Consider the following 57,671-nt stretch of genomic DNA (forward strand, 5'->3'; position numbering starts at 1 on the left):
TCGCTCTGGCACCAATGACGATCCTACCTTGATCGCGAAAAATATGCAGGCTATGGACGAAGCAGCCCTAGCCGTTTATCGACTTGGGCATACGCCGATCTGTGGCGAATGGATAGCCTTACCGCTAATTCATACAGCCGGTTCTATTCAACTTGGAGATGCGATTTTCAACGAAATCTTTCATCCCGTCGCCATTAGACTCATCGATCACTGTGATGGGGTTCTCCGTGTGGGTGGCCCATCAGCGGGAGCTGATGAGATGATGCGACAGGCTGAACTGAAAGGGAAACAGACGTTTTGGAAGGTAGAAGAACTACACTAGCTTTTAGAGTTTTTTAGTGGTGTCAGTTTTAAGAAACTGACACCACTGAAACCATCGTCACACTGACTACTCAAAATATGTCTCGATAATGCATTAATTGCGATTTTCGGCGCTTCCCTTCATAAAAAGCAGCACTAGAAAATGGGTAATCAAGTGGATCACTTACTAAACCAGCCCGCACAGGGTTCGTGTGGATATACTCGATTTTAGTTTCGCAGACATCACGAGTATATAAATACACGTCATCATACCGATCAGTCCATATCTTAAAATGTTGAGTACGGTGTTCGTAACCGATCGACTGAACCAACTCAACTTGTTGCGTCTGAATATGCTCTCGTAATTTTAGCGATGTAAACTTCTTAAAATCTCGCATGTATTCAATCAGGCGAGTTTCCACTTCGAAGAAAATTATAAAATGGATGTGGTTGTTCATCAATACATAGGCCAGAAGTTTTGCCTTGTATTTCTCATTGTAGAACTTAAAACTATCGAACAGTATATTGAAACATGCTAAATCATTTAAAAGTGGTAGGTGCTGGTAGCAGGTTGTTGTAATGAAAAAACAACGTTCTTCGGTTAGTAGCGTACGGTTGCGGAGACCCATAGAAACGGACTTTTATTAGTGCGTTCTATAAGACGAATTAGAATGGATGAAGCCACATTAGTTGCAGTGGTGATTGTGGTGTCAGGTTCTTAAACCTGACAAGTGAGGTTTCTCAAAACCTCGCGAGAATCGGAATTGCTACACGAGGTTTCTCAAAACCTCGCTGTGTCGGGTTTAAGAACCCGACACCACAATCACCACAAGGTCATACTATTTTGTTTGAGAACCCGACACAGAGGCTGCATTATTACTTCCAACAGAAATCATATTAGCAAACAGTCGATAGGCACCAGGTACACCGGCGGGCAATTCCCGGAAGAATACGAGTCCTGTGTACATGAAGTGTCCCTTGCCATACTTGGCATAAATCAGGCTTCCTTGTTTGGGCGCTTCATTCTGGTCGTTGGCCGAGAAAATGGGTTCGTAGGCTTTGTCCCAATCCTGGGCGAAATAAATACCGCGCTCCTGAATCCAGCCCGAGAAATCAGCTTCAGTAATCTTGTTGGGGTAATTGAGTAATGAATGCTGCGGGTTGATAAACGTCATGGGCGCATCCTCTTCTGTTACCCGTTCATTCACGACTTTAAACGGATAAGGCCCAAGTTGTGGCAAGGGCGCTTCATTCCGAAAAAACGAATTAACTGGCGTAACGTACTGCACAATCATCGTCCCACCTTCTTTAACGTAATCCATTAATTTCGATTGGATAGGAGCCATCCACTTATTGGTGTTATAAGCCCGAACACCCACAACAATGGCATCATAACCAGAAAGATTTCCGGAAAGATCGGAAGGACCAAGCAGCGTAACACGGCAGCCCATTTGCTGTAGAGCGGCTGGAACCTCATCACCTGCCCCAACAATGTAGCCAATGTTTTTCGCGGTCACCTTCACATCTAACTTCACCAATTTGGCATCGGCAGATGGGAACAGCGTTTGCGTTGGAATATGCTTGTAGGCAACCAGACGCAAGCCCGTTGTATAAGCGCCCGCTTCAGTCGTCATGACAGCCTGTAGCTTGCCGTCTTTAGCCTGAGCCGTTGGCGAAACACTAAAGGTAAACCGCTGCTCGTCTCCTTTATGGAGCAGTGAGAAGGGTACCGATGCTGGTTCAATACGCCAGCCCGTCGGAACATCCAGCTTCAACGTTCCCGTTTGATTAGCCTGACCCGCTTTTACAACAATTTCAGCCGTTTTGGGGGTGTTATCGGCGAACACATAGACGCGATCGGTGAGGTTGGCCGTCACCGCAGGCTGGATGATGAACGGACGATAGATTTCGCCATCAACAGGATCTGTCGATTTGTAAACTACCGGACGACTGTACGTAAAAGACTGTCCACTAATCTCGAAGGTGTAGCTGGCAGTTAGAGCTGGTGGATTTTCGGGAAGGCCGATTAATTGCTGATTGTCGACCTGAAACAAGCCTTTGTCAATCGGTTTTTCGAGCCAGTAAGGTTGAGAAATTTTCTGCGTTTTCGGAATCACCAATGTGGTTGGAAACAGGATGACGTCATTCGATTTGAGTGCCAGATTGAGTGTTGTATCCTTTCCGGTTGAGTAGCGAACGCTTACCAGCTTAACCGGCGCATTGACCCGGCTAACAACGTTCGTCGTGATTTTGATGGTTTCGCCGGGCGTAGCCGCAAAGTCGGAAGGGTTTGTTTCAAACCATAGCCCGAGGCATTGCTGAAGGAGTGTTTGCACTTCCTGACGTTTGGCTTTTACATAAATATTGGTTGTATCCAGTTTGGTAATTGCACCGTAAAGCTGTACCAGTGCCGGTACCGAAGCTGCGGGCTGGTCAGGTCGGAAATTAGCAATCGTCTGCGTCACAAGGGATTGTACGGCATCACTGCTTTTCACTCGTTTCCAACTCATATCGACGCCCTCAAGTGGATCTTTTTCAACGGGGCTACCGCCTTTCAGCAGGAAATAATCAATTTTGGCACCCCGGTTAGGTGCTACACCAAAGCCCTGACTTTTATGCTGACTGCGGCTTTCGGACGCAATCTCACCATACGATTTACCCAGTAGCGGATTATACAAACCTGTTTCAACGCCGATCAGATTTCCCGCTTCGTTGGGTTTTTGATTACTCAGGAAAGCACCTGGAATGAACATATTCCAGAAAATACGTTTAGCCTGCCAGGGTTTCACAAAGGCCAGCTGTTCTGGAAATTTCGTAGGATCGTTCGAAATTTTAAACGCTTCTTCGGCCAGAAAACCCGATGCGCTATGGTGCCCATGACCAGCACGGGCATCGGGTGGAAAGCGAGTCATAATCACATCGGGCTGATATTTTCGAATCATCCAGACGACATCGGCTAACACTTTATCCTGTCCCCAGGTACGTACGGCTTCATTAGTCGATTTGGAGAAACCAAAGTCATACGCCCGGCTAAAGAACTGGTCAGGCCCATCGACACGCCGGGCAGCCAGAAGCTCCTGAGTGCGAATAACTCCAATATTTTCACCCTGTTCTGGCCCGATCAAATTCTGCCCGCCATCGCCCCGTGTTAATGAAAGGTAGCCTGTGCGGACAAGCCGATCTTTGGCTAAATAAGCCAGGAGCAATGTATTCTCGTCGTCGGGGTGGGCCGCTACGTACAGCACAGAACCAAGAACATTCAGTTTTTTAAGATTCGACAGGATTTCGCTGGAGGGGGTTGGCTTAATGGGGCCGTAGGGAACCTGAGCAACTAAAGCTGAATTGAGCGAAAGACCAAGTAGTAAGGCAGGCAGGCGTTTTCTGAGCGACACAGGCTGAAAAAGATTATTGATGGATTTCACAAATTTACAACGAAAGCACAAGAAAAGGCTACCTTAAAAAGGTAGCCTTTTAACCAGTGTTGCCTAACAACTAAACGTATTTACTGGAAGATTGGGATTTTGGTGAATTGGTCTGGTAGTGGTTTCGGTACGTTTGGATTCGTATTGACTTCGCCTTGCGGATAAATATATCGCTGTGGTTTCTGGGTGCCTGAGTAAAGTGGAATTGGCAACTGAACGGTCGGAGTTGCTTTGGCTAACCGGCGTACATCATTGTAATCCTCATATTGCATGAGTAGGGTAATATACCGTTGCGCAATGATCTCGTACAGCAATGCCGATTGCACAGTCGCTAACTTGGTTGGATTAGCCAGCCCGGTTGGACCAAAATCGGCCAGTTCATAAGCATCATACTTACGACCGGTAGTCGGAATTGTTTTTCCGTTGAAATAACCACTTGCCAGAAAACCTCTAACGGTGTTTAGAGCGGCTAATGATTTCGTGTTATCGCCCAGACGTGCCTGCGCTTCTGCAATAATGAGCAAATTCTCATAACTGGTAAGCAGCGGGTGCGGAGCGTCTATCGTGAAAGCGCCATCAACCGTATTGGGGTCCACACTGCCATTTCCGGTTATCCCGATTTTAATAATGTGGTTATAGAGCGCTGTTTCATTGGTTTTAGTGTTCGTCGAACTAATGCGTGATTGCAGGAGCGTGGGCAGATAGGCACCATCGAAACCCGTATCCCCAGGGCGGTTGACTTTGAAAAACACATAGTTCAGGTTGGCATCGACCCCTTGGCTGGTACCGTGTGGAATCAGCGCATCATCGGCCGTAGTGCTGATTCCTGCACCTGCACTGGCGATAGCATTTGTATAGTCCCCTAAATGCAAATAAAGCCTTGCTTTCAACGTGTTAGCTGCTTTTATCCACTTAGAGACATTGCCTTGATAGATGAAATCCTGTTCAGAAAACGATAAACCAGCACTTGCCGACAGATTTACAATGGCATTATTCAGCGTCGTTATCAGGGCAGTATAGACGTCAGCCTGCTTGTCAAAAACAGGTGTTGGGTATTTAACGTCGTCAAAAGCCTGACTATAGGGTACGTCACCGTAAAAATCGGTTGCTTTTTCAATGAGTAATGCTTCCAGCACTTGCCCAACGCCTTTCGTCCATTTGTCACCTGCGGCATCAGCTTTAATTTGAATAAGCCGAGCCTGGCTCGCAACTGGATAGAGGGGGTCCCAGGAAAAATTACTAGCGGCAACAATGTAGTCAGCGTAGCCCTGGTGCTGACGGCTAAGCCCATTCAGGGCACCTGCCCAAATAGCCGAAATGCGTACATCGGTATCTTCGTGCAACTCAGCGACCCCTACCAATGTACCCGACAGCAACGTAGCCACATCGACATCCGTAACGGCGTTGGGATTACTTTGAATGTTTTTATCATCAAACAGGTCCTTACAACCGCTCAGCAAGGTGATGGCTAGCAGCGATATGGCAACTTTATGAGAAAATGATTTTTTCATGGTTTAAATAAGTTTACGGTTTCTGGTGGGTTGACCTCAGAGCAATGACGCTGGTATTTTGATGCGGTCAACTCGCCGAAAACAGGATTAGTAGGTGATTTTCAGCGAAAATAGATACGACCGCGTGTTTGGATTCGTAAACCAGTCCTGGCCACGAGCCAGTGTTGCGCCCGTAATATTCACCTCAGGATCGGTACCTGTGTACTTGGTCCACAAAACAAGGTTACGTCCGGTTAGGCTGAAATCAACCGATGACAAGTGTGTAACCCGGCGGAATTTTTCGCTGCGCAGGCTGTACGTAAGGGTTACTTCACGCAGACGGGAAACGCTACCGTCTTCAATAAACTGTTTCGTGGAGGCCGAGTTGAACGATGTTCCTAACCCCTGATACCAGGCCTGATTCAGCGCAACTGGGCCAGCGCCAAAGTCTTTAATATTACCCTGGAATTTTGTACCCGCTGCCAGCGTGTTGCCATTGATATCTTTTATACCTCCTGTTGGCACAACGGCTGTATTGCCCTGGTCAGCATGCACACCGAAGGTATAGAGCGCCCCACGTGTTCCGTTATAAAAATCATTACCGGCCACGCGGTCAAATAACATGTAAAGGGATACTCCCTTGAACGAGAACGTGCTCCCCAGACCACCCCGCCATTTTGGGTTTGGATTACCAACAATTTCGTTGCTGGTGCCGCCCTGTGGGAAACCATTGGCATCGAGTTTATATTTACCTGATTCATCTTTCAAAAAATCAGTTCCATAAAATACGCCAAAGGGTTGCCCGGCAATCAGCGATTGACCACCATAGGAATTTGGTAAGCCTTGCGAATCCGATCCGGCTAGTGAGACCACTTTGTTGCGGTTCATCGAATAGTTTGCCGATAGATTCCATTTGAAAGCTCCCTTTGTTATTACGTCGCCACTGGCTTCAAATTCCAGCCCTTTGTTGGATAATTCGGCCGCATTGATGTTACGAACCGAGTAGCCTGTTTCGACTGGCACGTTCAGCGACAGAATTACATCTTTAGTGTTGTTGCTATAGGCTGTACCCGAGAAGCTGAACCGGTTATTCAGGAAGCGTAAATCAACGCCAACTTCACTTTCCGTTTTCCGCTCAGGGCGTAGAAAATCATTACCAGCGGTTGAACTACGTGTGAAACCACCAGCATAGAGGGAACTGGCCGATGCTAAACCTCCCGCATAGGCATCGCCATAGTACGAGGGCGAAAACGTCGTAAAGTTCTGATAGGGCTGTGGCTGAATACCCACCTGTCCCCAGGTCAGGCGAAGTTTACCAAAGCTAAGTACTGAGCTGGTTTCCAGCCCTTTCAGTTTGCTAAACTGGAAAGCTAATGCGGCCGATGGGAAAAAGAAGCTGCTGTTGGTCTTAGAGCCAAAGGTTGATGCACTTTCATTACGACCCGTCAGCGTCAGGAAAAGCATGTTGTAGGCCTGGACCTCCGCCTGTGCATAATAAGCATATGTACGAATCAACTCCGTATAGTTGTAAGGAGTAAGATTTGAGTTCAGTGCATTGGTCAGAATATCAGGTGCGGTGGGCACAATCAGGTTAGTAGCGGCTGTCTGAAAAATGGATTTACGGCGGCTATTATAGTTTACACCCAGTACAAACGATCCACTAAAGTTGTTGCTGAATGTTTTGCTGGCGTTGGCAAAGAGGTCGGTATTAAACTGGTTTTCATGAATCCAGCTTTTCGATAAAAAGCCACCACCTACTGGGTAAGTACCTGCATTACGGGCAAAGCGCTCTAAACGATCATCCAGGAAATTATCAATACCTGTTCGACCGGTAATGCTGAGCCATGAAGTTGGGGTGATCCCTAATTCAATATTACCCAGTACACGGTCAACATCGGTTGTGTTCCGGTTATTGTTGATGTTCCAGATTGGATTCGAATAGATCGTGCTCTGGTCGACACCAAGTGGGTTGCGGAACGAAACGTGAGTGTTGTTAAAGACTTGCCCAGCGGGGTTCGTATACGTTCCGGTGTAGTAGGCATTATTGAAATCGCCCGGTGTACGTAAGGCATCCAGCATAATACCATCAAGGTTATCACCTTCCTGCACGCGTGACGAATTAGTTTTGGTATAGCCTACGTTAGCCGATACCCGCAGCCATTCGGTAAATTGGCTGGCTACATTTACCCGTGCCGTATTTCGGTTGTAGTTACTGAATGCCTTGATCACCCCTTCCTGAGCCAGATTCGAATAACTGACCATGAAATTACTGCGAGCGTTACCGCCACTGATGTTAATGCTATTATCGATGAAGTGACCGGTCTGAAATGGATCTTTCGTATGGTCGTAGGTATCTTTTGAGTTTTTCCCCCCGTGTGGATTTGCGGCTGTACCGCTGGCAATGGCATATCGTTTGGTACCATCCGGGAATGTAGCATACCCTTTATAACCAGCGGCAGTAGGATCTGTAATATAGGTATCGGGGCCGCCAGTCCGGTCGGAAATCAGATCGCCCCAGGTTGTTCGGCTGCCCTGTACGTACTGGCCATTTGCTCCCTGACCATAATTTGTTTGTAGGTGAGGCATTTTGTTGACCTCATCAAACGAAACGGTCGATTTGAAAGTGATGTTAACTTTACCTTTCGAGTCTTTGCCTTTTTTGGTGGTGATAATGACAACACCATTGGCGGCCCGTGTTCCCCACAAAGCCGCTGCAGAAGCCCCTTTCAGTACTTCCATGCTCTCAATATCTTCGGGGTTCACATCATTGATACGAGACTGCTGCACGATACCATTACCCGCTGCCGTACCCGTGTTATCGCTGGAGTTACTAACGGGAATTCCATCAATAATAAACAAAGGTTGGGCGTTACCATTGATTGTGTTTTGGCCACGAATCTGGATGTAGGCACCTGCGCCTGGATCACCCCCATTTCGTGTGATTAATACCCCTGAGGCTTTGCCACTCAGACCGGTCAGGAGGCTGGTTTCACCCGATTTGGCAATATTTTTTCCTTCTACCGTCGAAACCGAAGAGGCAAACTTATCCCGTTCTTCCTTAACGCCAAGCGCAGTGATAATTACTTCAGTTAATTGCTTGGTATCTGTTTTCAGCTGAACATTAATGACTGCCCGTACGCCAATCACCTCCTCCACTGTCTGCATACCCACTGCCGAATAAACCAGTGTAGTACCCGATGGCGGCACATTTAGACTATACTCTCCCTTATTATCTGTTACCGTGCCGATGGTTGTACCCTTAACAACAACGGTAGCCCCAGCAAATCCACCAATACCTTCGTCGGCGGCAACAGTGCCACTTATCTTTCGCCCCTGTGCCCAGGCACCGGAACAGCCTAAGACTGCTAAAAGCAGACTCATAAGTAATGATTTCATCATAGTTATAGTTTAAGTTAAGAAATGTAACGATTACCCTACAAAAACATATTCAATGGCGTATTTACAAAATTTTATTCTAATAAAATTAATTAAATAAAAACTATATTCCATATATACAATATTTTACAAAATAATTAATATTTGAGCAGATTTACGAAGGAAAAAATGGCAATTTTACTCAAATTTTAATGTCGTTCTTTTCTAGTTTTAAGAAGAAAATCACTGTAAACCAACTACATTAACTAACGAATTAACATTCGTACAAATAGTTATAATTACTAGGATCAGTCGTTTTAAACCCAATGAAAATGAAGTGCCTAGTTGCTTGCCTATAGAATAGGAAAAAGGCTGTCTTACGGACAAGCCGTCTGTCTGCGTTTAGTTAAGTAGCTATCAAAAAACAAGAGCCCCTCTCCTGGTGCCGGAAGAAGGGGCTCTTGTTGAAAAAACTGGCTATCGAAGTGATTGTAAACGTAGAATTGGGGCCATTAACCTGGTTGAACCGCAGGATAATCAGGGACGCGTTAGCAGACGGTCAATTGGCAGTACTTCGCCATTTTTAATCACTTGCTCTACGTTCATCGCATCTCGAATCGTAGTAAGCGGGTCGCCATTCACGATGACTAGGTCGGCCAGTTTGCCCGGCTCTATTGATCCTAGATCCTTACTGACGCCAACTGTTTCAGCAGCCCAGAGAGTGGCCGATCGCAACGCCTGATATGGAGTCAGGCCGGCATCTACGAATACTTGAAGCTCAGTGTGTAAACTCATTCCGTAGGGTACAAATGGGCTGTCTGTACCCGTCGTTACGTGTGCACCCGCGTCAACTAGTGCCTTAATACCTTTCTGAAGATTTCCGAAATTGCTCAGGTAGCCGGGACTAAGTTTGGCATATTGTGCCGATCCTGCCTGGAGTGCATTTGTGAATTCTTCAGAATAAAACGCTTTATACTGCCGATTCTCCAGGAGACTCGGATCTTTGGCAGTCAGTACCGCAAATCCGCCTTGTAAAGAAGCCGTTGGGGTAATGTTCATGCCCGATTTGGCCAGCAGTTGAATTACGTCCTGATAACTCCGGTTCATGGCTGTAATCTTGGGCGAATAGCCACGTCGACTTGTTCCGCCAATGTGCTCAACGGCGTCCACATCATAGCGCATGGCCGGGAAAATCTCGTGTGACGATACCGGCATTCCGTGTGCATGCGCAAATGTCGTAATACGTTGCTGCATAGCATCGGGCATCCGAACGTAGGTCTTGATCAAGTCGTAGCCTAGTCGAACAGAGCGATTAAGTTCGCGGTCAAGTTGCTCATCGGAGTTGATGCTGGTGGCGGCTCCGTAGTAAATCCGGGTTCCATCGGTCAGGCCTCCGGTAAAAAATTGACGAGGGCCGGGCCGCACACCACTCGCCCACGACTCTTTGCGTTCAAGAGCGTCATAAGGATCGGCACCGGGCTCCCGAATGGACGTAATGCCAAAAGACAACCACAGCCGTCCTAATTTTTCACCAACCATCGAGTGCTGATGCGTGTGCATCTCGAATAGGCCAGGAATAACAGTTTTTGTAGACGCATCGATTAATGTACCCGGACGGCCAGCCTGATGGGGCAGAATGGACTTAATGCGGTGACCTTCAATCAGAATATCGACATTATTACGGTAGGTATTCGCCTTTCCATCAAACAGACGCCCGGCATGAACGACTATAGTTCCGGTTGGCTGGTTGATTTTCCAGGTCAAATCCATTGGGTGCGTTTCGATATGCCCGTCAGCGAGATAAACTTGCTTGAGCGCGTCGGTTGCCAGATAGAGCAGGCTTTTTGAATCGCCGGTCCAGCTAGGTGTATCGGTCTGTTCAGTGGTTAGCTGGCGAGGTTTTCCGGTGATCGTTCCATCAGGTTGTACGTCGGTTATATAGAGCAACCCATCAAGAACGTAGGCCATTTTGGTACCATCGGGCGACCAGACGGGTCCGTTCTGACTCCGTGTCGCAAGGCTATGTCCTGGTGCAGGCGACACATAACGGTCGTTTTTGCCATCGAACGAAAGAAGTAAGACTTCGCTAACGCCTTCGCGATAGCGTGAAGAATACGGGTGGAGCGCCGATATGGCAATCGTTTTCCCATCCGCTGACCAGGTTGCCTGACTGGGCACAAACACTGATTCGTGTAGTTTTCGGGTTTTCGGTACCGTTACATCAGCCGTATAGGTTACGTCGGCGGCATAGAGCGTACTACGGCCCCAGGCGTTGCGTGGATCGCTTTGGTAAAAGGCAATTTTGCTACCGTCGGGCGACCAGCTCGGAAAATGTAGATCGTCGGGCATATCGACCAGATTGCGGTCCTCTCCCGTTTTTAAATCCCGAATCCAGACATCCATATTCCCATTTCGGTCCGACGTGTACGCCAGCTTCGTTCCATCCGGCGACCAACTCGGTTCAAGTTCCATTGACTGTCCCTGAGTGATTCGCTCAGGCGTTTTTGTTCCCTTGGCTAATAACCATAAATCACCCAGCGCAGCAAAGGCAATCTGTTTGCCGTCTGGCGAAATGGCGGCTCCTTTAATACCAAGAACCGGCTGGGGCTTCTGACTATCAAAGTCATAGGTTTTACGCTTGTACGTATTTTTCGGAAGGGCAATCAGTGCCTGAAAGGAAATGATCTGTGCAGTTGAACTCCCGAGTTTTCGTCGTTTCATCGATCCGCTGCTCGTATATAAATATTCATCTGCCGAGAACCAACCTGCCCGAAACGGGAATACATCTTCCGACGCTTCGGTCAGCATCTGCGCTTTACCATCTGCAAGCGAGACACTCTCCAACCCACTCTGCGAATTATTCAGAACATTGTAAAACAGGTGCGAACCATCGGGTTGCCAGGACGGTCCAACTAGTTTTCCTTTAGAGGCAGAAACTAGTTTTTCGGGTTGGCCTGAACCCATAATATAAATTCCTGGCGCGTCAGTTCGATCAGAAACGAACGCAATCTGTTTACCGTCCGGCGAAAACGTCGGACTGAAATCATTACCTGGATTTTGGGTGAGTTGAGTGAGTTTTCCATCGGCCAGACTAAGCTGCCAAATGTCGTAGTTACCGCCACGGTCAGACGCAAATACGAGCAGTTTCCCATCAGGCGACCAGTGGGGTTCACGGTCGTCGTAAATACCGGTGGTTAGCTGTTTGGGTTTGCCACCCTCTTTGGATACTGTCCAGATGTGATAGCGACCATCCCAGAACGCATGAAACGCAATTTGTTTCCCATCCGGCGACCAGCTAGGCTGTCGACAATCGCCGAGTGGATCAGTTATAGGGTGAGCTATCCCGCCTGATGCAGGTAAAACCCAGATCGTTCCCTGTAAGTCAATGGCAATGGATTTTTTGTCGGGCGAGAGGTCCGCAGCCATGTTTGTTCCTTCCGTAACCGTTACTCGTAGGGAGTCAATTGAAGCTGCTTGAGATGCGCGCTCCAAACAAGCTATCAAACAGAATGATATAACTACAAATGAAGAAATAGAAGAATAAATATTTTGCATATAACATTAAGATGTTATTCTTATTTTCAATAACAGCCAATTTACAACATTTTCTTTTGAAGCTACATAGTCGCTGATCGACTTCCAAGTATAGCCTTGATTTATAGAGACCTAATCGAAAATCTCCTAGAATAACCGAAATAAACCTCAAAAAAAGTCAATCAATTTACTTTCATATTGGTCGTTATGCAACGGCAAATTCTATCTTTGCGAGAATCACTTATTTAACCTATACCTATTTCTATGAATTACAGTGTTTATCTGGTGCCCATCCTTGGCATTGTTGGCCTGCTGGTGATGTTTACCAAGTTTATGTGGGTTTCGAAGCAGGAAGCAGGCGACGCCCGAATGCAGGAAATTGCTGGCTACATTGCCGATGGGGCCATTGCTTTTCTTAAAGCTGAATGGCGTGTGCTGACGTATTTTGGCATTATAGTAGCGCTTCTGCTGGCCTACATGGGCAGCTTAGTTCCAAATTCCAGCCCTATCATTGGGCTTTCCTTTATTCTTGGTGCGTTCCTGTCGGCGCTGGCCGGATACATCGGTATGAATATCGCTACCAAGGCCAACGTTCGTACGGCTCATGCAGCCCGCACTAGCCTCACCAAAGCTCTGGAGGTTTCCTTCACCGGCGGCTCTGTAATGGGTATCGGCGTTGCCGGTATTGCTGTCCTGGGTCTGGGTAGCCTGTTTATTGTTCTCTACAAATTATATGTTGAGCCCTCAGGCGACGTAAACGGTCTGCCTATGGAGAAAGCCCTCGAAGTACTGGCAGGTTTCTCGCTTGGTGCAGAGTCGATTGCACTCTTTGCTCGCGTAGGCGGTGGTATTTATACGAAAGCTGCCGACGTAGGCGCTGACCTGGTTGGTAAAGTAGAAGCGGGTATTCCTGAAGATGATCCACGTAACCCCGCTACCATCGCCGATAACGTGGGCGATAACGTGGGTGACGTAGCTGGTATGGGTGCTGACTTATTCGGTTCGTACGTAGCCACAATCTTGGCAACGATGGTGCTGGGTCGCGAAATTGTTATTCCTGGTGACCCAATTATTGGTCACGCACCCATTGTATTGCCGATGGTTATAGCTGGTCTGGGTCTGATTTTCTCGATCATCGCTACGTACTTCGTTCGGGTTAAAGATGATAACGGAAATGTGCAGGGAGCGCTGAACCTGGGTAACTGGGCCTCGATTGGCATTACGCTGGTCGCTTCCTATTTCCTGGTTAATGCGATGTTGCCCACAGGTACAATGGAAATTCGGGGTGTCGAATTTACCCGGATGGATGTATTCTACGCGATTGTTACAGGACTTGTTGTGGGGGCTCTGATGAGCACCGTCACAGAATATTATACCGCTATGGGTCGTCGTCCGGTACTGTCGATTATCCGGCAATCGGCTACGGGCGCAGCGACCAACATCATCGGCGGTTTGTCAGTCGGTATGGAATCGACCGTAATTCCTATTTTGGTACTGGCGGCTGGTATTTATACGTCATACCACTTTGCCGGTTTATACGGAGTGGCTATTTCTGCCGCTGGTATGATGGCCACTACCGCTATGCAGTTGGCGATTGATGCATTCGGACCTATTGCCGATAATGCCGGTGGTATTGCCGAAATGAGCTATCTGCCCGAAGAAGTTCGGGGTCGTACCGACATTCTGGATGCTGTTGGTAACACAACTGCCGCTACTGGTAAGGGTTTCGCTATTGCCTCTGCGGCTTTAACTGCACTCGCTTTGTTCGCGGCCTTTGTTGGTATCTCCGGTATTTCGGCCATCGACATTTACAAAGCCGACGTATTAGCGGGTCTATTCGTTGGCGGTATGATTCCCTATATTTTCTCCTCGCTGGCCATTGCGGCCGTAGGTCGTGCTGCGATGGCGATGGTTGAAGAAGTACGTCGTCAGTTCCGCGAAATTCCGGGTATTATGGAAGGAACGGGCAAGCCCGAATATGAAAAGTGTGTGGCTATTTCGACTCAGGCGTCTATTCGGGAAATGGTGTTGCCTGGTGCTATTGCGTTGAGCGTGCCCGTTATTGTAGGGTTCATTTTTGGTCCCGAAGTATTGGGAGGTTTGCTGGCCGGTGTTACGGTTTCAGGTGTGTTGATGGGTATTTTCATGAACAATGCCGGTGGTGCCTGGGACAACGCGAAAAAATCGTTTGAAAAAGGTGTGCTGATCAATGGCCAGATGTATTACAAAAAATCGGAGCCGCACAAGGCATCGGTTACAGGCGATACCGTTGGTGACCCGTTCAAAGACACATCAGGTCCGTCGATGAACATTCTGATCAAACTGATGTCGATCGTTTCGCTCGTTATTGCGCCCTACATTGCCGTCCCTTCAGCCGAAACGCCGGGCTATAATGTTAAAGGCAAAGAAGCAGCTGGAACAAGCGTACCATTGGAAGAATCAACTGCGGCTGATAATAATGACGTGAGCACACCCAATACAGGACTTGGCAAGTTCCGCCCCGAGAAACTAACGAGCGGTGTCGAACTGAACATTCCTGAATTTGGCATCGAAAGTAAACTGCTGGCTTTCATCAAAGGCGACAAGCCTGTTGACAAAACAACCTGGTTTGATTTCGACCGGTTATTATTCCAGACAGGTAGTGCCACGTTGGAGCCTCAATCGCAGGAGCAGTTGAAAAACATTGCTGAAATTCTGAAAGCACATCCAGCCGTGACTATTAAGTTGGGTGGCTATACCGATAATACGGGCAATGCCGCCAGCAACCTCAAACTGTCGCAGGATCGTGCCAATTCCGTACGGGTTGAATTAGAAAAACTGGGTGTTGCCAAAGATCGCCTTGAAGCCGAAGGGTACGGTCAGGAACATCCCGTTGCTTCGAATGACACCGAAGAAGGCCGCGCGCAAAACCGCCGGATTTCGATTCGAGTGACCAAGAAATAGTTATTTAGGATACACAAACAGCGATAAGCCGTAAGGAGAGACCCACTAGGGTAATTTCTTCTTACGGCTTATCGCTGTTTATGCTATGTCATTTTTTTGGGGAAATCAGCGTACTCTATACGAAGGAGAATTGATTAGTTGCCAAGTAATTCAGCTAAAGAATTTTCTTTGAGAAATAAAGCAACTAATTAGTCGCTTTTCTACTCTTTTGGATCATCCATCTATACCGAATGAACCCTAGCGTAACACTTGATGAAGAATGGCCTGGTCATCAGTCTGTTGTTGATTACAAAAAGAACCAAAAGCTGCGAAAGGTCCTGGCACACCTATATACTGAGGGGACATGCACATTAGCTCATTTGACCAAAGTACTCCATAGCAGTGTACCATCTGTCACTAATCTGGTAGAAGAACTCATAGATAGTAAGTGGGTAACAACCCTTGGCATGGCCACTGGTAGCAACGGGCGAAGGCCTGTACTATTCGGTCTGAATACAAAGCATAATTATGTAGCCGTATTGGATGTCAGTACCCATGACACCAAGATTCTATTTATGAATACGCAGCGCGAGGTGATCTTTCGCGGTGACTATGACCTTCGATTAAATGATAATCCAGCCTTTCTTACTTCGCTGGTCAGCTATTTTACAGATGCACTGACTGACTCCAGATTATCGCCCACCGATCTTATTGCTGTTGGCATATCAATGCCCGGTTTAATTGATGCCCGACGAGGTCTAAATCTGACGTATAAGAACCTAAGTCAGACGGGCGAATCAGTAACAGACTGGTTTTCAATGCAAGTTGGCTACCCCGTTTACCTCATCAATGATACGAAAGCAACGGTACTGGGCGAAAGTCGATTTGGGGGTGCGAAAGGCAAAAAACAAGTATTGGCAATTAATATAGACTGGGGCGTCGGCTTGGGAATTATTGTCAATGGAGAAGTTTTTCAGGGAGCCAGTGGGTTTGCGGGTGAGTTAGGACACGTCCAGGTTGACCCAGACGGCGAATTATGTTATTGCGGTAAGATTGGCTGTCTGAATACCGTTACCTCTGCTTCTGCCCTGGTGAAACGGGTACAGCGCGATATTCTAACTGGGCAAGTCTCAAAACTGGCCGCCTTTTACGATAAAGTCGAACAAATTGATATTGACGAAATCATTAGTGCAGCCCATAAAGGCGATTCGTATGCCATCGATATACTGCATGAAACCGGCTTTCAATTAGGCAAAGGCCTCGCAGTTGCCATTAGTCTGTTCAACCCCGAAATCATTATTGTCGATGGTGTGCTAACCAAAGCAGCCGCTTTCATTCTCAATACAATCGAACAGGCCATCAGCAAATATTGCCTGAGTGATTTCCGAAATGATTTGACAATTGAACTGACTCAGTTGAATGGAACTGCCAAATGGTTAGGCACCCATGCCTACATGATGGAAGACATTTTTGCTAATTACTGATGACCTACATTTCCCTCACCCCCGACCCCTCTCCCAAAACAGGAGAGGGGCCGGGGGTGAAGGAAACTACGACTTCGCCTTCAGATACGCAAACGGGATAATCATCTCCTCCAACGATACGCCCCCGTGCTGGAAGGTATTTCGGTAGTGATTTACGTAATAGTTATAGTTGTTAGGATACGCGAAGAAATAGTCTTCCAGCGTAAACACATAGGCTGTCGATACGTGCGGTTTGGGCAGGAATAATCGCTCTGGCTTACGGCCTACAAACAGGTGATTATCGTCGAAACCGAGATTCTTACCCTGTTTGTAACGCAGATTCGTGTTCGTTTCGCGGTAGCCAACAATTTTGGCCGGTTTCTGCACCCGAATCATACCATGATCGGTTGTAATAATGAGCCGACCACCTTTAGCGGCAATCTTCTGCACAAACTCCAGCAAGGGCGAGTGAAGGAACCACGACCGTGTAATGGAGCGATAAGCCGACTCATCGGGGGCAAGTTCCTTAATCATGGCCATGTCTGTCCGAGCGTGCGAAAGCATGTCCACGAAATTATAGACAACCACATTTAACTGATTCTGCAACAGGTTATTGAAGTTATCGACCAACGATTTCCCTTGGTTAACATTCAGAATCTTGTGATATGATGTCTTGATATTCAGGCGGCTCTGATCGAGTTGCCGACGCAGAAATTCATCTTCGTGGTTATTCAATCCTTCATCTTCGCTATCGTCATTAACCCATAAATCAGGGTGTTTACGCTCCATCTCACTAGGCATCATCCCCGAGAAAATAGCGTTACGGGCAAACCCGGTAGTTGTCGGCAGAATAGAATAGTACGACGATTCTTCTTCAACGGTAAAGTACTCAGCCAAAAGAGGTTGAATGACTTTCCATTGATCGTAGCGCAGGTTATCGATCAGGATAAAAAATAATGGGCTCCCATTTCCACCTTGTTCTACCAGTGGGAAGACCTTCTTTCGCATCAATTGGTGCGACATGATTGGACTGCTGATTTTGGGATCGTTCAGCCAATCTTCGTAGTTGTCAATCACAAATTTGCAAAACTCAGAATTAGCTTCGCTCTTCTGCATATTCATGACTTCCACCATACTCCTGTCCTGCGAATTATCGAGCTCTAACTCCCAGTAAATAAGCTTTTTATACACATCAGCCCATTCGTCGAAATTCATGCGGTCGTTATACTGCATGGAGATATTTCGAAAATCCTGCTGATAACCGATGTTGGTTCGTTCGGTTACGAGCCGTTTGTTATCCAGAATTTTCTTGACCGACAACAGGATTTGATTGGGATTGAGCGGCTTGATCAGGTAATCGGCGATTTTCGAGCCGATAGCCTCCTCCATAATGTGCTCTTCTTCACTCTTGGTAATCATGACCACCGGCAAATTGGGGCGCATCTGCTTAATCTGTGAGAGCGTCTCCAGACCCGTCATACCGGGCATCATTTCATCTAAAAAAACAACATCATAATTGGTCTGTTCAACATGGTCGAGCGCGTCGGCACCACTATTGACAGACGTAACGTCGTATCCCTTATTTTTTAGAAACAGAATGTGGGGTTTCAGAAGATCTATCTCATCGTCGGCCCAGAGTATCGAATAATTTTGCATGCGTTCGTGGGTGGTTTGGTAGTACAGGCTGCGCAATCAAAGTAAGCTGCCTTAAAACAAAAACTATTCCTGTTTAACTTCAAACGTCCGGTTCTGTTCGGGCAGTTCAGAATTAAGCTTTTTTAACAGCACAAATATATTGCCAATGACTCCGACAGGCATGGGCTTTTCTTCCAGACTGGTTACTTCGTTTCTGGTTCCTGTAAACCAGTAAATCCACCTTTGCAGAAGACTACTCCTAATAGTCTAGTAATCCGAAGGTCAGGATAGTTATTTCTGCATTACTTTACGTTATTTTTACAAACAACGCCGTTTATATAGCTGACAGTTGGACACCTCGTCGAATTTCGGTGATTAACCCATGAAAAAATTCCATTTCAGTTACGCCCTATTTGTACTGGGTGTCATTGTTTCCACCTATAGTAGTCAAGCCTACCCAACTGCTTTCGCTCACACATCAGTCGTAGATTCAGTGGGCGTTGAAAAAAAAGACGGCAAACGTTTTATTCTGCACCGCGTCGATGAAGGTCAAACGCTCTATGCGATTGCCCGACGTTATAAGCGTTCGGTCGCCGAGATCAGGGCCGCCAATCCAGATATGAAAGACGCCGTTCGTTACGATCAGCTTGTCAGGGTTCCCATTCCCGATGGCGCACTGAGTCGTAAAGAAGAAAAAGTAATCGACAAGGCGATTCGAAAAAAGGAAAAAGAAGAAAAAAGAGAAGCTAAAGTCGAAGAAAAAGAGAAATCGGTGGAGGCTAAGCCCGTAGCAAAAGCCGAGAAGGAACCGGAGAAGGACCTGAAAAAAGCCGATGATCCGGCAAGGTCTGGCATACACGTAGTCGAGCCAGGACAAACGCTCTATAGTTTGGCCAGTCGGTACAGCGTGCTGCAGTCTGATTTGCGAAAGTGGAATAATCTATCAGGCAATCACGTACTGATTGGCCAGGCACTTATCGTTTCAGAAAAAGCTTATCTGGCCCGTACGCCCTCAACACCAGCGCCTGCTTCGAAACCAATTGATGCTCCTACTAAAGAAACTTCGGCTAAACCAGTAACTAATTCGCCCGAACCAAAGAACAGTGAACCCCGGACCACTCCGCCTGCTGAATCGAAAGTGGAGCGTCATCCGGAGCGGGAAGCCAGCCCCAGTAAGCCGGCCCCTACCGACCCGAAATCTGCCGATACAAAACCCGCTGAAGCTGAAGTTGAGCCACCACGGCCAGGCAACGATGCTCCTATGCCTACGCGTGGACGGCGTATTTCGGCCAGTGGGGTCGCCGAAATGATCGACGGTGCCGACGGGTCGGGTAAATACCTGGCTTTACACCGTACAGCTCCTATTGGTACGCTGGTACAAGTCAGAAACGAGTTTAATAATCAAAGCCTTTGGGTGAAAGTCATTGGTCGACTACCCAACACGGGGGTTAACGACAAAATTTTGATTAAACTGTCGGCGCAGGCCTTCGCGAAACTTTCGCCCGATGATCGGCGTTTTCGAGCTGAAGTAAGTTACATTGCCCGTTAGGCCAACTGAGTTATGGAAAAAGAAACAAAAGAGGAGCGCATTGCCCGACGCCATCGAGAACGTGACGAACAGATGAAAGCCTCACCAGGCTACGTGACGTTCAGTATCATGTTTACGCTGGCTTATCCATTCATCGCTGTTTTTACGTTTGTGATGTCTACTTTGTTAGCTTTGTTCTCCGGTGTTTCGCGGGCATTAGCGTGGGTTGTTAGTGGAGGAAATAGTAAATGATGAGTGACGAATTACGAATAAATACGAAGAATTCTTCTTTAAAAGACTTTTTAGATGCGAAGGCCGATCAATACAATCGGCCTTCATTTATTGAACGCGACCCTATCAGTATCCCGCATCGGTTTAGTCAAAAACAGGATATTGAACTTATGGGATTCTGGGCGGCTGTGCTTGCCTGGGGGCAGCGTCCGGTTATTTTGAAGAAAGCAAATGAACTAGTCGAGCTTATGGATAGTACACCGTATGACTTCATTCGGAATCATCAGGAAAGCGACCTAAAACGTTTTCTAGCCTTTAAGCACCGCACATTCAACGCGACAGACGCGTTGTATTTCCTTCATTTTTTTCGACACTATTATCAGGAAAACGATTCGCTGGAAACGGCTTTTTTAGTGGATAATAGTAACAGCAACTCCGTAGAACAAGGCCTCATCGCTTTCCACGATCGTTTTTGTAGTCTCACCGATTTCTTTCCTGAACGCACCCGCAAACACATTGCTACCCCCGCCCGCAACTCAGCCTGCAAACGACTACTGATGTTTCTGCGATGGATGGTTCGAAGCGACGACCGGGGTGTTGATTTTGGCATCTGGAAACAACTACGACCAGACCAGTTAGTGATGCCCATTGATGTTCATGTAAATCGGGTAGCTCATCAGCTAGGTCTTTTGAACAGCCGGAATGCCGTACCACCCCAACCAGATTGGCGCACCGCCCTGGAGCTAACGGAAACTCTCCGCCAATTCGACCCAACCGATCCGGTTCGCTATGATTTTGCCTTGTTTGGATTAGGCGTTGACGGTGAAATGTAGCTACTAAACTCTTCGAGAAAAGTCCATTAATAAAGCTTAATAAACAATCGTTGGCCGTAATAGATTACTAACGTACCGACCTACGAACTGTATTATATGCCATTTCAGATCACTACCCAGCCTTTCGGACCACTACCAACTGGTGCTACGCCACTCACTGAGTACCTGCTCGAACATACCGAAACAGGCGAGTTTATTACTGTTATTCCCGAGTTTGGAGCCATTCTCCGCCGATTAGTATTGCGTAAAGGCCACCACGTATTCGCACTCATACAGGGGCCCGATTCACCCCAGGCACTAATGGCGGATGAAAGTTATGCCAGTGCCCTACTCTATCCATTTCCAAGCCGTATTCGGCATGGTATTTATCATTTCGAGGGACAGGATTATGCCTTAAAAATGAATGAAACTCACCGCGACAACGCCATTCATGGTTTTGTACATGGACGCGTGTTTTCGGTGGTGAGCCAGGAAGCAACATCCACTCATGCCCGATTGGTCGTACGCTACGATTACGCTGGTGATACATTCGGCTACCCGTTTCCGTTTTCGCTAACAGTTACCTACGAGCTGGTTCAGGCAAATCTGCTATCGCATGGGAGTCGACCTCAGGAAGATTATATGTGTGCTCTGAAGATCAGCTACGAAGCTCGGAATACGGGCATAACACGCTGTCCGGCGGCATTCGGCTGGCACCCATATTTCCGATTTACCGAAGACATTGAGGCAGCGGAAGAATCAATTGGTAATATGTTATTGACGTTACCTACCCGGATACCGATTTCGCTCGATGATCACATGATTCCGAACGGGCAATTGCCTGCTGAAATGGCGGGCACACTTGAGTTGCACAATCAACAACTGGATACAGCTTTTCTGATTGAACCAACGAGTAGCCCAGCCGAGGCAGAATCATTTGCCGAAACCGTATTAACATCACTCGCTACGGGCGTTCGACTGATTGTAGGGCAACAGACCGGCGAAGGCAAGCTTAATTATTTAGTATGCTACACGCCAACCCGACGCGATCGAATTGCGATTGAACCACTTACGGCCAATGTCGATTCGTTCAATAACGGGCAGGGCTTAGCTGTCCTAAACCCAGGCGATACACTCTCCGGAGCCATGTGGGTGCGACTGGAGTAGGTTTTAAGTGGAATAGGTGAAGTGAGTGTAATAGGTATATTGTTTGTACTATATCTACTCCACTCACCTCACCTATTCCACTAAACTACAATTGGCGGATTTTGATATTTCGGAACCAGACTGTGCTGCCCCAATCCTGCAGACCTATACGGCCCGAGTAGCGGCCTTTGCTGATGGGGGCATCTTTCAGTTTGCTGGTAGCAATTCGTTGTTTCCAGTCGGCACTGGTTATGTCGTGTTCCTGAATACAGGAGCCGTTTAGTGAGACAGTAAGCTTGTTCTTCTTTAATGCAAAATGGACTTTGTTCCAACCACCAACCGGCTGCAAGTCCCGAACACGAGCACTCGCAACGCTAAAAAGATCGCCCGCCCGGTGTTTGTTCTCGGCAGCTCCTTCGTAAATGGCATCATCCAGAACCTGCACTTCTAAGCCTGTCTCAAAGATATTTTTATACTGAGGCTCTTCCTGAACGAAGAAGAAAATCCCGCTATTGGTAAACCGATCAATTTTCCACTCGATCTTAAACTCAAAATCACCCGTAAAAACCGCATCGGTCACCAGGTCGCCCCCGTTAGAGGACTTATTGCCAGTCTTATTGGGAACATTTAATTGCAACGTCCCCTGATCAATTTGCCAGGCCACCCCTACGTTTTTAGTCCCATACGAGTGCCAGCCCGATACATTTTTTCCATTAAAAAGAAGCTTCCAGCCGTCTTTTTTTTCCTGAGAAGTTAAGGTATTGAGTTCCTGTGCCTGAAGACCTGTGAAAACAAGACATACAAGCAAACCAATAAAAGAAAGTTTGATAAGCATAAATGTCAGAATGGGTTAGTCATTTCAACTCGTTACTCGTTCCAGGCTTTTTCACCCGCAGCGAGTGGCATACAGGCGATATAACGGCCTGGAACTGGATCATAAGCAAGAATGGTTTTCCCTACTTTTTCGGAAGTGAAATACCCCAACAGGGTCAACTCTTTTAATCGACGAAAAAACGCGGTTGGTCCTGGAGCTGCCAGCCGAATTCCCCAAATCGAAGGAGGTAATTTAGCAGCCTCCTGGTCTTGCTTAAGCAGAAATTCGGTGCGCTGTTCGGGGGTACAATCGACGAATGCTTTTCCGTTTGCTTCTTCGCAGGCTTTATCAAATGTATCCAGCCCAGCCAGAAAGTCCTTCTGTTCATCTTCTGAAAGCAGGTCTTTCAGCATCTTGTCCACAAACTGTGGAACGCCAAGCTCTTTAGCACCCGGCGTTTTGGTCTTGGGGAGAATTGTCTCCGTAATTTCGGCAACGGTATTGGCCTGATTATTCGTCAGGAATTCTGGTTTCCAACTAAGGGTAGCCTGGTTGGAACAGGCCATAAATGTTTCGGAAAGCGCGGATATGGAAACGGCATATCCAAAAAATAGAGCAGTATGTTTGAGTGCGTCTCTGCGTTGCATCTCTTTGAGGGCTAAAGTATTAGATTTTGACTAATTGGTTCTTATGGAGCCAGACAGCTTTTAAATAGCTACATGTTCAACCGATTGAGTTCGCCAACGGCAAAGTCGGCGGCACGGGCGGTAAGCGCCATGTAGGTAATGGATGGGTTCACGCAGGATGAAGATGTCATACAAGCACCATCGGTAACAAACAGATTTGGCACACTATGCACCTGATTATTGCCATTGAGTACCGATGTTTTGGGATCGCGGCCCATGCGAGCAGTCCCCATTTCATGAACGCCTGCACCAATACCACCCGAATAGTCAAATGAGGCTACGTTTTTCAGGCCGGCAGCTTCGAGCATTTCGACCGCATCAGCCTTGATCTGCTCTCTCATCTTCATCTCGTTTTCTTTAAACTCAGCGTCAATTGAAAGCATTGGCAAGCCCCATTTATCTTTCTTATTCTGATCGAGTTTAGCGTGATTGTCGTGGTAAGGAAGGCACTCTCCAAAGCCCACCAGCGACATTCCCCAACCTCCTGGCTCGAAAAGTGAGTCTTTGAAATCGGCGCCGATACCCTCACGGTTGACGCCCCCACCCCAGTTCCCACGCCCGGCAGCACCCTGATAATCGTACCCACGAATGAATTTGTCGGTATGGGAAGCCTCGTCCAGATTACGGTAGCGGGGGATAAAAATGCCGTTTGGCCGACGCCCTTTATAATACTGATCAGCAAAACCATCAAAACCACCCATAGCTCCTAACCGGTAGTGATGATCCATCAGATTATGGCCTAATTCACCACTATCATTACCTAGTCCATTTGGGTAGCGTTTCGAGGTCGAATTGAGTAGAATTGCTGTAGTGCCCAGCGTCGACGCATTACAAAAAATTATTTTGGCATAAAACTCAACCATCTCCTTGCTCTCGGCATCGATAACCCGAACGCCCGTTGCGCGTTGTTTCTGCTCGTCGTAAATGATGGAGTGAACGACCGAATTAGGTCGAATCGTGAAGTTATTCGTCTTATTGGCAGCTGGCAAAGTAGCGGCATTGCTGCTAAAGTAAGCCCCATATGGGCAGCCCCGCGAGCAGCGATTCCGATTCTGACACTGCGCCCTGCCCAGCTCAAGATGCCAGGGCTTCGGTTCGGTCAGGTGAGCCACCCGACCAATGGTCAGATGACGACCTTTGAACTTCCGTTCAAGCTCGGTGCGGACATGCTTTTCCAGGCAATTCAGCTCCATTGGCGGCAGGAAATAGCCGTCTGGCAAGTGGGAAAGCCCCAATTTCTCACCACTGATACCCACAAATTTTTCGGCGTAGGTATACCAAGGCTCAATGTCTTTGTAGCGAATTGGCCAGTCGATGGCGATACCATCTTTGGCATTGGCCTCAAAATCGAGGTCACTCCAGCGGTAGCATTGCTTTCCCCAGAGCAACGAACGCCCTCCTACCTGGTTGCCCCGTATCCAGTCGAAGCGCTTTACTTCGGTATACGGCGCGTCGAGGTCGTTATTATAGAAATGTTTGTTGGTCTCGTTGACAAAGCCACTTCGTTCCTGCACATGATAGGTTTGCTGATCGGCATGAGAAAGCGTTTCCCGATGGGCAAAGTCCCAATGGTCGAGGTTCATCGTCGGATAATCCTCGATATGGTTGACCAAACGACCCCGCTCCAGCACGAGTGTTTTGAGCCCTTTTTCGCAGAGCTCCTTAGCTGCCCAGCCTCCGCTAATGCCGGAGCCAATCACTATGGCATCGTAGGTATGGGTTTTATTTACGGTAGTATTCAGATTAGGCATAGGGAAAAAGAAAGGCTGGCAGTTAACCTACCAGCCACGAATATAACCCAATTATAGGTCAATTTTGCGTTTCCTTTTCTCTTAGTCTACTACCTGATGGGACTACTTAATTCAGCGTTTTTTCTTCCCTGAGTAATTTCCTGAAAACTTAGGCTTGCCCGTATTTTCGTTTTTGGGGCTGCCTAGCAATCGCTCCGCTAAATCCGGGCGTTTGAGCTTGTTCAGGCGATTCCGAATCCAGTCTTTATACTCAGGCTTGTACCAGAAGAAATAGCGATTCTGAGCCTGCTTTTCGTCCCGTGTTTTAGCCGTTTTGACTGGTTTCAGCGTGTATGGATGGACGCCAGAGTAGTAGATCACCTCGGCCACTGTCATCGGTGTGGGTGTAAAATCCTGCACTTGTTCGAGTTCAAAACCCAGGTCTTTGGTCTCGGCAGCCAGATTGGCCATATCCTGTTCTTCACAGCCAGGGTGCGACGAAATAAAGTACGGAATTAGCGGCTGCTTGAGGTTATGTTTCTCCTGAATCTTGTCGTACTTCTGCTTAAATAGCTTGAAATACTTGAACGATGGTTTTCGCATAACCCGCAACGTATCGTCGGAGGTATGCTCAGGCGCGACCTTCAACCGACCCGACACGTGGCGCGTAACCAGTTGCTCCATGTATTCATCGTGGTTTCCGTCGGCGTTATTTTTATTGAAATCATCGACCAGCAAGTCGTAGCGTACACCCGAACCAACAAACGCCTTTTTAATTTTTGGATTGGCGTCGACCTTGCGATACAATTCCGTCATGGGTTTGTGCGATGTGTCGAGGTTCGAGCAAATGACCGGGTGAATACAACTTGGGCTTTGGCAACGTGCGCAGATCGACTCGTCTTTGCCCTTCATTTTGTACATATTGGCCGATGGCCCACCCAAATCCGAAATGTATCCCTTGAATTCGGGATGCTTTGTAATTTCTTCAACTTCTTTCAATACCGACGCTTCGCTTCGGGAGGCTACGAATTTGCCTTGGTGTGCAGAAATGGTGCAGAAACTACAACCGCCAAAACAGCCCCGGTGCATATTGACCGAAAATTTAATCATGTCGTAGGCCGGAATCGGACCCCGCTTCTTGTATTTCGGGTGTGGAAGACGGGTGTAAGGCAAATCGAACGACTTGTCGATTTCAACCTCTTCCATCGTCTTGAATGGTGGATTGATCACCAATAGCTGATCACCTACCTGTTGGATAATCCGGTTGGCCTGCCACTTATTCGATTCAACTTCAACAATTTTGAAGTTGGCCGCGTATTTGATTTTGTCCTGCAAACAGACCTCATGACTAGCCAGTTCAACTGAATTCCAGTTATTATAGTCACGTAATTCGGTGCTGGCATCGTGCATATAAGCCACCTGATTGATGTTCCGCATCGACGAAAAGGGAACTCCTTTCTGCACTAGCTTCAGGATTTCGCGGAGGGGTTGTTCGCCCATACCATACACCAGCATATCGGCCCCGGCATCGACCAGAATAGACGGCATCAGTCGGTCCTGCCAATAATCGTAATGCGTTACCCGGCGCAGCGAAGCCTCAATGCCGCCGAGTAATACCGGCACATCGGGATACAGTTCTTTCAGGATTTTGGTATACACAATGGTAGCATAGTCGGGACGGAAACCCGCTTCGCCACCGGGGGTATAGGAGTCATTGGAACGCAGGCGTTTGTTGGCCGTATAGTGATTCACCATCGAGTCCATACAACCCGCCGTAACGCCAAAGAAGTATTTAGGCTTACCAAATTTCTTAAAATCGCGCAGGTCGTCTTTCCAGTTCGGTTGGGCGATAATAGCGACGCGAAACCCTTCGCTCTCCATGATTCGGCCAATCACAGCGGTGCCAAACGCTGGGTGGTCAACATATGCATCCCCCGATACAAGCACAATATCAACTTCATCCCAGCCTCTTTTCTCAACTTCTTTCATCGTTAGAGGCAACCAATCTGTAAGGGGTCTTTCAATCATAAGTACTTGCGTTATCTGTCAGGAAAACATCGAATTTCCGAAATAATTCATTGTAAGCTACTGAATTGTGCATTCTTATCGCTTAGGGTGGAGGTACTTTACTCCCAGGTACTGGAGAGTCTATAGGGTAAAATTATAGGTTTTCCTGTAGCCAACATGCAGGTGTTTCCCGATTTATCGAGGTGTTGATTTGCCGGAGCTTTGTAGCGTACTATAATCAAACGGAAAAATGAACACGCCTGCACAGATTGATTTATCGACAAGCCCGGATCATACGCCTTTACAAACGGTGTTTCCTGAATACATGCCTCTTTCTGAAGAAGAGACCGTAGCACTAAAGGATAAAACAACGCAGGAAAAATTGTCGTGGCTATTGGGGGGCGTGATCGGAGGAATATTCGGAGCCTTCCGATTGAATGCTTACTGGGATGAACTAGTGGCTACTCAAAATACGGCTCGGATAGTTTTAGGGCTTCTTATTGTCGTTTTTATTTATGCTGTCTACATAGCCCTGGCTATTCGTAGCATGAGAATATATACTAAAGACCTCACCGGTAAGGTTAAACAGATCGGCCTAATTGAAGTAACGTCTAAAGTCTATTCGCGTCGTAGCAGTGGTAGTTCCTCTGACGGCTATTATGTGACGTTTAAATGGCTGGCTGATCCGGCGGGCACCGAAATCTGCGTTAACCATCAGGCTATGTTTCAACTTTTTAATGAGGGTGACAAAGGGTATTTAGAATGCTTTCCCAACTCGAAGGAGCTTATAACTGCCCAGAAAAAATAAATGTTGCCAATCCATACACATCAGTCATACTGGTGTAAAGCCTGACGAAAATAAGCAGTGAGTTCATTGACCAGGCCTGGCGGACTGATCACTTTTACCGAATCGCCCAATCGAGCCAGTTCAAATACCAATTCTTTATTGACGATTATCGTGAGCTTCACCCGAAATTCTTCGGCGGTATCGACCAGTATAGCTTCTTCCTGAAATTCGTAAAACGGTTGCGCTCGAAAGTGCAATCCCTGCTGACGGGTGAATGAGAGGATTATATCCTGAGCCGGTTCGTCGTAAGCGGCTACACCCAATGCCTGCCTAAAATACACGTCAGCGTCAAATGCGGGTGGATCGCAGGTGTCTTCGGTTACCTGTATGGAGTGGCCAATGATCCGATCCAGACCAAACACGCGTATCCCCTGATAATCAGGTTGCCAGCCTACCACATACCAACGATTCCGGTGCTCTTTAATGACGTGAGGAAAAAGTCGATGCGTTTTAGTCACCTCGGTATCGAACCGCTGATGATCGAACTGCATAACACGCTGTGCCTGGATGGCGCGCAGAAATAACTCAACCCATTCACTGCCTTTAACATACGGAACGGACTCAAACAGAATATGTTGACCGTAATCATCTGCCGAGCTGGTACGAAACCGAACGGCTTTATCAATTTTATCGACTGTGCCTCGCAAATCAGCAAATAAATGAAGATGCTGGTATTGATTGAGTGTTGCCACTGCTGTATGTAGCGCAGTAAGGTCTTTATCGGTCAGTGTAATGGAAGCTGCAAGATTGAACGGGCGCGTGTAATAATAGCCTTTTGGTTTTCGACTATATTGAATGGGGGCATCACGAAAATCTTTCAGATAGGCAATATCTTGTTTAATGGTAGACTGAGCTACCTGGCATAATTCGGCCAGATCTTCTGTAGTGGCGGGATGATTTCCCCAGCGGTTTAGGCGGCTGTTGATAGCCTGTAACCGCTCTTCGCGGTTCTTGACAATTGGCATAGTAGATGAATGGTGTAGAAAATTTCGCAAATATGGGATTCGATTTGCTTGCGTATACATAGGCAGTACGGAAGCAAATCTACTTTTACACCGTTAACTAAAGTCGTCGAAAACTTTCAGGGAAGCAGTAGTAAGAAATCAGTAAACCCGACTCACCTTTTCTATCCGCCCAGATCAATAGATATGCAGTTCAAATTAACCCTCCGCCCCACCGCCAGACAAACCCTGGTTCCCTTTAATTACGCATATCGACTCAGCGCCTTCATCTATGCGGTACTAGCTGATGCTGACGCGCAATACGCCAACTTTCTCCACTCGCAAGGGTATCAATTTTCACCTACTCGCCGATTCAAACTTTTCACGTTTTCGGACTTGATCATGCCCAATGTTCGGGTGGATGTGCGAGCGGGCGGTATGTGGCTGAACTCGCCACATATAGAGTGGATCGTTAGCTTCTATATCGACAAAGCAGCCCAGCATTTTATCATGGGATTGTTTCAGGATCAACGTTGCGTGATTGCCTCTCCCCGACATCGGGCGGAGTTCATCATTGAGCGCGTAGAAGCCGTGCCTGTAGAGATTACTAGTGAAACCATTCAATTACGTACACTATCGCCAGTAGTGGTTGCGGAGAAAGACGAACGAAACATCGATCAATATTTGCATCCTGCCGACGAACAGTTTGGTCCGTTGCTCATCACGAATCTACTAGCGAAATACGGTAGTATTCAAACGGCAGTGCCAGCCGGAGCTTCATTTATGGACAAATTCGATACCTCGTCTGTAACATATAGCCTATTGCCAGCCCAAGGGCGAAACGCTGCTCAGCCCAAATCTCGACTGGTAACCATAAAAGAAGGCTCGCGAGAAGAGACCCGAATAAAAGGCTATTACAACTTCCAGTTTGAACTATGCGGGCCTAGGGAATTGCTGGAACTGGCGGTGCTGGCCGGGGTGGGGCGGTATAATAGTGAAGGATTCGGATCGGTCAATATTCAACATTAAATTACTAACAATCAGCTTTGTACGATTATTTTATATCAACTTATATTTCAATTCAGCGACTGATTGCTCTGTAAAAATACGACTAGTTGTCATAAAGCACTAATCGTTGATATTTTTTATCATCTTATTGGATGATAATTTCTTTTCTCTAGCTTTGTCTCAAACTAAACAGACAACGCCATGAAGAAGTACGTGGATACCTTAATAAACCGACCTGTACAATGCACTCATTGCGGTCTAGCTACTCAGGCAGAGCGTGAGAGTCATTGCGAGATATGCTGCAACTTAACTTTTTTCATCTGCGATGATTCTGTTTAGAGATTACACTGGTAGTGCCATGTTGAATAATGCACTACAAACAATCGAAGCGTTGGCAGGGCAAGGTATCAGCACTATTGATGCTGATACTTTACTCCGGCTCTTCAATAATCCATACCGAGACGGTTTACACACGCTCACGCGCCTGAACAAGCGTTTGAAAAGCTATACGATGCTGTTCTCGAAAAATGGCCCTCTCCTCAATGACAAAGAATTTGGAGAAGCTATTTACAAACAGCTAATCAGCAGCATTTTATTAAACGCTGAGAACGAAGGCCCATATACTTGTGAGTTATCTGGATTTAAGTTTAAAACCACGTTTGAATCTTTCTATGAGGATACACTCCGTAAGGTGGGTTTTCCTGTCAATAAGATTGCAGGAAAGGATAAAACTGTAAATCGTTGTTGGTTTCCGCTACTGGGCGGGTTAGGATCAGATGCCCAAGCATTGCCACAGGCCAAATTCGCGCTTACAGTGCATCCAGTTTGTTTAGTCGTTATGCAGTTCTTGCCTTTATCAGCGGTGTTGTATAAAGGCGGTATTCTACTTGTTGATGCATCCAATGAAGAATTATCAAAACGGTTAATCGCAGACCATGTATCTCTGATAAAAAGCAAAGCAACAGCGGGATCGGCAAACTCTTCGGTCGAGAATATTAAGGATTTTACGAAAGGACATTATTTGCTGAGAGCGTTAGCTATCCTTTCTCAAAAGGAGCTAGACGATACTATCACAGCTTTCAATCTGTGGAGTTTTACTAATTCAGGTACTGGAGCTAGCTGCGAGATTGATCGAATTCCAAACCAGTTTATTAATGACCTCCGTAGCCTCTATAAAAAACCATCCTTACGGCCAACGCTGGAAGGTTTTCTGACGAACCCAAAGCTTCAGTCTGACTTTTTAGATAGTCTGGAAGGGCACCTTGATTTTTATGGCCTTTACCCAAACAAAAACTCAAAAGGGGTATCAACCCGCTTTTATGAAGCTTATCAGCAGTTGATTGGAAACGAGGTAAAACTTGCTTACGCTAAATACATCGCCTATTTGCTAAGGAAAGAGGAATGGAGTAAAGCTCAGCATAAGCTCCTAGAAAAAACTGATGCCCCAGCCAGCGATCATGCATTATACAAAAGCATGGTTTACGAAGCATTGGTGGCGGCAGCAAGTCGAAAAGAGTGGCATTGGGCACATCATATTTCTATTCTGAATTATCCCGAGAAGATTCCTATAGACAGTAATATTGGCCGAATATATCGAATGGCGCATTTCTATTATTCTGCATTGTTACCAGAAGACGATGTGGCGATGCCCGATATTCCCGAAATAACGAACCTACCTGTTGGTCAGATAGCTAATATGTTCTTTCATATAGTAGGCGAAGATAAACGTAGCTATTACAGTCGTTGGCTAGGCTCTCGCTATCAAGATGGAAATCCCTTGCCGTTATTGGTTCGCGAAGGAAGTCGGTTCTACGATTTAGATGTACTGTATATGGCATTGTTCGATCTAGAAAATCGACAAATCGCTTATGGTCTGCGAGACATATTGCGTATTTATTTAAACTATCACCGTGATGAAACCTTACCTCGATTAGCTATTCAGCCTACGAATTTGCTTCCAGTACCTAATATGGAACAAGTTGCTTACCTGAATAAACTACGAGATTTCGCTAATGAATACTTGACCTATTATCGTGATGGGCGAAATAAAGGTCGAATAGATGAGGAGAAATTTCGTCAGCATGTACTGATTCCAATGCGTCATGACAACTTCCAGATTTCTCAATGGATAGATACAGTCAGTGATAGTATGGGTAAGACAATCAATAACGTATCAGGTCAGTCTTTTGCGCCGTCAGTGCCTTCTGAAGAACTTTTGTATGACTTTACAGGCCGCTATAATCCATCCTTTGTCCGTTTTGCGCTTGAATATCTTTTAAATCAATTCTATTATAATTTATCACTTTCTCCCACAACAGTTTAATATGGCAACCCTTAACAACATTACTGGTGCTTTGGTCATTGACGGCACTGCAGCTTTCTTAAATGGTGCTGGTTTAGGTGCTGGCGAAGACCGAAACAAAGTTGTTCCAAAAGTATTTGAGGAAATGATCAATGGTCGCCGTGAAAAAGTGCCCTATGTATCTGCACAGGCATGGCGTCGATGGCTCCGTAATACCTCGAATGAAGAAAATAGCTGGACGCCTAGCGACCTACAGGCAATTGGTGTATCTAAAAAGGGAACGACCAATAAAATCTCCACATTGCTCGATCCAATTGCATACCCAGAAGATGACCTGTTCGGCTATATGCGTAGTGGTGGAAATGACAAGTCTACTGCGAGTGATGAGGAAGATGAAGACGAAGCCCCAACAAAAACCAAAGCTGAAAGTGTACAGCGTACATCTCCCTTCAAATGTTCTATCCTAAAAGGCATTCGAGGAAAGCGTGTATTGAATGTTGATGAAGGATTCGTGCATCTAAAAGAAAATACCCCACTACCGTATTCAACACAATTTTATGCCGCCCATCTAGAAGGGTTCTTTAACCTCGAATATTACCGACTTGGTCAGTTTGACAATCTGGGTAGTAAACAAGAGCTAGCATCTGAAACCGTCAAGCAGTATTCCGATCAGCTAACGAATCAGCCACTTGGTAGCAAAGGGACATTCAAACGCTTTACGATGCTAAATGCTGAGCAGTCACGAAAAGAACGTGCAGCCGGTTTATTACGTGGATTGGCATTTCTACGAGGTGGAGCAAAACAAGCGGCTTTTGGGGCTGATGTCAGTCCCAAGGTATTGATATTGGCTGGTCTTGAATGCGCGAATCCAGTATTCAACAATCTGTTTGAAGGCTCAGGTGAAATGCCATCCTTAAAAATAAAAGCATTAAAACAGATTATTGAGGATTACCAAAATAAGCTTGCAACGCCTGTCTATATAGGTATCCGCGAGGGCTATTTACAGAATGAAGCGGAAGTAAAAGAGTTGTCAAAAGATAATCCTTTAATTATTGTCGGCTCACCTGTGAGCATTGCTCAATCGTTCATAAAAGACAATTTAATAACAGCACCTAATGAATGAGGTATTGGAAGTTAAATTCGACGGATGGACGGCCACGCCACGTCTTCCATTCGTTCTTTCTGGTAATGCATTGTGTATGACCGTTCCTTCATACTCCTCACTATTGGGGCTTATTGGATGCTGTTTGGGAAGGATTGTTTCGCATACAGAAGTTCAATTAGGCTTTCATTACCAATATGCAACTACAGCAAATGATCTGGAAACCCGACAACGCTTAGAGTTTGATGGGCGAACTGTAAAACCGCATGCAAAAGGTACTGATGCCTATAATCGGGAGTTTCATATAGTGTCCTCTACTGATTCAGAAGGTGAACTTCAACCTTGCCTTACGCTTTGGATAAGCCGTATAGACTGGATTGACTACTTCCGATACCCTATTGGTACTCCTGCTCTGGGACGTTCTCAGGACTTGCTTCGTGTTGTCTTTGAATCAGTTAAAATCGTGTCAATTGAAGCAGTAGATAAAGCAAAGATCGGCGGTTGTGCTCTACCATATAAATCGGGTATGCAAGTGGCGGGACAGTTAGTACAATTGGCAGATGCATATGAAGAATATGGGCGCATTGGCGCAGGTCGAAAGCCAATAAATCCACGTGTGTTTATTAACCTACCGCACGATACAAAGCAGGAGGTTATGATTGGGAGCCTATATAAAACTGCTGGAGGACAGAGTTTTTACTTACATAATTGGCAGTGATTGACTATGGATTTCAGCGTCTACAAAGCAAAAAGTGATGATCCAACGCATGAACTTTGCATGACGTTGGAGGAGCATACTAGACGAGTAATTCGAGCTGCTATCGAACTAGTAAATAGACTGCCATTTACTCTAAATGAGCGCATCGAGTGGCTGGAAAAAGCTGTTCGATGCGCCGTATGGCATGACTTAGGTAAGATTCATCCAAGCTTTCAGGCAAATCTTAAAAAGGGGACTACAGTTGTCAGTATAAGGCACGAATTAATCTCGCTCTGGTTTTGTGAGCAGTTCTTAAATCTGCCTATTGACGAACTATTTGCTATTGCCACCCACCATAAGGGAATTGTATCAGATGGATTTAAGCGGCTTTCATTAGACGAAATTGGAACTGATCTGATATGTCATCTGGAAGAGGACTCAGAATCAGTTAGCAAAGCAGAAGAAATAGTCAAAGCTTGGGCTGCGCTCTTCAATGATACTTCACCCGTTTCCAATAACCTTTCGCCAACTACTACCTACTCAGATGAAATTAGAAATCTTCTGATAAAAAACAGGCAAAGAAGTCAAGTGGTTAACTGGCTGCAATTAGCCAGAATGCGTGGACTCCTAATGGCAGCAGACCACATTGGTTCTGCGAAAACAGAAAGCGATTTGCCAGTATGGAAGCGGCTTGAGTTAACGGATTTCTATCCAACTACAGTAAACGAAAAGAAGCAAATTGTTCGAGTACCTTTTCGACCGTTTCAGGAACGCATGCAAAATTACATAGGGGACGTAATTCTGCATGCGCCAACAGGTTCGGGAAAAACGGAGGCATCGTTGAGTTGGGTATACGCTAATCAAACAGACAATGTCAGATTGTTCTATTTGTTACCGTACACTGCCAGCATCAATGCGATGGTTCGTAGGTTGCAAGGCGTTTATGGCGAAGACCGAGTAACTGCTCTTCACAGTAAAGCCCTTGATTTTTTCTATGAAGAAGCTATTAACGAGACGAACAATTTCCAACGGAGCGAACAGATTGCCCGTAATAAAAGATCGGCGTCAAGAGAATTATTTTATCCAGTTAAAGTCGCTACGTTACACCAAGTCTTGAAACATGCATTGCATGGAAAAGGGTGGGATATGAGCCTGTTTGATTACCAAAATGCTCTATTTATAGTCGATGAGTTTCATACCTACGATGCACACTTAACTGGGATGATGTTGGCTACATTAAAATGGCTAAAGAAATTCTGTAATACTAAAATTCTATTGATGTCTGCGACCATTCCTAAGTTTTTGCTTGATCGAATCGTTGAAGAGTTATTTAATGGAGATTCATCAAAAATTCTACGCCCAAACCCAAAAAAGCCAGCAGATGCAGAAATCTTAAAACGAATCCGGCATAAACTTATCTGTCATTCCCAAAAGACAATTTCCAATGAATTGAACGAGATAAAAACAGTACTGGAAGAGAATAAGAAAACGGTACTTATCATCGTCAACAATGTAAAGTCTTGTCAAGAATTAGCTAATGCGCTCGCAAAGTATGAACCTAAGCTGTTACACGGTGGATTTCATCGAGAAGAACGTACTGAAATCGAACGGGCAATAACTAATAGCGATAAGTCGAAGCGCCCTCGTTTACTAATTGCTACCCAAGCCGTAGAGGTTAGTCTAGACATTGATTATGATATCGCTTTTATCGAGAATGCCCCAATCGATGCATTAATCCAACGATTAGGCCGTGTAAACCGCGCTGGCAAACGTAAGAGGCCTTCCGAAATTCATCTCTTTGAAAATAGTATAGGAAATATCAAACGTATTTATGATGAGGCCATAGTTGAAGAGACATGGAGGGTTCTAATGAATCTTGACGGCCAAGAGTTGTCAGAACAGCATCTAGTAGATGCATGCGATGACGTTTACCTAAAGGGATACACGGAAGAACAAGAGCGGAATTTTCAAATCGGCTTCACACATGATCGCATTGTCAATTTTGAAGCCTCTTTTCATGCAGGCGACTGGGCAGATTGGGTTGAGGACGTTATTGACAAAAGCAACTTAAAAATTGATGTTTTATGTGATAACCTGAGGTCCGATTTTGAGCAAAGGAGAAAAGAAGGGAAATACATTGAGGCCAGTCAATTATTAGTTCAGGTATACCCGTGGGAGTGCCCTAAAGAATATCAAAACAACTTAGAAGACAAGCAAAATACATTAGTCGCGACTAACCTAAAGTACTTGCCTGGTATTGGTTATCAACGAATCGAACGTTCGCCTGATTTTAACTTCTTGTAGATACATGCACGCTAACGCTACGCTTATCAACTACCTGCACCTTTGTCATCGAAAGCTCTGGCTCCACGCCAACCATATCCGTATGGAGCACACGTCAGAAGCGGTAGCTGAAGGCAAACAACTGCACGAACACGCCTATCCGCAACGTGCCGAACGCTATCGTGAAATCACCCTCGACGGTTCTAAAATTGACTTCTACGATCCATATGACAAGGTGATTCATGAGATTAAGAAGTCGGATAAGTTTGAGCATTCGCACATTGCTCAGGTGCAGTTTTACCTGTATCTGTTACGCAAAAATGGTGTGGAAGGCGCTACTGGTCTGATCGAGTATCCCAAACTGCGCCAGACAGAACGCGTCCGACTAGATGACGTTGATGTACCGATGGTAGAAGACTGGATACGTGACATCGAGCGAATTGTAGAAAGCGAGCAGTGTCCTGGTCGTATCGAAAAGTCGAAATGCCGGTCGTGCAGTTATTTTGATTTTTGTTACGTAGAAGAGGTTTTTTGACAGAATTTATTTTTTGACAGGATTAACAGGATTTTCAGGATTACTTTCCTCTATAAGTAAACGTCTTATTCTAAATCGTATCCTGTTAATCTTGTTAATCCTGTCAAAAAAATGAACCATGACAATTTAACTCACCAGATTATTGCAGCTGCTTATGCTGTTCATAATGAACTTGGTCCTGGGTTTCTGGAAAAGGTGTATGAAAATGCTCTGTATGTTGAATTACTCAATCGAAGTATTTTGGCCGAACAGCAAGTAAGCGTGCCTGTATTTTACCAACAGATTCAGGTAGGCGATTATGTAGCTGATATGCTGGTCGAACAGCAGGTCTTGATTGAGTTAAAAGCGGTAGAAGCGATTCATACCAAACATGAAGCCCAATTAGTTAACTACCTAACCGCTACAGGGTTGGACATTGGTTTGCTGATCAATTTTGGAAGTAGTGTTACAGTTAAACGGAAGTATCGAACGTATAAAAAATAGTTTTTCTGAGAGGATGAACAGGATTTTGAAATGAATAAAACAATCCTGTTCATCCTGTAAATCCTGTCAGAAAAAATAGCTTATGAAACAACCCAAATACCTGTTCAACGCGGGTCGGATGAGCCGCAAGGACAACACACTGAAGTTTACGCCAGTGGACGAGGACGGTACCGAAGGGCAACCGCGCTATCTACCCGTTGAGCAGGTTGGCGACCTGTATGTGTTTGGGAGTCTGGATGCCAACAGCGCCTTGTACAATTTTCTGGGTCAGGAAGGGATTGCCGTGCATTTCTTCAATTATTACGAGCATTATACGGGCTCGTTTATGCCGCGCGAGTATTTGCTGGCGGGGAAGATGCAGGTCGATCAGACGAAGCATTATATGTCGGACAAAAAGCGTATCGACATTGCCCGTCGGTTTGTAGAGGGAGCTGCCAACAACATCCTACGTGTTTTGAAGTACTACGACAATCGGGACAAAGCCAAACAGTTAGCCGATGCCATCGTAACGATCGAACGTTTACTGACCAGCGTTCCGACCACAACAGATATAGCGATGCTTATGGGCATTGAAGGCAATATTCGCCAAACCTATTATGGATGTTTCGACGCTATTGTTGGGCAAACGTTTTGCATGGATGGCCGAAGCAAACGCCCACCCCAAAATGAACTCAATGCGCTCATTTCGTTCGGCAACACACTATGTTATACGGCTTGTCTGAGTACAATTTACCATACGCAACTCAATCCGACAATCAGTTTTTTGCATGAACCTGGCGCACGTCGGTATTCGCTGGCGCTGGATCTGGCAGAAGTGTTCAAGCCCATTTTAGTAGATCGGCTAATTTTTCGAATGATCAACAAGCGTCAACTTCAACCGTCCGACTTTCGATCGGAAGTTGGCGGATGCGTGATGAAAGAGGCTGCCCGGAAACGATTCGTTCAGGGTTTCGACGAGCAGCTGAAAGAAACGATCAAGCATCGGGCACTGGGTCGGAGCGTTAGTTATCGGCACTTAGTTAAGCTGGAATGTTACAAGCTGCAAAAGCATCTGCTGGGCCTTGAAGAATATCGCCCGTTTAAGGCATGGTGGTAAACTAAGAGGATTATGTACGTAATTTTGGTATATGACATGGGGCAGAAGCGAGTTGGTAAGATGTTGAAACTCTGTCGGCGATATCTGAACTGGATTCAAAATTCGGTTTTCGAAGGCGAGATGACGGAGGTGCAGCTAAACGAGTTGCTCTACGAAGCCCGGCGCATTATGAAGGATGATGAAGACAGCCTGATCCTGTTTAAAAACCGGGACAAAAAGTGGTTAGACAAACAGATCGTAGGTATGGAACGCCAATCGACTGACGATTTTTTATAGGGGACTTGTCGTCAATCGACTCAATTTGCTCTTTGACTTCCTGGAAAGAGTTACCACAAAGTGGCATTTAGGACTCTATCCTACTGGCAATCAGCGAGTCGTCAATCGACGGACATTTTCTTAGTTTTATCGATTGACGACTTTTGGTCACCTAATGAGTTAGCAAAAACAACATCAGGGCTTCGCAAAGCCCTTTTTTTAGTCGTAAATTCACGGCTTCTAATCGTACCTGTGAGGAATTGAAATTTTGCTATTGAATGCCTTCATCTTTCGGGTTGGTTTCTTCTAATCGTACCTGTGAGGAATTGAAATTTTAGGCTGTTCCAGCAATTCAGGGTGATCTATGGCTTCTAATCGTACCTGTGAGGAATTGAAATGCGTGAAGCTGGTAAACAACTGCACATTTGAGTCGAACTTCTAATCGTACCTGTGAGGAATTGAAATTGTTGATGATGTAATAGTATTGAGTCGTGTTCTGTTACACTAGCGACTAGGAAATGAAATTTGAGTGGGCTGAATAACTGAAACGAAAAAAGCTACTCTGAACCAGGGTTCGCGAGGGCATAAGGTAAAGGCGACTTTGTTAATCGATTAAACCAGCCATGAAACCATGACTTCTATCATCTCTCACTCTCTTATAGGTTGATCACCGGGAACCGTCTTCTTTGAGAGATAAAGTCCCAATCCAGTGAAACTCAGTGAGGCAAAAAAACATAGGAGCGTATAATAGCTCGTAAAGGGCAAATAAAACGAGGTCGCAATGAAAAGTACAGAAATCAACAAAGAAACCAGGCTTAGAATTCGAAAGAAGTTACGTCTCATTCCCCCAAATTAACAATATAGGAAAATGATAAACATTAAATTATCGAAAAAGTAATTATATGGCAATCAACTGTTCTTTATTACTCAACGAGCAAAACTAACCAGCAAGCAATACCCACCATAGCAATTAAGACAAGTAGGTAAGCAAAAAATGCAACAAAGTCAAACTGTTCAAAGAAGTTTTTCATGCTAAAACAACCTGTTGAGTCTAATATAACCCAGTAGCAACCTGGTTAAATAATAATCAGATTATACTACGCATGATTCGATATGGCTTCTGGATCATAGCCAAGCCTAGAGGTAGAATTATGCCCTAATCTATATACGGATAAAGGCGGCTTTAGGTTGCTCAGAATAAAGAAAAAAAACCAAAAATTATTCTATTGAATAGCCCTACTAGCCGCCACTAGTAGAGATTTGAGCAAACGACTTCAATGACCAAAAAGCAAGTTCCAAATCCTCAGTACACTCAGGCAAAACAGGAAACTGGAAATAAGAAATATAAGGGTCCAGGGTCCAGGGATAAGTATAAGGAATGTACTAAACTTGATTGCCATTGTAGTGTAATTACAGTGAGTTAATGAAGTGACACGAAATCCAGATTAGGGCCTGGTGAAAACGTGATAAAACTTATAGCGGCAGCGGTCACAGGAATATCGTTTGACGGGGAATAATTTAGCCCATGAAGGGCGATGAGTCCGATTAAGTTCTGTCGATTTGCATTGTGGACATTGGGCTTTAAGTGTAAAGCCAGCTCGTACAAAAATAGTGGGGACAGCAATAACGAACCCAACTAGAAATACTAAAGCAAGTATCATGTTAGCTCTTGATGAGTAATTAAGCACTTAAAAGTACTAGGAAACTCCCAATAAACCCAAAATATGATTGTATTTTTTATAATCTTGTTTAATAAACTCTCAACAAAAGCCTGATTTTATCACCTCAATAAACAAATCATTTTGCAGGCAATACGTTGTATAGGGTTGATCACTATGAATATATTCGTAGCAATCGACATTTTCATAGTTTACCTGTGTCAGTTCATCAACGCCAAAAACAGACAGTGGAGAATTGAAAGCAACAAATAGTAATAGCATCGACGATGAAAAATAGGTAGAGAATAGCCTCTGGTAAGCTTATCCCAACCAAAGCAGCTACAGACCAAAAGCAAAATATACTATGGGAGAATTTAGTGGACAGGTTGCGCTGATTACCGGAGCCGCGTCTGGAATAGGTTTGTTTATCGCGCACAAATTACTGGCCGAAGGAGCTCGGGTAGGTTTACTCGATTTTAACGAGAGTGCCTTACAGAAAGCGTTCGAATCTTATGGCTCAAAAGCCCTCTTGATTGGCATCGACGTTACCAACGAGAAACTTGTTAATCAGTCCGTTATTCAGGTAAACACGCAGTTTGGCCAGATTGACTGCCTGATCAATTGCGCGGGTATTACGGGTATTACGAATACACAGAGTCACGACGTGAGTAGCGAAAATCTGCATAAAGTTTTTGAAGTGAATTTTATGAGTAGCTTCTACACCTCAAAGGCGGTATTACCGCTGATGCTCGCCCGAAATTATGGTCGTATTCTGCATATTGCATCAATTGCCGGAAAAGAAGGAAACGCGGGTATGCTGGCTTATTCTGCTTCGAAAGCGGCTGTTATCTGCATGGCTAAAGTTCAGGGAAAAGAATATGCCGAACGGGGAATTACGGTCAATGCACTAGCTCCGGCGGTAATTCAAACACCGCTGGTTGATGCAATGCCCGAAGTGCAGGTGAAATATATGACGGATAAAATTCCGATGAAACGATGCGGCACACTCGACGAAGTAGCTAACCTGGCTGCCTATATCGTTTCGCCAAAGAATAGTTTTACAACCGGCTTTACCTTCGATTTATCGGGAGGGCGGGCAACGTATTAACTGGACCTATGAACCCATCAGAAGCTAGTCGAAGAGAGTTTTTGAAAAATACGTCGCGAGGCTGCGCGGCTCTGTTGCTAACGCCCCAGTTGATACCAGTAAAACCGCTTGTTGAAACGGGTAAACGCGTAGGCATTATTGGGTTAGATACGTCCCACAGTACAGCCTTTACAAAAGCCCTCAACGCCCCCAATGCCAGTGCTGGCTTTCTGGGCTATAAAGTCGTGGCGGCTTATCCGCAAGGCAGCAAAGACATTGAGAGCAGTACCTCGCGCGTTCCGACCTATACAGAAGAAGTAAAAAAACTGAACGTAGAAATCGTCGATTCGATCAGTGATCTGCTGAAAAAAGTGGATGTGGTTTTACTGGAAACCAACGATGGGCGACCGCATCTCGAACAAGCCTTGCAGGTGCTGAAGGCTGGAAAACGTGTGTTTATCGACAAACCCATTGCCGCATCACTGTCAGATGCCATCGCCATTTTCGACGCATCCAAAAAATATGCGATTCCGGTATTTTCTGCCTCATCGCTTCGGTACATTAAAGGCATTGAAAAAGTAGTTAAAAGTCAGGTATTGGGCGCCGATACATTTAGCCCCGCCGTACTCGAAAAGACGCATCCCGATTTTTACTGGTATGGGATTCATGGCGTCGAAACGCTGTACACCGTTATGGGAACAGGCTGTAAACAAGTGGTACGCGTGCATACAGAAGGTACCGATATCATCGTAGGCACCTGGGCCGATGGGCGCGTTGGCACTGTTCGTGGTACGCGCACAGGAAAGCACGATTATGGCGGAACAGTTTTTACCCAAACTGGGAATATTGTACTAGGTCCGTATGGTGGCTATGAGCCACTTTTACAGGACATTATCAAGTACTTCGAAACAGGTCAAGTACCTGTTTCACCCGAGGAGACCATCGAGATTTTTGCCTTTATGGAGGCTGCTGATGAAAGTAAACGCAACGGGGGTGCAGCAATTCCGCTCGAACGTGTCATGGCTAAGGCCAAGAAATCCTGACCAATTTATTCCTCTTTTACCCTTTGTCATGAAAACTACTGAAAACAATCAAGGAGAAAATTCCCGGCGTGATTTTGTCAAGAAGACATTTACCGGCGCTTCAGTCTTATCTGTAGGGGGTATTCTGCCGGGATTTAGTGCCAAAAGCTACGGTCGAATTCTGGGTGCCAATGAAAAAGTGCGGGTTGGTGTTATGGGCGTAAATAGTCGCGGATTGGCTCTGTCGAGCAATTATGCACTACAACCCAACTGCGAAGTGGTCACGATCTGCGATGTAGATTCGAGAGCGGCCGAAAAGTGCATCACGACTGTAGAAGGTATTCAGAAGTCGAAGCCCAAAAATCAGCCCGATTTCAGAAAAGCACTCGACGATAAAGACATGGATGTTCTTGTTATTGCTGCTCCCGATCATTGGCATGCTCCAGCAGCTATTCTGGCATCGAAAGCAGGCAAGCATGTCTATCTAGAAAAACCATGCAGCCACAACCCTCATGAGGGTGAGCTATTAGTAGCCGTAGCCGCAAAGTACAAGAACGTTATCCAGATGGGTAACCAACGGCGTTCGTGGCCCAATGTGAAGCTGGCAATTGAGGATATTAAAAACGGAGCGATTGGTCGTCCTTATTTTGCGAAAGGCTGGTACACCAACAACCGGGCTACGATTGGCGTTGGCAAGGTACAACCGACGCCCACATGGCTGAATTATGATTTATGGCAGGGACCCGCTCCCCGGCGCTCTTACAAAGACAACGTTATCCACTACAACTGGCACTGGTTCTGGCATTGGGGAACGGGCGAGGCCCTCAACAACGGCACCCATATGCTCGACCTGATGCGTTGGGGACTGGACGTCGATTATCCCAATAAAGTTACGTCGCTGGGTGGCCGTTATCGATACAAAGACGACTGGGAAACACCCGATACACAGGTAATCAACCTGACCTTTCCGAATAATACCGCTATGACCTGGGAAGGCAGAAGCTGCAATGGCCGAGCTGTTGAAGGCAGCGATGTGGGGGTTACATTTTATGGCGAAACCGGCTCACTTCAATACGGGGGTGGCAATGCCTACAAAATTTTTGACCTCGACAATAAACTAGTCAAAGATGTGAAGAACGACTTGTCCATTGATCCACGCAACAAAATGAATCCCTCGCAGGCTCTGGACGCAACGCACCTTCAAAATTTTGTAGAAGCTATCAAGAAAGGAACACCGTTAGCATCGGGCATTGTAGGCGGGCATCAGAGTACACTGCTCTGTCAGTTAGGCAACATTGCCCTGCGTTCGGGCGATGCACTGGACATTGATCCAAAAAATGGACATATCCTGAATAACAAAGCCGCTATGAAATTTTGGCAGCGCGAGTACGAAAAAGGGTGGGAACCAACGATCTAATGTAGCGCGGGTCTCCTCCCGCGCTACAACCAACTCAACATGAGCACAGTAGCAATTGACATACAGAGTCTGACCAAGCGGGAAACCACGATTTCTATTTTTCTGATTGGGCTGATGTTTTTCATCTTCGGCTTCATTTCGTGGGTTAATTCAATCCTGATTCCCTATTTCAAAATTGCCTGCGAACTAACTAGTTTTCAGGCCTATCTGGTCGCATTCGCCTTTTACGTTGCCTATTTCATCATGTCGGTTCCGGCATCTTATCTATTAAAAGCCGTCGGGTTCAAAAAAGGGATGATGGTTGGCTTTTGGGCAATGGCGTTGGGAGCTTTTATTTTTATTCCGGCTGCCATGACCCGAACCTATGCCGTTTTCCTGATGGGCTTGTTTACGATCGGAATTGGGCTGGCGATTCTGCAAACCGCTACGAATCCGTACATCACCATTCTAGGACCGAAAGAGCGGGCTGCCCAACGCATTAGCCTGATGGGTATCTGCAATAAGGCCGCTGGCATTCTCTCCCCGTTGATCTTCGCAGCTGTCATTCTACGTCCGACAGATACCAATTTGTTCGCTCAGCTAAGTACTATGACTCCCATGCAGCGGGGTATAGCGCTCGACGAACTGGTTCGTCGGGTTATTCCGCCCTATGCTGTATTGGGTACCTTTTTATTTGTGCTGGGCTATCTGGTATATCGCTCTCCCCTACCCGAAATCGACACAGAGCACGAAACGCCCGATGTGGCAACGGCCAACGCCGGGAAGACGAGTATCCTTCAGTTTCCACACCTGATTTTAGGAGCTTTCGCTATTTTCCTGCACGTAGGTACGCAAGTGATCGCCATTGATACGATTATCGGATATGCCAATTCAATGGGTATCGATTTGCTCAAAGCCAAGACATTCCCATCGTATACGCTATTCTGCACCATTTGTGGCTACATTATCGGCATCATTACTATTCCTCGATTTATTAGTCAGGTCAATGCCCTGCGTATCTGCACATTACTGGGAACGACGTTTACGCTGCTCATCATTTTTACCCATGGAACGGTAACCTTTCTGGGCCATACGGCAGATATTTCCATCTGGTTTGTTGTGCTGCTGGGTTTGGCAAATTCGTTGGTTTGGGCGGGACTTTGGCCGCTGGCTCTGGATGGGCTAGGTCGCTTTACAAAATTGGGGGCATCTATTCTAATTATGGGCCTATGTGGTAATGCCATCATGCCACTTTTTTACGGTTATTTCGCCGATTTATATAACGTTCATACAGCCTATTGGGTGCTTTTTCCCGGTTATCTTTATCTGGTCTACTACGCCATGTACGGCCATACGGTAAAACGGTGGTCGTTGACCAAAGACTGATTCTGATGCGACAAAAAATAAGCAATTGCACTATTTTAACCCCTTACCGGGCAATTAAGGGCGGAACTATAGTCATTGACGGAAACCAGATTGTGGGTATACACAATGGACCGATAGACGTCCCTGATGCCGTTGATATTGACGCAGAGGGGCAGTTTGTGGCACCCGGCTTCATCGACATTCATGTGCATGGCGGGGGTGGTTTCGATTTCATGGATGGCACCGAAGAAGCCTTTCTCAAAATCGCTGAACTCCACGCCCGGTACGGCACTACAGCGCTAGTCCCGACTACCTTAACCGCCGAACGGGAAGATTTGCTAGAAACGCTGGATGTGTATGAAAAAGCCAATCGGAGTAATACGAAAGGAGCTACTTTTTTGGGTATTCATCTGGAAGGACCCTACTTCGCACTTAGCCAACGGGGCGCTCAAGACCCTCGTTATATTCGCAACCCTGATCCGGATGAATACGAAGAAATACTAAACTACTCGTCCTCTATTGTCCGCTGGAGTGCTGCCCCCGAGCTGAACGGAGCCATTGCTTTCGGACAACGGCTCCGACAAAAAGGCATCATAGCCGCCATTGCCCATACCGATGCCCTGTATGACGATGTACTAAATGCCTATGAAAACGGGTACTCACTGGTAACGCATTTGTATTCAGCTATGTCTGGGGTTACACGGCGAAATGCGTTTCGGTATGCCGGCGTCATTGAGAGCGCTTTCTTGCTGGGCCTTGACGTTGAAATTATTGGCGATGGTATTCACCTGCCTCCACCCTTACTCAAACTAGTTTATAAAATAAAAGGGGCTGACCGTACTGCGTTGATTACGGATGCCATGCGAGCAGCTGGCATGCCTGAAGGCGAAAGCACGCTGGGCTCTCTCAAAAATGGATTAAAGGTGATTGTTGAAGATGGTGTCGCCAAACTACCTGATCGAACGGCTTTTGCGGGCAGCGTGGCGACAACAAATCAACTCGTCCGAAACATGGTAAAATTCGCCGATGTACCCTTGCTCGAAGCTATTCGGATGGCGAGTACGACACCCGCCCGAATCATGGGCGTCGATCACCGAAAAGGTTCGCTCGCCAAAGGCAAAGATGCCGATCTGGTATTCTTCGACCAGGATTTTATAATCGGCGCAACAATGATTCAGGGGAAAATAATTTACAAAAAATAAGTGTATTGTCTAAACCAATCAGGAGATTGGTTCAGACATATTAACCCTTTAATTGCCTCTCTCAATGAGTAACTCAATAGCTCTTTTGCAGGAATTCACCGTAGACAAACTCAACGTCAAGCTGTTCGACACACGCCAGAATCTGGGTAAAAACGCTGCCCTATTAGCGGCCAATAGGATTCGGGAATTACAGGAAAAACAAGCGACTATCAATATTGTATTCGCAGCAGCGCCATCACAAAACGAGTTTCTGGATGCGCTGGCAGAGCAGCCCAATATTGCCTGGGAACGGGTCAATGCCTTCCACATGGATGAGTACATTGGCTTGCCCGACGACGCTCCACAGCGGTTTGGCAACTACTTGAAAGATCGCCTATTCGACAAAGTACCGTTACGGACAATTTATTACATCAATGGCAACAGTGATCCTAACGTGGAGTGTAAACGTTATGAAGCTTTGTTACTCGAGTACCCCACCGATATCGTCTGTATGGGCATTGGCGAAAATTGCCATATTGCGTTTAACGATCCCCATGTAGCTCATTTTAATGATCCTATGCTTGTCAAACAAGTTGGTTTGGACCTGACAAGTCGCTGGCAACAGGTTCATGATGGTTGTTTTTCAACCCTGGAACAAGTCCCCGAATACGCGTTGACGCTCACGATTCCAGCTTTAGTCAAAGCACCAGCGGTGTTTTGCATGGTGCCAGCAGTTCACAAAGCAGTAGCTATTCAACACACATTGGCCGATGCCATTTCAGAACAATATCCTTCAACTATTTTACGGCAACATGCCAACGCTACCTTATTTATTGACCAGGATAGCGGACAGCTGATCAATAAATAAAATAGCGTTGTCATACTCAACAAAGGGCTCTGCCTTATACATATGGCCTTTTCATAACTGCTTTTTTGTTGTGAAGAGGCCAATAACTTTCTCTTGCCTGCCTAACCTCTTCGGCCTCCTCAAATTTCCCCCATTCTTCAAGGTGAGCTAGAAACACCTCGAACAACAACGCATGCACTTCTGGATTGATCGGATCTGGTATATACCTAATTCGTGTAATATTAGCCACGACATAAACCGACAGTCCTTTGGAGATTGTCTCATTATTGCCAATCTCATAAACTAGTCCATACCGATACAAAGGATATTTAGTAACTAATTGATCAGTCCCCAACTGGGTGAAGCTCTGACGTGATGGGTCGTCATAAAGCTGAAAACGAAGAATGTATTGCATGATGTAGATTTAGAAGTATGCTTCATTTTACAAGAATATCTGGTAGGCTAAACCAGGAAAACAGCAGAAACCCCAATAAGGTATCCGTGTTTACCTACACTTTTTCAAAACTAATTCTATAGAATAAGACCCCAAATCAAATGCCCTAGTTGCATTTATCGCTTATTTATTGAGTAAGCGGCAGTTAAAGGCAAGTTACTAATTGGCCCGATTATTGCCTACTATATTTTCATAAGCAAGAAAAAACAGGCAACTTCTCTACAAATTGCATTAGTAGCTACACAAAACTAACCTAAATAAGATTAGTGACTACATTTTTTATGTAAGTTATTCATTTTGAAATTATAAGTCTCCAAAAGACTTTCTCCATATTAGCCCATAAATAGCAAAAGCCCCGTCGAGTACGATGGGGCTTTTGCCGTTATAAACAAGTATAAACTATGCCATTGGTCTGGCTGTTCTAAACAAATAATTACATCAATTATATATTTTCACATTATTGGTATCAGTTAACTTCTGTCAAAGAATTAAGCACTTGCTTAACTCAATCCACGGCTTGGCGTGTGTACAAATGTTGTACTTTTTCACGGCTCCGTTTCAACCGCATCTTAACCGCGCTGGGTTTAATATCGTATAACTGAGCAATTTCCTCAATACTCAGACCATCTTCATATTTAAGGCGTAATAAAGACCGCTCCTTATGCGAAAGCGTTTCCATAGCCTGCTTAACCATCAGAATCGATTCTTCATGCAGTTGAGCTTCCTGCGATTCGTCTACATATTGGTCAAGATTTTCAGTAATCCCGGTTGTATTAAACCGTTTGGCTAATCGAAGTTGATCAGCGCAGTAGTTATAGGCAATAGAATAAAGCCAGGTCGAAAAACTGGATCGCTGTTGAAATGCATTCAGTTTATCGAATACTTTCAGAAAAATATCGTGGGTAAAGTCTTCCGCCTTTTCTGTGTCTTTAGTCATTGACAAACAGCGCTGGTACACCTTACCTACATACCGATTATAGAGAGTCTCAAAACATTGATTAGGTTGGGTAGGCAAACATTGACGAATCATTTCTTCGTCAGTTAATGAAACAATCATAACAAAATATAAAATATAAGTTAATGAATTTAAATATAATTAAACATTTAGCACATTCAATAAACTTTAGATTCATTTTCATTAATTAAGATACAATAAATCTATTAGGCGGTACATATATTTTTACAACAAGGTGTGGGCTAGTTTTCCATCAATTTAGCTCACATAGGCCTAAGTCAAAAAGGAGGTTTTTATGAGGGATTTCAAGCTCTTTTAGCAGATTTTTCGAGTAGTAAGAACTCTATTTTGAGTGAACAAATAGCGGCTTATGTGTTATACACAAACCTAACAACTAACGAGCTTACCTGTCATGAAATCGAAACGTACTGGCATTCTCGTGCCACAACCTATTCCCGATACTGAGTTTATAACCATTACAGAACACCACCTCAACGAGTGGCTACATTTATTGGATCATTTGCAGGATGTCCATGCCCCAACCGATCAATTGGCCTATTGCCGAAATCAGGTGACCCGGCTCCAGCTTGAGCTATACCAGTTACGCAATACAAATTGGCGAGCAAACGTCAGTTAGCCTCAGTGAAAGTCAGCTTATCACCTCTAACGGCTTATTCAGTGAAAAAAGTAGCCCCTCTTCTTCTGCTCCTGAAACAAGCGTTCATTAACTTACAAGCCAATGATCCCATTCGAATGGCCGGGGCAACTGCGTTCTTTGCATTCTTTGCCTTGCCCCCCATTGTGCTCATTCTTAGTAGCGTACTTAGTCGCCTTTTCAATGATCGCTATCAACGTATTAGCGGTCAGCTATTTGATAAATTAGCTGAGCTGTTTGGGCCTAAAAGTGCCAATCAACTGGAAACTATTTCGCATCGTCTTCATCTTCCTAAGCCTAGCTTGCCTTTGACTATACTCAGTTTTATTCTGGTATTAGTGGCTTCAACAACCTTATTTGCTATTCTTAAAAACTCCCTCAATCAACTTTGGAATATCAAAAAGAAATCAGAACGCAGCTTCCTGCTTATTCTGCTCGATAAGCTCATTGCTCTGGCTATTATCCTTGGCTCAGGCTTCTTGTTCAGCTTATCATTAGCCTTAGAGCAACTTACAGCGCAACTAAGTGCGAAGTGGTCATTTCCTTCATTCGCCTATTATCAGGACGTGACCAATCTTGGTCACTTTTTTGCTTCTATACTCATTCGTATGATCTGGTTTGCTATGCTGTTTAAGTTTTTACCAGATGTCAGAATTTCCTGGCGCGCTGTATGGCCGGGTGCGCTTTTTACCAGTATTTTATTTAAAGCTGGTGAAGTTATCTTAGATAATCTACTGATTAATAGCTCGATAGGCACCTTATATGGCACTTCGGGAGCCATCATTTTATTGCTATTATTTGTTTTCTATGCGTCATTGCTTTTCTATTATGGAGCCGCCTTTACTCGTCAGTATGGTGAATGGATTCATTTAGCAGTCGAGCCCAACAGCCAGGCAGTAGCCTATACTATTACAGAAGTTGACTCTTCCAACACAAACGTATAGCCTATTTTTTCTTAATAAATTAACTATCGTTCTGTTGATTGTGACGATCAGTAGGTTACATCGTCTATGTATAGAATTTGTAAATCAATAAGCTTATAGAGTGCCTTTGAAGGTAGCTTATTCACTCTATCACAAATCCTGCCTAGGTAACTGGTAACGTATGTCAAAAGCAATGAATTGAGTTACAACCTTCTCTAAATCAGCACAACTACTAGGAATTCAGCTACAATTAATCCTATTAATAAACCCTATTAATGGAGTCAATTTAAATTACAATCAATTTATTCTCCATATATACATTATGGCTACGAAGAAAAATATCCTTGTACCTGGCCCCTGGACTCTTGTATTTGCTATATCAGCTTACTTGTTCTGGATGACGATTAAATGGATCTGGCATTTAATCGTTTAATTCGCTTGTATTCCCTCCTCACAACAGTTTAGTATAAAATCTATTTCTTTTACACGAGTAAATATATTATTCTGCCGAAGTATTCATAATTAACCAGTCTTTTACCTCACAAAGCATGAGAGCTGCCGACTTTCTGGTAGCCTCTACTTCGCTATCAAGTTGCTGAAGACGAGTCTTTACAGCTCCTGACAAATTGAGTAGTACGCTATATTCGTTGATATTTTGGGGGCCTGTGGGCAACTCACGGCCCGAAAAGAAATCGACTAATTCCTGGTGTTCACGACTAAGATCCATAACACGAAAGTAGGTAGTCAAGCCCTTAGTACCATAAGGCATCAGGACAAAAAAGCACCTATTAACAAACGCAAATCGCCAAGCGACTGATTCTGATTACAATACGTTTTGGGGAAGTATTACTACTAGTTAATGTAGCTGCCTACTACCACAGCTCGGCTCAAATCCCTACTACTGGCTACGTTAGCTGACTATTAGGATGCAAGCAAGTCTGCCAGTAGTCGATAATTAGCTTAATTTGTTGATAGAAGCCCGTATAATTGGCTGATTTTTGATAAAACCCTTGCACTGTGGCGTCATAAGCCATGTTAACAAGTGCCTTATTAGCTGCTGTAGTTAAAAATACGAAAGGTATTGCCTTCCGCCTTAAATAATCACTTCCATTGATTCGCTGCCGTAGCTCAATACCATTCATGATTGGCATATTAATGTCACATAGAATCAAGAAAGGCTGTTCTGAGGTGATTTCCAGATAATTGAGGGCATCTTGTCCATTAGAAAAGAAAACAAGTTGATTTGGAATAGCCAGACTCTGAATAACTTCCCGAATGAGATATTGATCATCAATATCATCTTCTACCGAAATAATAGGCCCTATCAACGACATTATGAAGCTTGATTACAATTTCCAAATTTTGACATATGGCGCAACTATATACTCAACCAAATTAGCAAACAGCTTGTCGTTTTCAAAATCCATAGTGAGCTATGGCCTGAATTTAGTAACTTGCCACTATTGCCTTATCTTTTCAACACAGAAAAGCCAATACAGTTATTGAAGCTATTTAAACTTTCTAAAATGAAGCCATAATCCTTTTTTATTGCCATTCTGCCTGATTCAAGATCGAATGTCCAATAAATAGTCTCCTTTTAAGGAAAAGTTTAAAAGTTTATTAAAGTGAGATATTAGTCATAAAAACCAACCTAAATGATGTCAATGAATCCATTTATCAACTTGAAGAGATCGTCGCAGTACGGAGGAGTAGAAGAATACGTGGTCAATGTCAATCACATTGTACGAATTGTCAAATCAGTCACCGGAAGTCAAGTCTTTACGCTGGCAGGAGAGTTTTTTTGCGATGAAAATCCGAGCCAAATCACCGTGATGATTAAACGTGCTTTTGATCTGATTCGGGGAGTTTCGTCTGATACACAACCCTAAAATACACCGCAGCAGAGCTATCTATTCAACAAGTCGGCATCCGCTTAACGATCAGGAATAATTTTCAGCGAGGCAGCTCCTGATCGTCGAAGATAGTCATGATTATGGCTGCTAATCCAGCATGGTTTGCAAGCCATCTTACCCGTTGAAAGCTGATCTAGATGGCCACTATTTAAGAATGGGTGGCCTATTCTCATCTCCCCTTCGCTCAGAAAAGCGTTACGATTAAATCTATTATCCCCTCAGTTTAGTTTGTTGATTTATAAAGCTTTTTTAACTCTTACAAGTTAATAAAAGGCGAAAATTTCGTTATACTATTATAGAAGACTACTTGTAGGCGATTTAATTTAACATGACTCTTACATTTGCTCAATATAGTATCCTTAAGGCCACTATTAGAGGAGTGACTTATAGGCAATTGGAACAGGAAACTAGCTTTAATCACTTGATAATTAATTACTATATCAAGGGATTGCTAGCCATTGGTCTGATTAAAAAGGGGACTGAAACCTCCAGTTACCAATTGACAGATGAAGGGGAAAATTGTATTGATGAGTATGAACGAGCCAATCCGGCCCTAATTATTAAACCGGATAGTAACTAGTTACTCAATACCACCCATCCATTTTTTCAGGGGTTTTGCCAACAGTAATAACAGGAACCCGAACCCTAAGCTAAAATAGGCAACGCTCTGAAACATAGCTGGCATTTGTTGCACGTTTTCCTCGTCAAAACCACCCGCAAATAGCCCTGCAATTAAATTACCCAACGACGTACCAACAAACCAGATACCCATCAACTGGCTGGTGTACCGTTTAGGTGCTAATTTGGAGAATGCGCTCAGACCCACCGGACTCAGGAACAGCTCGCCAAGGGTGAAAAACAGGTAGGTGAACGACAGGTACAGGGGTGATGTACGTGTGCCTGTCAGCGCTATTTTAGAAGCGACAACCATGACAACGTATGCCAGTCCAAGCAGCAGGAGGCTCGTAGCGAATTTGGCAGGAACCGAATAATTCAGCTTTCGATTAGCCAGAAAAACCCACAGCATGGCCAGAATAGGCGAAAAAATGAGAATGAAGGCAGGGTTAAGGTTTTGAAACCAGCTCGACGGCATCTCCCACCCAAACAGACTAAGGTTGGTATAGCGATCCGCAAATATTTGTAACGATGAGCCTTGCTGTTCATTTCCTGCCCAGAACAAAGCCGATGCCAGAAAGAAAACAAACAAAACAGCTATCCGCTTTTTTTCTACACTATCTAGCCCACCGGCTACCAGAATGTACACAAAGTAACTCACGGCAATCAATGAAATAATGGTGCCCATCGCCCGCGCCAGTCCCTGCGCAGTGGTCATATCTATAGTACCAGTCAATTGGAGCGACCCTAGTACCACGATTAAAAAAACTAAAAAGGCCAGGAGCGATCGGTTACCCGTCTGAGATTTTGGGCCATCTACTGTTGGTCGGACTACATAATTGCCATATTCACCAAGAAATCGCTGTCCGAAAACCCGGAATGTAACCAGACCCAATGCCATCGCTACGGCAGCAGCCCCAAAACCATAATGCCAGCCAACTCGCTGCCCCAGATACCCAACTGTAAAAATGCCGAGCAAAGAGCCCAGGTTTATACCCATGTAGAAAATGGAGAAAGCAGCATCTTTACGCGCTCCTCCTTCAGGATATAACTCTCCAACAACGCTACTAATGTTCGGTTTCAACAGACCTGTGCCCATAGCAACTGTACAGAGACCTGTATAGAATAAACCCGGCCCGGATGGAATGGCTAGGATGATGTGGCCAAGCATGATTATTAATCCACCATACCAGATGGACTTCCGCTGCCCCAGAATTGTATCGGCAATAAAGCCGCCCGGTAAGGAAAGTAAATAAACAGACGCCGTATAAATGCCATAAATAGCTGCTCCTTCGGTTTCGTTCAACCCCAAACCACCCCGCACATTGTCGATCAGAAATAGGAGTAGAATGGCCCTCATTCCGTAATAGCTGAATCGCTCCCACATCTCTGTAAAAAACAGGACAAAAAGGCCTATAGGATGACCGAAGAGGGTAGCATTGCTAACGGGTTTTTCAATAGTAGCTTCCATAGAGTTGGGCTAACAGGTCAATTTGCCGAAGAATATGTGTAAATAACGGGCAAAATAGCTGTAAAGATACCTTCAACATCCGAAAGCAGCAAAGCACTTAATAGGTCGGATCAAATTCCCACAAATCATCGAAACGGGTATTACCGTTTGAACCCGTAGTTATATAGCCTTTTTGGCCAATCGCAAACCCGACGGCTTTCGACCGTGATGATCCTTCAAAAGGCCTTTGCTCTGTCCAGAAATCGGTAACTGAGTTATAAACCAGAACCTGTCTCCCACCCGATCCCGTTACGAAATAACCTGTATTGTCGATCGAAAAACCTACAGCACCCGAACTCGCAGAAATTGCATCAGGAATATTCCGACGTTGCGTCCAGATGTTATTATCAGGATCATACATCCAGAAATCGCTAAGATTGACATTCTGAGAACTTCCTGCCCCAACATACGCAAGATTATTGATCACAAACGCTGCTGCCCCAACACGTGCAGGCCCACCAATATATTTCCGCTCTGTCCATTGATTAGCCGAGGAATTATATCGCCAGAGATCGGCCCGTTCACTCCCATCGAAACCTAGTGCTACAAAGCCCAGGTCATACATGCTAAAGGCCGTTGCCGAACGCCGGGCCGAACCACTGAAATCAGCAATACGTTTCCAGGCATTTGTTGTCGGATCATATTCATAGAAGTCCCGAAGCAAGTTTCCTTGAGCGTCCATCCCCGTCCCTAGGTATCCTTTTTTTGATCTGGTGGCAAAAGCAACGGCTTCGCTCCGGGCTTTGCCGGGGAAATCGGCTACCTGTGTCCAGGCATTTCGAGAGGGATCGTATTTCCAGAAATCAGCCAGCGAGTTATTCGATACATCCAGTCCGGTTCCAATGTAGGCTATATTTCCAATCGTAAAGGAAACAGCTGCACTCCGAGCTGGCCCTTCTAATTCAGCCCGTATATTCCAATCGCCTGTCGACGGTGATAGTGATATGGATTGCGGTGTACATTGTTGCAGCAAAAGGAATAAGCCCAGACCTATACTACGTACTATAGCGTTGACTTTCATAGCGTTAAAAGGATTGGTTTAGGATAAATCATTTTTTCATAGACATAACCGATTGGCGTTAGTCAGACTTGGCCTATTTTGGGGTATTGTTTGTTTAATCTGAGCTTGCCAATGCTTCTTCCTTTCGACTTCAAGAAAGATCCTTACCTAATTCTGGACTTTTCAGCCACCAACCCTGACCTCAGTTCCGAACACCGGCTAGGCCTCGACCTGACAGATACCACCAGTTTCACCAACTATGTATTTGGTAAGATAAAAGCAGCGGGCGCCAAAGTAGGTGTAGGTGGCTACAACGAACACCGGGTTATTTACCGTCGAAGTCCCCATTTCAATACGTCTGTCGATGAACCCCGCGAGATTCACCTCGGCATCGATTTCTGGGTAGATTCCGGAACGCCTGTCTTCGCACCATTGGCAGGTACTGTACATAGTTTTCGAGACAATGCAAACTTCGGCGACTACGGCCCAACGATTATTTTGGAACACGTAATAGATAGTAAACCTCTTTATAGTCTTTATGGCCATCTGACCCGTCAATCGCTGGATGGGTTGTATGAAGGAAAAGAATTTAATGCGGGGGAGAAACTTGCCGAAATTGGTCCCTACCCCGAAAACGGCGACTGGCCTCCGCATCTCCATTTCCAACTCATGACTGATATGCTTGGTTTGAAAGGCGACTTCCCCGGTGTGTGTTCAGTAGCCGATCGAGCGAAATTTCTATTCATTTGCCCTAATCCCAATAGCTTACTCGCTATTGCCGGACTAGGTTGATCTACAGAGTCCATTTCCTATCAAATCAATTCTTTCAAAATATTTTGAAATTACAGAAACTACAGTTTACCTTTGCATTATGACATTTGACGAAGCCAAAGATAAATTCATTCATACCTGGGGTACACTAGCTACCCAGTGGGGTATCAATCGCTCAATGGCACAATTACATGCGTTATTGCTTATTGCCCCAGAGCCCTTGGCAACGGAAGATGTTATGGAACAATTGCAAATTTCGCGCGGCAACGCTAGTATGAATCTCCGAGACCTGATGGATTGGGGCCTGATTTACAAACAGTTAAAACCAGGCGAACGCCGGGAGTTTTTTATGGCTGAGAAAGACATCTGGAAAGTAGCCCGACAAGTGGCAAAAGAACGCCGTCGCCGGGAAATTACACCTGTTGTTGACGTACTGAACGAACTGAAAATGATTTCAACCGACACACCCGAAGCACAGGAATTCCAACGGGTGATGGAAGGATTAAGCAGCGTAGTCGGCTTTGCCGATAGTACCCTCAATGCCGTAATTAAAGCAGAAGAGAACTGGCTGATGAGTCAGTTCATAAAGGTTTTTCGGTGATATTTTTTTATGAAAATCTTTCAATTATTTCTGAAATTTCAAAAATCACAAAGTCATGAAAAAGCTACTAATTTATGATGAAAGCTGCCCAATGTGTAAACTCTATACAAAAGGCATGGTAGCTGCCGATTCAAGCGGCTGTCTGACCCGAATGAGCAATGGAGAACTACCAAATGAATCTGTCGTCAGCCGTTTAGATCGGCAACGTGCGCGCCACGAAATACCTTTGATTGACCTCGACGGTGGCGAAACTCTATACGGAGTCGATACCTGGATTTATGCATTTGGCCATCATAATCAGCAATTAGAGAGGCTCTTATCGCTTGGTTGGTTGCGAACGATTTTACAAAAATTGTATGCGTTTATCTCTTATAACCGACGTATCATAATTACATCTGCGCCGGGTCGTTGGCAACTACTGGATCTTCAACCCGATTTTCATGCTGGCCAGCGAGTTGCGTTTATTCTCACCATTTTTGGAGTTACCACTTGGGCTTGGGCTACCAGCCATTCTACCATCTGGCCATTGGCCGCTTTGATAGGCTGTCAATTAGGCATTACAAAGTTCTCCCTACTTTTACAGCCATCGATCAATACGCTTGAAACAATACTGGATTATACAGGTCACTTGGGGATGAGCCTTTTTATTGGGACACTATTCATCGCAATAGGCTCAACTACGGGCTGGTCTACTATTCGTTTAATTGGCTATGCGCTGATGATTGGCCAACACTTCATCCGCACTTACCGGCTTGGATTAAGCCCCTGGATCAGTGTTGTATTTACAGTTCTGATTTTTGTATTACTGTCTCCGCAATAAAAATTAGAGCAAACAGAATCAAGGTTTTTTAAATACCATGAGTCATTAGAAATGCCTTTGAAATAGAACCCGTCGGATGCAGTTATTACTTCGTCAAAAACTCCACTACAGCCTTTGAGAATTCGGGGGTTCTCATGGCTCCGCCGTGATTGCCTGGCACAATGACAAGTTTAGAGCCTGGAATAGCATCTACCAAGGTCTGCGGATCACCATTGTCTTTATCCTGATCACCATTGACAACAATCACCGGAATC

The 57,671-nt window shown here is 45.3% G+C and carries 47 protein-coding genes (2 of these 47 cut by a window edge); 29 read left to right on the top strand and 18 right to left on the bottom strand.

Annotation, left to right across the window (positions count from 1 at the left end):
* A protein-coding gene (locus GO755_RS31780; RefSeq protein ID WP_157589470.1) for a DUF4406 domain-containing protein crosses the window boundary here: on the top strand, positions 1–322 show its 3' portion. Its footprint begins 26 nt before the window's first position; the window shows 322 of its 348 coding nt (coding positions 27–348); its start codon lies beyond the left edge, outside the window; it ends in the stop codon at positions 320–322.
* Between the two features lie 70 nt (positions 323–392).
* Here the strand turns inward: GO755_RS31780 and GO755_RS31785 are convergent, their stop codons facing one another.
* The 5 genes from GO755_RS31785 to GO755_RS31805 form a co-directional block, all read right to left on the bottom strand.
* Positions 393–929 (bottom strand): REP-associated tyrosine transposase, encoded by a 537-nt coding sequence (locus GO755_RS31785; RefSeq protein WP_157589471.1) that lies wholly within the window; start codon positions 927–929, stop codon positions 393–395.
* 210 nt (positions 930–1,139) lie between these two features.
* Positions 1,140–3,692 carry a PIG-L family deacetylase gene (locus GO755_RS31790; protein ID WP_317166003.1) on the bottom strand — a complete coding sequence of 851 codons (2,553 nt, stop codon included), beginning with the start codon at positions 3,690–3,692 and terminating at the stop codon, positions 1,140–1,142.
* Between the two features lie 110 nt (positions 3,693–3,802).
* On the bottom strand, positions 3,803–5,233 hold the full coding sequence (locus tag GO755_RS31795; RefSeq protein ID WP_157589473.1) for a SusD/RagB family nutrient-binding outer membrane lipoprotein: 1,431 nt from the start codon (positions 5,231–5,233) through the stop codon (positions 3,803–3,805).
* Positions 5,234–5,320: 87 nt separating this feature from the next.
* A complete protein-coding gene (locus tag GO755_RS31800) occupies positions 5,321–8,611 on the bottom strand; it encodes a SusC/RagA family TonB-linked outer membrane protein (protein WP_227687164.1) in 3,291 nt (1,096 codons plus the stop codon).
* A gap of 513 nt (positions 8,612–9,124) precedes the next feature.
* Entirely contained in the window at positions 9,125–12,013 is a 2,889-nt protein-coding gene (locus GO755_RS31805) for a DPP IV N-terminal domain-containing protein (RefSeq protein ID WP_227687165.1), read from the bottom strand.
* Between the two features lie 372 nt (positions 12,014–12,385).
* On the opposite strand from GO755_RS31805, the gene GO755_RS31810 reads away from it, so the two are divergent.
* A complete protein-coding gene (locus GO755_RS31810; RefSeq protein ID WP_157589475.1) occupies positions 12,386–15,064 on the top strand; it encodes a sodium-translocating pyrophosphatase in 2,679 nt (892 codons plus the stop codon).
* A gap of 230 nt (positions 15,065–15,294) precedes the next feature.
* A complete protein-coding gene (locus GO755_RS31815) occupies positions 15,295–16,527 on the top strand; it encodes an ROK family transcriptional regulator (protein ID WP_157589476.1) in 1,233 nt (410 codons plus the stop codon).
* A gap of 66 nt (positions 16,528–16,593) precedes the next feature.
* Here GO755_RS31815 and porX read toward each other — a convergent pair whose 3' ends face one another.
* Positions 16,594–18,162: a T9SS response regulator signal transducer PorX gene (porX, locus tag GO755_RS31820; RefSeq protein ID WP_157589477.1), complete on the bottom strand. Its 1,569-nt coding sequence runs from the start codon at positions 18,160–18,162 to the stop codon at positions 16,594–16,596.
* Between the two features lie 361 nt (positions 18,163–18,523).
* Between porX and GO755_RS31825 the strand changes: the two genes are divergently transcribed.
* From GO755_RS31825 to GO755_RS31840, 4 genes are all read left to right on the top strand, one after another.
* Positions 18,524–19,690 carry a LysM peptidoglycan-binding domain-containing protein gene (locus GO755_RS31825; protein WP_157589478.1) on the top strand — a complete coding sequence of 389 codons (1,167 nt, stop codon included), beginning with the start codon at positions 18,524–18,526 and terminating at the stop codon, positions 19,688–19,690.
* A gap of 12 nt (positions 19,691–19,702) precedes the next feature.
* Positions 19,703–19,921: a hypothetical protein gene (locus GO755_RS31830; protein ID WP_157589479.1), complete on the top strand. Its 219-nt coding sequence runs from the start codon at positions 19,703–19,705 to the stop codon at positions 19,919–19,921.
* Positions 19,918–20,733, top strand: a complete 816-nt coding sequence (locus GO755_RS31835) for a TIGR02757 family protein (RefSeq protein WP_157589480.1) — start codon at positions 19,918–19,920, stop codon at positions 20,731–20,733. The genes GO755_RS31830 and GO755_RS31835 overlap by 4 nt, the downstream gene beginning before the upstream one ends.
* 96 nt (positions 20,734–20,829) lie before the next feature.
* Entirely contained in the window at positions 20,830–21,879 is a 1,050-nt protein-coding gene (locus GO755_RS31840; RefSeq protein ID WP_157589481.1) for an aldose 1-epimerase, read from the top strand.
* A gap of 85 nt (positions 21,880–21,964) precedes the next feature.
* On the opposite strand, the gene GO755_RS31845 is transcribed toward GO755_RS31840, so the two are convergent.
* From GO755_RS31845 to GO755_RS31860, 4 genes are all read right to left on the bottom strand, one after another.
* The gene (locus tag GO755_RS31845; RefSeq protein WP_157589482.1) at positions 21,965–22,693 is read right to left on the bottom strand and encodes a 3-keto-disaccharide hydrolase; all 729 of its coding nucleotides are present in this window, start codon (positions 22,691–22,693) and stop codon (positions 21,965–21,967) included.
* Between the two features lie 32 nt (positions 22,694–22,725).
* Positions 22,726–23,319, bottom strand: a complete 594-nt coding sequence (locus GO755_RS31850) for a gluconate 2-dehydrogenase subunit 3 family protein (protein ID WP_157589483.1) — start codon at positions 23,317–23,319, stop codon at positions 22,726–22,728.
* Positions 23,320–23,387: 68 nt separating this feature from the next.
* Complete coding sequence (locus GO755_RS31855; RefSeq protein WP_157589484.1) at positions 23,388–25,109, bottom strand: GMC oxidoreductase; 1,722 nt, start codon at positions 25,107–25,109, stop codon at positions 23,388–23,390.
* A 111-nt stretch (positions 25,110–25,220) separates the two neighbouring features.
* Complete coding sequence (locus GO755_RS31860; RefSeq protein WP_157589485.1) at positions 25,221–27,116, bottom strand: YgiQ family radical SAM protein; 1,896 nt, start codon at positions 27,114–27,116, stop codon at positions 25,221–25,223.
* Between the two features lie 229 nt (positions 27,117–27,345).
* On the opposite strand from GO755_RS31860, the gene GO755_RS31865 reads away from it, so the two are divergent.
* Positions 27,346–27,903 (top strand): hypothetical protein, encoded by a 558-nt coding sequence (locus GO755_RS31865; RefSeq protein WP_157589486.1) that lies wholly within the window; start codon positions 27,346–27,348, stop codon positions 27,901–27,903.
* A gap of 20 nt (positions 27,904–27,923) precedes the next feature.
* On the opposite strand, the gene GO755_RS31870 is transcribed toward GO755_RS31865, so the two are convergent.
* Entirely contained in the window at positions 27,924–28,907 is a 984-nt protein-coding gene (locus GO755_RS31870; RefSeq protein ID WP_198174997.1) for a helix-turn-helix transcriptional regulator, read from the bottom strand.
* 183 nt (positions 28,908–29,090) lie between these two features.
* Here GO755_RS31870 and cas6 point away from each other — a divergent pair, with 183 nt between their 5' ends.
* The 15 genes from cas6 (at position 29,091) to GO755_RS31945 (ending at position 47,221) form a co-directional block, all read left to right on the top strand.
* The gene (gene cas6 / locus GO755_RS31875; RefSeq protein WP_157589488.1) at positions 29,091–29,912 is read left to right on the top strand and encodes a CRISPR-associated endoribonuclease Cas6; all 822 of its coding nucleotides are present in this window, start codon (positions 29,091–29,093) and stop codon (positions 29,910–29,912) included.
* A 304-nt stretch (positions 29,913–30,216) separates the two neighbouring features.
* Positions 30,217–32,214 carry a hypothetical protein gene (locus tag GO755_RS31880; RefSeq protein WP_157589489.1) on the top strand — a complete coding sequence of 666 codons (1,998 nt, stop codon included), beginning with the start codon at positions 30,217–30,219 and terminating at the stop codon, positions 32,212–32,214.
* A gap of 1 nt (position 32,215) precedes the next feature.
* Complete coding sequence (locus tag GO755_RS31885; protein WP_157589490.1) at positions 32,216–33,316, top strand: DevR family CRISPR-associated autoregulator; 1,101 nt, start codon at positions 32,216–32,218, stop codon at positions 33,314–33,316.
* A 76-nt stretch (positions 33,317–33,392) separates the two neighbouring features.
* Complete coding sequence (locus GO755_RS31890) at positions 33,393–34,013, top strand: hypothetical protein (RefSeq protein WP_157589491.1); 621 nt, start codon at positions 33,393–33,395, stop codon at positions 34,011–34,013.
* Positions 34,014–34,019: 6 nt separating this feature from the next.
* Positions 34,020–36,296: a CRISPR-associated helicase Cas3' gene (cas3, locus tag GO755_RS31895; RefSeq protein WP_157589492.1), complete on the top strand. Its 2,277-nt coding sequence runs from the start codon at positions 34,020–34,022 to the stop codon at positions 36,294–36,296.
* Between the two features lie 4 nt (positions 36,297–36,300).
* A complete protein-coding gene (gene cas4, locus GO755_RS31900; protein ID WP_157589493.1) occupies positions 36,301–36,810 on the top strand; it encodes a CRISPR-associated protein Cas4 in 510 nt (169 codons plus the stop codon).
* 111 nt (positions 36,811–36,921) lie between these two features.
* Positions 36,922–37,293: a GxxExxY protein gene (locus tag GO755_RS31905; RefSeq protein WP_157589494.1), complete on the top strand. Its 372-nt coding sequence runs from the start codon at positions 36,922–36,924 to the stop codon at positions 37,291–37,293.
* Positions 37,294–37,375: 82 nt separating this feature from the next.
* Entirely contained in the window at positions 37,376–38,389 is a 1,014-nt protein-coding gene (gene cas1b, locus GO755_RS31910; protein WP_157589495.1) for a type I-B CRISPR-associated endonuclease Cas1b, read from the top strand.
* A 12-nt stretch (positions 38,390–38,401) separates the two neighbouring features.
* Positions 38,402–38,665 (top strand): CRISPR-associated endonuclease Cas2, encoded by a 264-nt coding sequence (gene cas2 / locus GO755_RS31915; RefSeq protein WP_157589496.1) that lies wholly within the window; start codon positions 38,402–38,404, stop codon positions 38,663–38,665.
* A gap of 2,001 nt (positions 38,666–40,666) precedes the next feature.
* Positions 40,667–41,410 carry an SDR family NAD(P)-dependent oxidoreductase gene (locus tag GO755_RS31920; protein ID WP_157589497.1) on the top strand — a complete coding sequence of 248 codons (744 nt, stop codon included), beginning with the start codon at positions 40,667–40,669 and terminating at the stop codon, positions 41,408–41,410.
* An 8-nt stretch (positions 41,411–41,418) separates the two neighbouring features.
* Complete coding sequence (locus tag GO755_RS31925) at positions 41,419–42,432, top strand: Gfo/Idh/MocA family protein (RefSeq protein ID WP_157589498.1); 1,014 nt, start codon at positions 41,419–41,421, stop codon at positions 42,430–42,432.
* Positions 42,433–42,460: 28 nt separating this feature from the next.
* Entirely contained in the window at positions 42,461–43,828 is a 1,368-nt protein-coding gene (locus GO755_RS31930) for a Gfo/Idh/MocA family protein (protein ID WP_157589499.1), read from the top strand.
* A gap of 39 nt (positions 43,829–43,867) precedes the next feature.
* A complete protein-coding gene (locus GO755_RS31935; protein ID WP_157589500.1) occupies positions 43,868–45,193 on the top strand; it encodes a sugar MFS transporter in 1,326 nt (441 codons plus the stop codon).
* A gap of 5 nt (positions 45,194–45,198) precedes the next feature.
* The gene (gene nagA / locus GO755_RS31940; RefSeq protein WP_157589501.1) at positions 45,199–46,374 is read left to right on the top strand and encodes an N-acetylglucosamine-6-phosphate deacetylase; all 1,176 of its coding nucleotides are present in this window, start codon (positions 45,199–45,201) and stop codon (positions 46,372–46,374) included.
* A 64-nt stretch (positions 46,375–46,438) separates the two neighbouring features.
* On the top strand, positions 46,439–47,221 hold the full coding sequence (locus tag GO755_RS31945) for a glucosamine-6-phosphate deaminase (protein WP_157589502.1): 783 nt from the start codon (positions 46,439–46,441) through the stop codon (positions 47,219–47,221).
* Between the two features lie 34 nt (positions 47,222–47,255).
* On the opposite strand, the gene GO755_RS31950 is transcribed toward GO755_RS31945, so the two are convergent.
* A complete protein-coding gene (locus tag GO755_RS31950) occupies positions 47,256–47,615 on the bottom strand; it encodes a hypothetical protein (protein WP_157589503.1) in 360 nt (119 codons plus the stop codon).
* Between the two features lie 544 nt (positions 47,616–48,159).
* Positions 48,160–48,711, bottom strand: a complete 552-nt coding sequence (locus GO755_RS31955; protein ID WP_157589504.1) for an RNA polymerase sigma factor — start codon at positions 48,709–48,711, stop codon at positions 48,160–48,162.
* Between the two features lie 310 nt (positions 48,712–49,021).
* On the opposite strand from GO755_RS31955, the gene GO755_RS31960 reads away from it, so the two are divergent.
* A complete protein-coding gene (locus tag GO755_RS31960) occupies positions 49,022–49,246 on the top strand; it encodes a hypothetical protein (RefSeq protein ID WP_157589505.1) in 225 nt (74 codons plus the stop codon).
* Positions 49,247–49,287: 41 nt separating this feature from the next.
* Complete coding sequence (locus tag GO755_RS31965) at positions 49,288–50,208, top strand: YihY/virulence factor BrkB family protein (protein WP_317165997.1); 921 nt, start codon at positions 49,288–49,290, stop codon at positions 50,206–50,208.
* Between the two features lie 478 nt (positions 50,209–50,686).
* On the opposite strand, the gene GO755_RS31970 is transcribed toward GO755_RS31965, so the two are convergent.
* Together GO755_RS31970 and GO755_RS31975 are read right to left on the bottom strand one after the other, a co-directional pair.
* Positions 50,687–50,914: a DUF6965 family protein gene (locus GO755_RS31970; RefSeq protein WP_157589506.1), complete on the bottom strand. Its 228-nt coding sequence runs from the start codon at positions 50,912–50,914 to the stop codon at positions 50,687–50,689.
* 178 nt (positions 50,915–51,092) lie between these two features.
* Positions 51,093–51,521: a response regulator gene (locus tag GO755_RS31975; protein ID WP_157589507.1), complete on the bottom strand. Its 429-nt coding sequence runs from the start codon at positions 51,519–51,521 to the stop codon at positions 51,093–51,095.
* A gap of 330 nt (positions 51,522–51,851) precedes the next feature.
* On the opposite strand from GO755_RS31975, the gene GO755_RS31980 reads away from it, so the two are divergent.
* Positions 51,852–52,076, top strand: coding sequence for a hypothetical protein (locus GO755_RS31980; RefSeq protein ID WP_157589508.1), 225 nt, complete (start codon positions 51,852–51,854; stop codon positions 52,074–52,076).
* 604 nt (positions 52,077–52,680) lie between these two features.
* Here GO755_RS31980 and GO755_RS31990 read toward each other — a convergent pair.
* A complete protein-coding gene (locus tag GO755_RS31990) occupies positions 52,681–54,186 on the bottom strand; it encodes a peptide MFS transporter (RefSeq protein WP_157589510.1) in 1,506 nt (501 codons plus the stop codon).
* A gap of 97 nt (positions 54,187–54,283) precedes the next feature.
* Positions 54,284–55,246 (bottom strand): Kelch repeat-containing protein, encoded by a 963-nt coding sequence (locus GO755_RS31995; protein ID WP_157589511.1) that lies wholly within the window; start codon positions 55,244–55,246, stop codon positions 54,284–54,286.
* Positions 55,247–55,357: 111 nt separating this feature from the next.
* Between GO755_RS31995 and GO755_RS32000 the strand changes: the two genes are divergently transcribed.
* From GO755_RS32000 to GO755_RS32010, 3 genes are all read left to right on the top strand, one after another.
* Complete coding sequence (locus GO755_RS32000) at positions 55,358–56,017, top strand: peptidoglycan DD-metalloendopeptidase family protein (protein WP_157589512.1); 660 nt, start codon at positions 55,358–55,360, stop codon at positions 56,015–56,017.
* Between the two features lie 79 nt (positions 56,018–56,096).
* Positions 56,097–56,597: a GbsR/MarR family transcriptional regulator gene (locus GO755_RS32005; RefSeq protein WP_157589513.1), complete on the top strand. Its 501-nt coding sequence runs from the start codon at positions 56,097–56,099 to the stop codon at positions 56,595–56,597.
* 55 nt (positions 56,598–56,652) lie between these two features.
* Positions 56,653–57,417, top strand: a complete 765-nt coding sequence (locus GO755_RS32010; protein WP_157589514.1) for a hypothetical protein — start codon at positions 56,653–56,655, stop codon at positions 57,415–57,417.
* Positions 57,418–57,502: 85 nt separating this feature from the next.
* Here GO755_RS32010 and GO755_RS32015 read toward each other — a convergent pair whose 3' ends face one another.
* A protein-coding gene (locus tag GO755_RS32015) for an alpha/beta fold hydrolase (RefSeq protein ID WP_157589515.1) crosses the window boundary here: on the bottom strand, positions 57,503–57,671 show its 3' end. Its footprint extends 626 nt past the window's final position; only the last 169 of its 795 coding nucleotides appear in the window; its start codon lies off the right edge, out of view; its stop codon occupies positions 57,503–57,505.

This window comes from Spirosoma arboris, from assembly GCF_009754945.1.
In the GTDB taxonomy this organism is placed as follows: Bacteria; Bacteroidota; Bacteroidia; order Cytophagales; family Spirosomataceae; genus Spirosoma; species Spirosoma arboris.

What these genes read in the sequence shown, in the direction of transcription:
- GO755_RS31950 (WP_157589503.1), bottom strand. Translation starts at nt 47,615, where the DNA reads ATGCAATACATTCTTCGTTTTCAGCTTTATGACGACCCATCACGTCAG.
- porX (WP_157589477.1), bottom strand. Translation starts at nt 18,162, where the DNA reads ATGCAAAATTATTCGATACTCTGGGCCGACGATGAGATAGATCTTCTG.
- GO755_RS31970 (WP_157589506.1), bottom strand. Translation starts at nt 50,914, where the DNA reads ATGGATCTTAGTCGTGAACACCAGGAATTAGTCGATTTCTTTTCGGGC.
- GO755_RS31845 (WP_157589482.1), bottom strand. Translation starts at nt 22,693, where the DNA reads ATGCTTATCAAACTTTCTTTTATTGGTTTGCTTGTATGTCTTGTTTTC.
- GO755_RS32000 (WP_157589512.1), top strand. Translation starts at nt 55,358, where the DNA reads ATGCTTCTTCCTTTCGACTTCAAGAAAGATCCTTACCTAATTCTGGAC.
- cas3 (WP_157589492.1), top strand. Translation starts at nt 34,020, where the DNA reads ATGGATTTCAGCGTCTACAAAGCAAAAAGTGATGATCCAACGCATGAA.
- GO755_RS31795 (WP_157589473.1), bottom strand. Translation starts at nt 5,233, where the DNA reads ATGAAAAAATCATTTTCTCATAAAGTTGCCATATCGCTGCTAGCCATC.
- GO755_RS31960 (WP_157589505.1), top strand. Translation starts at nt 49,022, where the DNA reads ATGAAATCGAAACGTACTGGCATTCTCGTGCCACAACCTATTCCCGAT.
- GO755_RS31890 (WP_157589491.1), top strand. Translation starts at nt 33,393, where the DNA reads ATGACCGTTCCTTCATACTCCTCACTATTGGGGCTTATTGGATGCTGT.
- GO755_RS31800 (WP_227687164.1), bottom strand. Translation starts at nt 8,611, where the DNA reads ATGATGAAATCATTACTTATGAGTCTGCTTTTAGCAGTCTTAGGCTGT.
- GO755_RS31865 (WP_157589486.1), top strand. Translation starts at nt 27,346, where the DNA reads ATGAACACGCCTGCACAGATTGATTTATCGACAAGCCCGGATCATACG.
- GO755_RS31825 (WP_157589478.1), top strand. Translation starts at nt 18,524, where the DNA reads ATGAAAAAATTCCATTTCAGTTACGCCCTATTTGTACTGGGTGTCATT.
- nagA (WP_157589501.1), top strand. Translation starts at nt 45,199, where the DNA reads ATGCGACAAAAAATAAGCAATTGCACTATTTTAACCCCTTACCGGGCA.
- GO755_RS31880 (WP_157589489.1), top strand. Translation starts at nt 30,217, where the DNA reads ATGATTCTGTTTAGAGATTACACTGGTAGTGCCATGTTGAATAATGCA.
- GO755_RS31850 (WP_157589483.1), bottom strand. Translation starts at nt 23,319, where the DNA reads ATGCAACGCAGAGACGCACTCAAACATACTGCTCTATTTTTTGGATAT.
- GO755_RS31785 (WP_157589471.1), bottom strand. Translation starts at nt 929, where the DNA reads ATGGGTCTCCGCAACCGTACGCTACTAACCGAAGAACGTTGTTTTTTC.
- GO755_RS31955 (WP_157589504.1), bottom strand. Translation starts at nt 48,711, where the DNA reads ATGATTGTTTCATTAACTGACGAAGAAATGATTCGTCAATGTTTGCCT.
- GO755_RS31810 (WP_157589475.1), top strand. Translation starts at nt 12,386, where the DNA reads ATGAATTACAGTGTTTATCTGGTGCCCATCCTTGGCATTGTTGGCCTG.
- GO755_RS31995 (WP_157589511.1), bottom strand. Translation starts at nt 55,246, where the DNA reads ATGAAAGTCAACGCTATAGTACGTAGTATAGGTCTGGGCTTATTCCTT.
- GO755_RS31975 (WP_157589507.1), bottom strand. Translation starts at nt 51,521, where the DNA reads ATGTCGTTGATAGGGCCTATTATTTCGGTAGAAGATGATATTGATGAT.
- GO755_RS31925 (WP_157589498.1), top strand. Translation starts at nt 41,419, where the DNA reads ATGAACCCATCAGAAGCTAGTCGAAGAGAGTTTTTGAAAAATACGTCG.
- GO755_RS31870 (WP_198174997.1), bottom strand. Translation starts at nt 28,907, where the DNA reads ATGCCAATTGTCAAGAACCGCGAAGAGCGGTTACAGGCTATCAACAGC.
- GO755_RS31840 (WP_157589481.1), top strand. Translation starts at nt 20,830, where the DNA reads ATGCCATTTCAGATCACTACCCAGCCTTTCGGACCACTACCAACTGGT.
- GO755_RS31885 (WP_157589490.1), top strand. Translation starts at nt 32,216, where the DNA reads ATGGCAACCCTTAACAACATTACTGGTGCTTTGGTCATTGACGGCACT.
- GO755_RS32010 (WP_157589514.1), top strand. Translation starts at nt 56,653, where the DNA reads ATGAAAAAGCTACTAATTTATGATGAAAGCTGCCCAATGTGTAAACTC.
- cas2 (WP_157589496.1), top strand. Translation starts at nt 38,402, where the DNA reads ATGTACGTAATTTTGGTATATGACATGGGGCAGAAGCGAGTTGGTAAG.
- cas6 (WP_157589488.1), top strand. Translation starts at nt 29,091, where the DNA reads ATGCAGTTCAAATTAACCCTCCGCCCCACCGCCAGACAAACCCTGGTT.
- GO755_RS31835 (WP_157589480.1), top strand. Translation starts at nt 19,918, where the DNA reads ATGATGAGTGACGAATTACGAATAAATACGAAGAATTCTTCTTTAAAA.
- GO755_RS32005 (WP_157589513.1), top strand. Translation starts at nt 56,097, where the DNA reads ATGACATTTGACGAAGCCAAAGATAAATTCATTCATACCTGGGGTACA.
- GO755_RS31815 (WP_157589476.1), top strand. Translation starts at nt 15,295, where the DNA reads ATGAACCCTAGCGTAACACTTGATGAAGAATGGCCTGGTCATCAGTCT.
- cas1b (WP_157589495.1), top strand. Translation starts at nt 37,376, where the DNA reads ATGAAACAACCCAAATACCTGTTCAACGCGGGTCGGATGAGCCGCAAG.
- cas4 (WP_157589493.1), top strand. Translation starts at nt 36,301, where the DNA reads ATGCACGCTAACGCTACGCTTATCAACTACCTGCACCTTTGTCATCGA.
- GO755_RS31980 (WP_157589508.1), top strand. Translation starts at nt 51,852, where the DNA reads ATGAATCCATTTATCAACTTGAAGAGATCGTCGCAGTACGGAGGAGTA.
- GO755_RS31930 (WP_157589499.1), top strand. Translation starts at nt 42,461, where the DNA reads ATGAAAACTACTGAAAACAATCAAGGAGAAAATTCCCGGCGTGATTTT.
- GO755_RS31935 (WP_157589500.1), top strand. Translation starts at nt 43,868, where the DNA reads ATGAGCACAGTAGCAATTGACATACAGAGTCTGACCAAGCGGGAAACC.
- GO755_RS31920 (WP_157589497.1), top strand. Translation starts at nt 40,667, where the DNA reads ATGGGAGAATTTAGTGGACAGGTTGCGCTGATTACCGGAGCCGCGTCT.
- GO755_RS31830 (WP_157589479.1), top strand. Translation starts at nt 19,703, where the DNA reads ATGGAAAAAGAAACAAAAGAGGAGCGCATTGCCCGACGCCATCGAGAA.
- GO755_RS31860 (WP_157589485.1), bottom strand. Translation starts at nt 27,116, where the DNA reads ATGATTGAAAGACCCCTTACAGATTGGTTGCCTCTAACGATGAAAGAA.
- GO755_RS31990 (WP_157589510.1), bottom strand. Translation starts at nt 54,186, where the DNA reads ATGGAAGCTACTATTGAAAAACCCGTTAGCAATGCTACCCTCTTCGGT.
- GO755_RS31905 (WP_157589494.1), top strand. Translation starts at nt 36,922, where the DNA reads ATGAACCATGACAATTTAACTCACCAGATTATTGCAGCTGCTTATGCT.
- GO755_RS31805 (WP_227687165.1), bottom strand. Translation starts at nt 12,013, where the DNA reads ATGGCTGCGGACCTCTCGCCCGACAAAAAATCCATTGCCATTGACTTA.
- GO755_RS31855 (WP_157589484.1), bottom strand. Translation starts at nt 25,109, where the DNA reads ATGCCTAATCTGAATACTACCGTAAATAAAACCCATACCTACGATGCC.
- GO755_RS31945 (WP_157589502.1), top strand. Translation starts at nt 46,439, where the DNA reads ATGAGTAACTCAATAGCTCTTTTGCAGGAATTCACCGTAGACAAACTC.